This is a genomic window from Pseudoxanthomonas sp. SGNA-20 (assembly GCF_003931635.1).
GTDB lineage: Bacteria > Pseudomonadota > Gammaproteobacteria > Xanthomonadales > Xanthomonadaceae > Pseudoxanthomonas.
Genome location: NZ_RRYK01000009.1, coordinates 1 through 51,804 on the forward strand (window position 1 = coordinate 1; position 51,804 = coordinate 51,804).

Below are 51,804 nucleotides of genomic sequence, written 5' to 3' on the forward strand. Positions count from 1 at the left end.
TCTGCCGGGCGCGGTGCGCCCGAATGCGGTCTGGAGTTACGACTTCGTCCACGACCAGATGGTCGACGGACGCGCCTTGAAGATGCTGTGCGTGATCGACGAATACACCCGGGAATGCCTGGCCATCGAGGTCGGGGCCAGCCTGCGGGCACAAGACGTGGTCCTGACGCTGTCGCGACTGATGCGGCTTTACGGCAAGCCGGCCTTTGTCCGCTCCGACAACGGCGCCGAGTTCACGGCGGCCAAGGTGATGCGCTGGCTGCGCGACGCGGCGATCGGCCCGGCGTTCATCGCGCCGGGCATCTTCATGGCGACCCGCGAGACGCTCGGGGCGCAGCCAGACCTTGCAACGGCCGCGCGGGCGGTCTGGAAGCGGACATCAGACCCGGGCCGAGCCGCTGAATTCAGATTGTTCTTCGCGGTCTATGGGCGGGCGCTTCAGGCGCCGCAGCAGTTCGGTGAATTCCTCGATCACGTCGTTGCCGACTGGATGAACTCCCTCATTGAGGTGCTAGGGCCGGAAACCGACCCAGCGGTAGCTAGGCGCAAGGCGACGCTTGTAATTGCGACGATCCGCGGGCTTTTGCTCGACTTGCTCGCCACCGGGGATCGGGACCGGGTTCAAGACGCGGCGGAAAATTATCTGGCGACGATCGAGCTTGAAGGGTCGCGTGGACGTGTCTAACCGCGACTGCCGGTCGGCCAGACTGCGGATTCCGACTGAAGCCGGCCGGGTATTCCGAGGCGAAGCCGGCCGGCATTCTGATTTGAATCTGTCGCGCAGCAGCGCCTCCGCGCCCCGCTCCGCCACGACCGCGCGCAACGGTCAAGAGGTGCTCGTCGTTCTTCCTGGCGTCCAGCTCGCATCAGGTCGCCCCGACAGGCGGATCACCTCTCCTGGTCGCGTATACTGCCAAGGAAGCTGGCAATACCCCGATTTCCTGCGGTAGCGAGCTCGCTGTCGAAAGAGTTGAAGCCATGGATCCCGCCTGGATAGATCGCAAGGTGCGAGATATTGCCCGCAGCCTGCCATCGCATGTGCATGAAGAGGCTATCGTCCAGGAGCGGATCAGCCGATCCAACGCTAAACAATGCAGGCGGTAGTCCCTGAAGGTCCGCATAGAGCGGCGAGATTCTCGGGTCCCGGAGATCGAGTTGCCCAGCAAAGGCGCTCGTGAACTGCCGCATGGCTTCGAGGCTCACGAACGGCGCTCCTTGCGCCAGGCGCACGCTCGGCGTGAGGGAAAGATCGAAACAGCCGAACAGGAGACTTGCGGCGCGGAATGCACTTCCGTGGCCGAGATCGCGTAAGCGAAGCAGTGTCAAGGCTGCGAGATTGGAGCCCGCAGACTCGCCGCCGATCGACAGCCAGGAGGTGCCGAATTCTTCCTTCGCATGTTCGACCAGCCAGCACGCCACGGCGACGCAATCATCGATCGCCGCTGGGGCGGGATGTTCAGGCGCCAGTCGATAGTTGGGGCTGACGGCCACCATGCCTGCCTCGCGGCCGAAGAGCTCGAACTGCTGATCCCAGGTGTCATTGCCGCCGGCTATCCAACCACCGCCATGAAGATGCAGATATACCCCGCGCACTTGCTGAGGGACGAGAACCCGCAGCTCGATCGGACCGCCTGGGCCGTCGATTGTCATCGTTCGCGCTCGGGGTGACTTCGGCGAGGCCGGAAGACCAAGGCCCCCATTTAGATAAGCCTCTCGCATCTCGGCCAGGCTCGCTGGGGGTGACAGCGAGGCGAGATCCTTCGCCAGCTTCTCATTCACGGCAAGGGTGGACGCCAGGACGGCCTCGTCGCGAGTGAATGAGGCAATCGGTCGGTCGGCTGAGACGAGATAGGGATTGTCCATATTGGTAAGTTCCACGTTTTGACAGTGTGGGTTCGTCCCGCTTCGGTGCATCTTCCCATCGAGATGGGTGAACCCGGATCCGCTCGGGGTCGATCTCTAACGAGAACCACGCCGGGTTCCCGCATGCGGTCAGCTCCCCCAACATTGCCCTGCCGGACTCATCGGGCCGTCATTCCGCCATCGACCCGGTAGTTCACGCCAGTGATGAACTTGCCCCGGTCAGACGCGAGCAGTGCCGCCACCTCGGCGATGTCTTCGGTCGCGCCGATGCGGCCGAGCGGAACATATTGAAACCACTCGTCGCCCGAAATCGGGAACTGCTTGCGCAACTCGTCGGAGTTCGGTATCGAGATGGGGCCGGGCGAGACGACGTTCACACGGATGCCGCTGGGCCCGAGTTCCACGGCGAGCGTCCGCGAGTAGTAGTCGAGCGCGGCCTTCGCCGCCCCGTAATGCACATCGAAGGGGAACGGAATCGTCGCGGCCGTGGACGAGATGTTCACGATCGCCGCGGCTTTCGAGTCCCGTAGCGCGGGCAGGACCGCGTTGGTGAGCCGCACAGCGGCGAGCAGGTTGAGCGCGAGATCGCTCTGCCACTCCTCATCGGGGATCGATTCGGAGCCTCCCAGGAAGGCGCGCGACCCGCCCGCGTTGTTCACGAGGATATCGAGACCGCCGAGCGCGGCGAGCGCCTCCGTGGCGACGGCCTTCACCCCTTCGTTCGTCGTGAGGTCGCCGGCGACGAAGGTCGCCGCCGCGGGGGTGGTATCGCTGCGCGACCGCGCGGCCACGACGACCTCGGCGCCACCATCGAGGAGGCGCTGGGCGATCGCCGCGCCGATACCTTTGGAACCGCCGGTGACGAGAGCCCGGCGGCCGACGAATTCCTTCGAGAGATCGAGCTTGTTGGACATGATGTTCCCTTCGGCACGCATATGTGCGACAGTGGAGCATTGCTCCGTATATATCCGGAGCAGCGCCCCGATTGTCAAGAGGAGCATATGCGAGCCGACGCCCGAGAAAACTACGAGCACCTCCTGGCCGCCGCGCATGAAGCCATCGCCGAGCACGGGGCTGAAGCTTCGCTGCGCGACATTGCCCGTAGGGCGGGTGTGGGGCTGGGCACGCTATACCGGCACTTCCCGACGCGGGAGGCGCTGCTCGAGGTCCTGCTCCGCACGAGACTGGACCAGCTGACGCAAAACGCCGGCGAGCTCGAAACCGGGAGTCCACCCGGCGCCGCGCTCGTGTCGTGGTTCCTCCAGGCCGTGGCGTTCGTTCGTACCTACAATGGTGTGGTGGCCCTGATGGCGGCCGCCATCGAGGACCCGGAGTCCGCGCTTCATGCGTCCTGTGAGACGGTGCGTTCGGCTGGCACGCGGCTCCTCGTCCGCGCTCAGGCGGAGGGAACAGCGCGGGCGGATATCGATGGGACGGACCTGTTCGCACTGATCGGAGCGCTCGGGTGGGTCGGCGATCAACCGACCTTCTCCCCGCGCGCCGGACGCCTCGCCGATCTCGTCCTTGGTGCGATCCTCACGCCAGGGGAGGGCTGACGGCCGTCGCGCCGGGCTTTGAGCTGGCGGTCTGGTATGCGCTGGCCCGCCCGCCCTGCCGGAAGAGATCATCGGCCAGCTGGATCGTGCCCTGCACCTTGCGCTGAAGTCCGAGGAGGTGACGCGCCGGCTCGCTCAGGTGAACATCGATGTCGCGGTGGAGCATCCGTTCCGAGTGGTGAAGCGGCAGTTCGGTTACACCAAGGTGCGCTATCGCGGGTTGGCGAAGAACACGGCGCAGGTGTTGACGCTGTTCGCGCTGTCGAATCTGTGGATGGCGCGGCGACGTCTGTTGCTGCCGACGGGTTAATCCGTCTGTTGGACGGGGAAAGCCGTCGAAAAGCGTCAGAAACGGCGCAAAATCCATCATATCGAGGTCGACTTGGCGCCTTGACGCTGAAATCCAAGCATCAGAGCGCTTTGATCAGACCTTCCCTAACAGTTCATTCAAGCCGAACCCGCTTCGCGGCTCGATTTAATTCGGGCGTTGGACGACCGTCACGGCAATCACGTCTGATTCGGCGTGCCGCCCAGGCAGAACGGCTCCAAACACGCCAGCAGGTCGCAGCGCCTGTGCTGGAACATCGGTTCCCTCAGTAATACAGGCGCGCCACCGAGCTGGTAGCGCGCCTGCATCGTGCCGAACAAAAGCCAGCATCAGTGCATGGACAAGCGGTGCAACGGTTCTGCTCGTGCCACTGCATAGACCGCTCGTTCCTCGCTTACGCCGGATCGGCGGGAAGCACCGTTCCCAAGCGACTGGGCTTCTATCTGGTCCAGCAGGCCACGTACCGTCTCCACGGCGTCGAAGATCGCATGGCCGATCAGGGGCAAGGTGCCGTAGAGAAAATTCCTGGTGCTGAACTCGGCATCGTCGTTGCGATGTTGGTCATCGCCATCTTGGCGATCGTGAAGCCGGCCTAGAACTGCTATTCACCAGTCGCCCCGCCAAAGAAGGAACTGCGATGGACACGTATCGCCTCCATTACTTCCCCGAGTCAGGCAACAGCTACAAACTGGCGCTGATGCTGACGCTCTGCGGCCAAACCTTTGAGCCCGTCTGGACGGATTTCGGCTCGCGCGTGACGTGGACGCCGTAGTGGCGGCGCACGGTCAATCCGATGGGTGAAATTCCGGTGCTGGAGGTCAATGGCCGCAAATTGACGCAGACAGCGCCAATCTTGCTGCAGCTTGCGGCCCAGTATGAGAAGTTCGGGGCGATCAATGACGAGGAGACCTACGAGCTTCTTCGCTGGCTCTTCTGGGACAACCAGAAGCTATCCGGTGAAATGGCGACCTATCGCTTCTTGCGCACATTCACGCCACAGAGTGATCCGGCCGTGCTGGCCTGGCACCTGGCCCGGGTGAAGGATTTTCTGGGCATCCTTGAGCAACACCTTGGCGCGACCCCCTTTGTGGCGTGCGGACGCCTGACCATTGCAGATATGTCGATGTGCGCTTACCTGTCTTACCCAGAGGATGAGACAGGGATCGACCTGACGGCCTCATATCCGAACATTGCGGCCTGGCTGGATCGGCTGGCGCAAGTGCCAGGCTGGAAGTCGCCGTACGAGCTATTGCCTGGCAAGCGGCTGCAGAAATGGGTGGCGTAGGTGCGAAACCTGAAAGCACGGCAAGGCAAGGATATCCAGCGTCGAGGACTGAGGCAGCAGTTTCATTACCGTGTTCCGCGAGGTCTTCGGCACGACGCCGGCCGCTCGACGCACCGGGCCCCATCGCGTCCAGGCCAAGGCCCAGAATGGATCCTCGCGGCTCGGCGCGGCCAGGCGCTGCCAGCCCAGCACCTCGAAGAAGGCCAGGGCCTCGGGGTTGTCCTCGGCCACGTAGGCACGAAAGGATCGGCGCTCGCGCAGCGCGGGCTGCGCCAGCAAGGCCGCCCAGGCCCGCCATCCCCAGCCTTGGCCGCGGCGCGTCGGATCGACGGCAAAGTCAGTGATGACCCAAGCGCTCTGCTCGGGATCGGGGGTGAGGCCGATGACGGCGACCAGCGCCGCATCGGATCGCACCGCCCATTGCTCGCCCTCGGTGTCGGCCAGGACATGGGCCAGCCAATCCTCGTCCATCGGGCCCAGATGCCGGTTCAAGCGCGCGTCGGCGTACCAGGAGCGGTAGGTGGGGAAGTCCTCGGCGGCAAAGCGTCGCACTTCAAGCTTGGGTTCGGGCGTCATGGGGCGAGGCCAATCTGGAGTTCGATGCGGTTGTCGGACGAGTCGGGGCCGTGCCAGGCGTGGTAGACCTCGCGGGTCTGTCCGCTGGGGGTTCGCCCTGCTGCCGCGATGGCGTCCAGCAGGGCTTGGTAGCCCTGCGTAAACAAGCCCTCCAATGGCCCGCAGTAAACCGTGCGCATGCAAGACAGCGCCGGCAACTCCTCGGTGCCCGGGCCGGACACCGGCAGGCAGATGTCGAGATCAAAGGGGGTGTGCCCGTCGTGCGGCAATCCGTGCGCCGCGAAGATGGGCGGTCCTTGCACGGTACGGCCCTGGGCGCGAGCCAGGGCTTCGAGCTCGGCGCAGCAGGGCCCTGCCATCTGCGCCACTTGCGGCAGCCGCACGGTCAGGCGACGGCGCAGCACGGGGATGACCGGGGTGGTGTGAAGTTCCATGGCAGATCCTTGCATGATGAACATGAATCAGACGACGCTTTCAGCGTTGCGTGAAAGCCAAGCGCGCGCCCAACAGACTCAGCAAGGCCTCGTGGGCAGCCATGGCCTGGGCAGGTGCCTGCTCGGGCAGTGTGGGGCCGGTCACGCACGCGAAAGCCTGCCGAAAACCGGCTGCCAGGCGGGCGTCTCGAAGCACCGGCTGGGTGAACTCGGCGGCAAGGCGCACACCATCGGCGCCCATGTCGTCAGCCCAGGCTCGCAAAACGCCGACGTCTAGGTACAGCATGCGCCAGCGCCGCCCGGCAGGGGTGAGCGCCGCGCCGTCGTGCACCTCACCCGGATTGACCGTGATCACATCACCCGCCCATGCTTCGACGGGGCCCCGCCCTGAGGCCGAACGTTGCGCGCCGCGGTCGATCAGGCCGATGCCGAACTCGTCATGCGTGTGGCGCGCAAATGACCGCGCCGTGTCGCCGACGACGGCGCGCACGCCCTTCAAGGCACCAGGCCGCAGGGGGAAGGCCGCTGGCATGGCGGGCATCATCCCCAGGCGCGGGCCGCCAGCAGCCCCAAGTGGGTGCTGGCGTGCGCGGCCATGGCCGCTTCCAGGCCGTGACGGATGAACACGACGGCGTACACCACGCCGCCCAAGGCATTGAGCACCAGCGTGCGCGCCACGATGGCGGGGCTCAAGTCGATCTGTGCTGCCAGCATCGGCAGGTGGGCCGCGCCGAACGCCAGCGCTGAGACGACCACCGCCAGCACCAGAGTCAGCCGCTGGCGGCGCTCACCCCACACGCGGGCCAATCCCCAGGCCAGCAAACTCATCACGCCCCAGCGCGCGATCACCTCCTCGGCCAGCCCGCCGTAGAGCGGGCCGATCCACCACGGGGAACTGGGTTGGGCCGACTGGGCGTGCACCAAGGCCTGCCAGGCGGTGCCCAAGTGCGGCGCCCAGATCCGATCAAGCCCGTGTACGAGACCGCCCACGCACGCACCGAGCAGCAAGACCCCTGCCCATGTCTGGCCAGGCGGGCAGGTGCCTGTGCCGGCCAGCGCGCTGCGCAAGCCCACCCGATGGGCCAAGGCCGCCCCCACCGCGCTGGCGGCCAGCACCAGCAGCCCGGGCTGGACGATCAAGACCGCCCGCTGGGCCCAATGCGGCAGCGCGGCCCACTGTGCGGCGAGGTCCGCGGGCACGGTGGGCAGTGGCTGGCCCAGCAAGGCGAGCACGCCCACCCAGCCCACGAGGGCCACGGGCCAGGTGCGACACCACCACTGGGGCTTCATTGGGGTTGACATGCGGGGTGATGAGTGCGGCAGGACGATTGCCATATTTTCACCGCTGACAGGTTCCTCAGGCCACTTTTGTCGAAGCGGAGTGGGTGCCCCATTGCGCCCGCAGTGCTTGCGCCCTCACCCGTTTCCAGTGAAATGATGAAAACTGCGATCATTTTCCTTCGCAAACCCCAAGACTTCGCGCTGTTCGGACCAATCCCGTGGTATCAGATCGTGCCGGCCGCGCAGGGTCTGCAAGTTCAGGTGTCGCGGCTGCCGGCCATCGAGGATGGCTTCGATGATGTCGGGCGCCAGCATCGTGAGCCGCAGCACCTCGGCCACCCAACCGGGCTCCAGCTTCAGTGCCCGTGCGAGATCGGTGGCGGTCGGGTAGCGCCCCTCGTCGAGCAGGCGCTTCCAGTAGAAGGCCTTGCCCACGGTCTTGATCATCGGGACGTCGAGCCCGCCCGATGCCCGCGCGGCATCCCCGGCCGCCGGGGGAATGAGCAGCTTGCGGTTCTGACGGCGCTTGATCGTGAGCGGCACCAGGGTCACGCGCTGGCGGCCGCTCACGTAGCTGCGGGTCTCGGCCCCGACCTCGATGCGGACGGTGAGGAGGCGCGGGTTGCCAACGACAGTGGTGCGCTTGTCGGTCATACACAGGTCTCCTCGGGCTTGGCGCGCGCCTCCTCGACGAGGGGATGTGCCGCGATGTCCGGGCCGAGTCCGATCCATCCGTCATCGCGCCAAAGGATGTCGAGCCCATGCTCATGCAGTTGGACCCGCTCGATCAGCAGCCGCGCGATGCGTTGCTGCTCGGCCGGAAACAACTGCGCCCACACGGCGCCGATGCGTCGCATCGCCACGACCACCTGGGCTTCGTCGAGAGCCGCGCCAGCGGGGTGACGTTGGCAGGCGCGCCAGGTGCCGATCAGCACCTCCGGCGCCGAGAGCGCCGCGTGGATCTGCGTCAGCACTGCGTTCTCGATCTCGGCTGCGGGCAGGTGGCCGATGTCGGGCACATCCGGCGTCAGGTTCGCGCCCGCATTGCGGCGCTTGTGCAGGTAGGGCACGTAGTAGCGATACATGCGCCCGTTCTTTTTCTTGACGAAGGTGTGCAACATGCGCTGGCCATCGGGCGCGAAGAGCAGCCCGGCCAGCAGGGCCGGATGTTTGGCGCGGTGCTCACGCGGTGCCTGCTTGCGGCGCTCGATGAAGGCGTGGGCCGCCTCCCACAGTTCCTGCGGGACGATGGCCTGGTGCTGAGCGGCGTACCACACACCCTTGTTGCGGATCTCACCCAGGTAGATCCGGTTGCGCAGCAGGGCAAAGATGTACTGCTGATCGATGGGGCGGCCCCTTCGTTGCCGCCCGCCCTGCGTCACCCAGGCCTTGGTGGTGTGCCGTCGATGGACCTGGCCAACAGTTCGGAATTCTGGCTGCCGATGGACGAGGCCGCCGCACGCGAGGTCGAAGCCAAGCTGGCCGGCAAGCGCGACGGCAACGGCAACGCGGACGTGCCGCTGGTCGTGAAGGGGTACGTGTTCCTGGCCTCGGCCATGTCCGACAACGGCGGCGAGAAGGCCACCGTCAGCAGCGCCCGGCTGGAAGCGGTCGTGTTCCCGGATGCGTTCGACCTGCTGGTGCCGGGCACCGGCGAGGTGCTGGTGACCCTGGACAAGAAGGTCCTGCCGGCCGGCTTCCCGGCCGACAAGTACTTCCTGACCCGTCCGTATGACCGCCACGGCGCGCAGTCCGCCCAGCTGGTCAAGGCGAAGATGGGCATCGAAGGCTGACGCCGTTGCGCATTGTGTAACGGTGCCACCCGGGCTGCGTGGCGTGGCCCGGGTTGTTCAGATGGGAAACAGGGGCCAGGGTCGGGTTTCCTCTGGTTCTGGCCCTTTTGTTCCGGGGCGGTAGCGCACGCGATCCTCGTCATCCAGGAAGCGTGGCGGGCGGGTGCCTAGGCCTTGGCCACGTTCTCCAGCAGCTGCGTGAGCGCCGTGGCGACGTTGGACGAGGAGCGGACGATGGTGGCGATGTCCTCCGCCTTCTTGCGCGCCTCCCTGATCGCCTTGTTCGCAGCCTTGGCGTCGTCGAACAGCGCCTGGATCCTGTCGTTGTTCTTTTCCAGCGCGGCGGTGGCGGCCATGGACCAGTTGGCGTGGTGCTTCCAGTAGTTGGCCTGGATCTTCTGGATCAGCTCCGCGTTGCCCTGGGCGGCGGCAATGTCCGCGGCAAGGTTTTCGGTGGCGTCCTGCAGGGCGCGCTGGAATTCCCTGAGCCTGGTGTCCTTGATCGTCACGGCGCTTCCTCCGCGGCCTGCCCGTCGGGTTCCTCGAGAAGTTCAGCCCACAGCCTGATCTCGCCCAGGGCCCTGGCGACGTCGTCCAGCGATAGCGGCTTGCCGGCCTCGAAGTCCTCGTGCAGGGCGATAAGGGCTTCGAAGGCGCTGATGTGCGACTGGTAGGCCGCGCGGCTCGCGGCGGCGAGGCGGCCGGCCTGGTGTGCGTGGACGGTGCGCGCCAGGGCGAGGACGACCGGATCGCTGGCCTCCAGTTCCATGGCCGCTCCCAGCCGGTTGCGGGAAAGGAAATCGTCGACCAGCGGCCTGGGATCGAGGAGCCCGGCCTGCAGCAGGACATCGGCCAGCTGCAGGCGGTTGGTGTGCAGGATTTCGCTGATGCCCTGATAGACCTCCGCTTCCTCGCGCAGCAGTTCGAGCAGCCGCTGGTCTATCTCCCGCAATGCCCGGCTGGTTTCCAGCAGGCGTCGCTTCTGCGCGGTCCTGGCCGATTCCCCTGCCGCCTTGCGCGCGATCTTCGTGGCCGGAAGCGCCAGCAAGCTGGTCCCGCCCGTCAGCAAGGTCATGGCACCGGCCAGGTTGTTGACGCTGTCGGCAAGCTCGCCGAGGGACTGGTCGATATCGAACGCGGCGTCGTACTCCGCTTCCTCCAGGAAGACGCCATAGGCCGAATGCAGCTGGGACAGGGCGCGGGCCCTCAGCGATATCACCCCTGCAAGCTTTTCGTCCGCCGTGAGCACATCGCCTGGTGCCTGGCTGATCCCGCACGGCGAGGGTGTTGCCGGCGCCGTGCACGTGGCAACCGTCAGCAGCACCGCGCTGCGTTCGGGAAACCCGCCGACCTCGCCGGCCAGGTCGGCCAGCGCGGCCTGGCCCGCTTCGGCGGCCTTCTGTCCGGCAGCACCGAGCTTCAGGGCTTCCTCCCTCGGCACCGAGGCGCATCCGGAAAGGAAGAGCAGCAAGACACACATCAGCACGCGTGACATCCGTTCACTCCCTTGGTCGTGGAACGTGGAACGGGAACTGCGCCAGGAGCAGCGCGGCGTGGTCCTGCGCGCTGCGGAACGACCGGTGCGGCAAAGGTCGGCCCTGACGTGCCGGGGATCCATTGGGAGCCGATCCTGGCAGGCCGGGATGGTGCCCCTGGCACCGGATACATCTTATTTGCGCCGGGGGCAGTGCGGCGGGCGCCGCGCGCCGGCGGCCGACGGCCGGCCTGGAGCCGCGCAACGGGGTGGTGCGGGTCCGCCACTGGGGTGGAGGCACGGCCGGATTGCGAACGGGGTTGAGCGGGGTCAGGTCCACTTCCGCGGCCTGGGCCTGGTCCGCCGCGGCAAGGGTCCGGCCGGTTCCGGAAGATCCAACCGGCCTTGCAGGAGGCGAACCTGACCCCGTCTGCCGTGTTTGCCACCCCGTTTGCCGGCTGATGTCCTGGCTGTCTGGCCGCCCAACGGTGCCATCCGTGGTCCGTTTCAAGCGGCCCGGCCAGGTAATAGAGTCCCCATGGCGGAACGCGCCGGAGTGGGGGGGGAGGGGGATGGCTGGAAAGGCACTGGTTTGCGCCATGACGGCGCTCGCGCTGACTGCGTGCGCGACGACGAAGTACACGATCACGCCGGTCGATACCGGCGCGGCACAGCTGAGCTATTACAACGGGCGGCCGACGGCCGATCTGGAGCTGCGCAACGGGGCGGTGCGGGTCACGCCGCTGGGGGTGGAGGTCAACGGGCGGATCAGCTTTGCCGTGGCCGGCTACAACAAGCTGGACATGCCTTCGGACTTCGGGCCCGGGAACTTCACCGCGCGGGTGGGCGGGGCCTGGGTGCCGGTCTATTCGTACGAGGACCTGGAGCGGGAGGCGGAGTCGGCGGCGACCTGGGCGGCGGTCGCCGTGGCCCTGGCCGGGGTGGCCACGGCGGTGGCGGCCACCAACAACGCCTATACCAGCGTGGACACCACGGTTTACACGCCGCGCGGTCCGCGCCTGGCGCGCACCACCTGGTACGACCCGGCGGCGGCCGCCGCCGGGACCGCCGCGGCCACGGCGCTGGCCGCCGGCGGCATCTACCTGATCGACCGCGAGCTGCACGCGACCCTGGAACGGCTCGGCAATACCATCCTGCAGACCACCACGGTCGGCCCGCAGGAGTCCTGGGGCGGGCAGATCGTGGTCGGCAAGGCCAGGGGCCGGGCGCCGTACGAGGTCGACGTGGTCGCGCACTGGAACGACGAGGACTACGTGTTCCGCTTCCGGGTCGAGCGGCGGCGTTAGCCATGCCTAAGGTTTGCCTCCGCCCGGCCGATAACGGATGCCTTGTCCCTGCCCGCGCGCAGGGCGTCCCCCCAATGCAGGTGATCCGTGAAGCGAATTCTGTCCAAGGCCGCGGCGGCGGCGCTGATGGTGCTGCTGCTGGCCGGCTGCGGCGAGGACCGGCCCAGTGACAAGGTGGCCGAGCCGGTGGTGCGCAAGCTGGCCGAGACCGACCTGGCTGATGGCCTGGAAATCGTGGATTTCCAGCGCAGCAATGGCCAGCTGGATCCGGATTCGGCCAACCGCTACCGGGTGACCTACACCTACAAGCTGCAGCTGGCCAAGCCCTACGGCGAGTTCATCCTCGGCCTGGCCCGCGGCCTGAACGAGGAGCTGCAGCAGTCGGCGGCGCGCCAGGCGCAGTCGGACATGGACTTCGGCGCGCTCCAGGACGGGGTCAACCTGATGCAGTCCGTCATCGTCGCCTCGCAGTGGATCAACGCCCAGGGCGACGGATTCGCGCCGCGTCGCGACGCGATGCTGGCCGCCTGTGCGCCGTGCCGTGCGTTCTGGGAAAGCGCCGATGCGCCGGAGCAGGCCGAGCTGCGGCGGGTGTCCTTCATCGTCGCCTGGAACCACCTGGAGCAGATGCAGTTCGCCGACGACTTCCAGGTCGGCGACGGCGTCGAGCGCCACGCCTGGCACAACTTCGAGAAGACAGAGAAGGGCTGGCTGCCCAGCAACTGACCGCAGGCAGCCGCGCGGCCGGATCCGGCTGCGTTGCATTACCCCCGGGCACGGGTGTCCCGTACCCCGGGGTGGCGGTTGCCACGACACGGTCCGACCTCCCGCGCGCCGGAAGGGGCCCGCGCCAGCGCGGGTCCGGCGCTGGCAGCCCGATGGTTCGCGCGTCCACATCCGTCCAGGGACTGACCGATGGTTGCCACCGTCCTCGTAGGCATGCTGTGTGTCTACTCGCTGAGCTTCGCGGTGATGTTCCTGCTCATCGGCCGGCGCCTGGGAAGCGACCGCATGGGCATGGATGCGTTCGCGGCGGGCAATCTCATCCTCGGCGTGGCCTACGTGCTGCAGCTGATGGAGTCGCCCGGATGGGGCTGGATGGGGGTGGTCAACCACTGCTTCACCCTCGGCGCGCTGGTGGCGTACTGCATCGGCGGCGCGCGCTTCTTCGGCAAGCGCGTGCCCCTGCTGCTGCCGCTGTGCGCGGTGGTGCTGGGATATGCCGCGCTGCAGGCGGTGGTGCACTGGGGCCTGGGCGCGGTGGCGCGCTATGCCCTGCTGTCGGCGGTGTGCTCGCTGTGCTTCGCCTTCATGATCGTGGCCCTGCTGCTGGGCCTGCGCAGCTACGCGCGCAACCTGCGCGGAGAGGTGGTGCTGTTCGTGCTGCTGATCGGCGGCATCCTCGTGCTCAACCTGATGAAGCTGGGCAAGCTCGTGGACGGCGGCCTGGAGGCGCTGGACATGGACGCGCGCTTCCAGATGGTCTTCTACATCTACATGTGCTCGCTGGCGACGATCATGCCGCCGTCGTTCGTATGGCTGGTGCTGCGCCGCCTGACCGACCAGTTGCGCGGGATGGCTGCGCGCGATCCGCTGACCCGGCTGCTCAACCGCCGCGGCCTGGCCGAGGCGCTGGAGGCCTGCTTCCAGCGCCCGGGCGCCGATGCGCGGTTGCTGATGATCGACGTGGATCATTTCAAGCGCATCAACGACCGCCACGGCCACCAGGCCGGCGACGCGGTGCTGTGCGCGGTGGCCACGGTGCTGCGCGGTGCCGTGCGCCCGGGCGACCTGGTCTGCCGGATGGGCGGCGAGGAGTTCGCGGTGGTCTGCCCGGGCATCGACGCCAAGGCCGCGTGGAGCCTGGCCGAGCGCATCCGTGGCACGGTCGAGGCCGAGGCCCTGGGCCATGACCCGGCCCATCAAGCCCTGCGCTGCACCGTCACCATCGGCATCTCCGGAAGCTTCGCCAGCACCGCCGCCCTGGAGCAGGCCATGCAGGCCGCCGACGCCGCGCTCTACCGCGGCAAGAAATCCGGCCGCAACCGCATCGAGGCGGCCTGAAGTGCGGCCCGGTCCCGGCATGGGCGGCCTGCACCACCAGCAGGGGCCGGTCGCTCCCGCGCGGCAGCGCTGTTCCATTCCCCGCCGCACGCCAGGAGTAGACTCCGCGCATGACCATCGAATCTCCTGCCGACCTTGAGGGCCTGAAAGTCATCGGCGGCATCGTCGCGCGGGTGCGCGAGGCGATGCTGGCGGCGGCCGTTCCGGGCATGACCACCGCGGAACTGGACGCCATCGGCGAACGCATGCTGGCCGACGCCGGGGCGACGCCGGCGCCACGCGCGGTCTACGGTTTCCCGGGCGCGACCTGCATCAGCGTCAACGAGGAGGCCGCGCATGGCGTGCCGGGCCCGCGCGTGCTGCGCGCCGGCGACGTGCTCAACGTGGACGTCTCGGCCGAGCTGGGTGGCTACTATGCCGACACCGGCGGCACCCGCGTGCTGCCCAAGGCCTCGGCGCGCGATACCAGGCTGTGCCACGCCTCGCGCACTGCGTTGGCGGAGGCGCTGAAGGTCGCCCGCGCCGGGCAGCCGCTGAACCTGATCGGCAAGGCCATCGAGGCCACTGCGCGCCGGTTCGGCTTCCGGGTGATCGAGAACCTGGGCAGCCACGGCGTGGGCCGCAGCCTGCACGAGGAGCCGGACCATATCCCCGGCTACTACGACCCGACCGACGCGCGCGTGCTGGAGGAGGGCATGGTGATCACCATCGAGCCCTTCATCTCCACCCGCACCCGCGTGGTCGAGGAAGCCGGCGATGGCTGGACCTTGCTGGGCGCGCCGGGCAACCGCTCGGCCCAGTACGAGCACACCCTGGTCATCACCCGCGACGCGCCCATCGTCCTGACCCTGCACTGAGCATCCCCGGCCGTTGCCAGCGGCCGCGGTGGTGCCGGATGATCCGACGCCGACAGGGCAGGCGCGGGGCGGGGGGGCGTCGGCCCCGCCACGGGATTGGTGGTCGCCTGCCCGGGGCCACAAGGGGACGGGCAACACAGGTGTTGAAGCAGCTGTTCTGGGCGCTGTTCGTGCTGCTGGGCGCGGCCTTGCTGGCCGCGGGCCTGCACGGGCTGTACCACGCCGCGGCCTCGCGCGACTGGCCGGCCGTGGAAGGCGTGGTGCTGGATGCCGGGCTGGACGTCCGCCGCTCCCACACCTTCCTCCCGCGCGTGCACTACCGCTACCAGGTGCGCGGGCAGTCCTACGAGTCCACCCGCCTGTACTTCTCCGGCCTGCCGGTTTCCAGCGACCGCAAGGGCGCCGAAGCCATGCTTGCCGGCCTGGCACCGGGGCGGAAGGTGGCCGTGTTCCACCACCCCGCCCGGCCGGAGCTTGCGGTGCTGCAGCCGGGGATTACCGCGGCCGCCCGCCTGCCCCTGTTCGGCGGGCTGGCGTTCATGGGCTTTGGCCTGCTGTGCCTGTACCTGGAACGGCGCGCGTGGCGCAGGGCGCGCCGGGCGACGGAGGCCGGCACGTGAGCGTGGTCGAGTACGTGGTGCGCATGTGGCACGGCGCGGCCGCCGGCGACAGGCAGGCGCTGCTGTTCTGGATGTGGATGTACGCCTCGCTGTGCTGCGGCTACGGCGCGTGGTACCTGCTGCGCATCCGCCGCTGGCCCGCGGCGGCCGGCACCCTGCGCATGCTGGAACAGCGCCAGATCGGCGTGGCCCTGCTCCGGGCGGAGCGTACCTACCGCATGAAGGCCGACTATGAGTACGAAGTGGACGGCCGTCGCTACCGTGGCTCGCGGGTGACGGCCTGGCCGCTGGCTGCCTCCGGCGCCCTCCGCGGCCTGCTCGAGCTGCAGCGCCTGGGCGTGCACGCGGACGGCGACCGGGTGCGGGTGCTGCACCACCCGACCCGCCACCACCGCGCCTTCCTGGTGCGTCCGGGGTGGTTCGGGATCGGTTTCCTGCTGGTCCTGGCCCTGCTGCCACCGCTGCTGTACTTCGCCCACTACGGACTGCGCTAGGCGGCGCGCCCGCAATGTCGATCGGGGCGCGCCCGGGACGTCGTACCGGCGACATCCCCGCGCACGGAGCACGCCATGGGCAATCCAGCAGGGGCCACCGGGCCCGCGTCCTACTTCCCCTCGATCGAACGAACCTACGGCAAGCCCATCGCCCACTGGCTGGCGGTGCTGGACCAGACCGCCGGACTGGCGCACATGGACCAGGTGGCCCTGCTCAGGCAGACCCACGGCCTGGGCCACGGCCATGCCAATGCCCTCGTCGCCTGGCGCCGTAGCCGGCAGGGGAGGGGCGCATGAAGCTGCTGTACAGCCGCAACCCCAACCCGCGCCTGGCCGTGGCCACCGCGCGCTACCTGCAGGCGCCGGTGCAGTTCGAGTTTGCCGCGCCGCTGGCGCCGGGCCAGGCCGAGCGCTACCGCCCGCTCACCCCGGCGCTGCGCGTCCCGATCCTGGTGTACGACGACGGCAGCAGCCTGTGGGAAACCGACGCCATCGCCTGCCGGCTGGCGCGCGAGGTGCGTTCGCCGTTCTGGCGCACCGGCATGGACGAGCCGGCAATGCTGCAATGGCTCAGCTGGGGCAAGCAGAACTTCGTGCGCGCCTGCGACATGGTCCAGTTCGAGTACGTGACCAAGCAGCGCTACGGCCTGGGTCAGGTGGACCGGGGCGAGGTGGCCAAGGGCCTGGCGCTGTTCGCCGAAAGCGCCGCGCTGCTGGAGGAACAGCTGGCCGCGCGGCCCTGGCTGTTGCGCGACGGGATCTCCTATGCGGACTTCCGCATGGCCAGCTTCCTGCCGCACCACCAGATCGCCGGCCTGCCGCTGCATGACTATCCGGCGATCCGCGCCTGGTACGCGCGGATCGAGGCGCTTCCGGCCTGGTCCGATCCCTTCGCCGGACTGGACGCACCGGAGCTGCCGCCGGTACCGCAGGCGGCCTAGCTGCCCGCGGCCACGAGGTGCCGGCGATGGCGGACATGCCGTTCCTGGGGCCTGGCCTGGGCTCGCTGGCGTTCTTCGCCGCCGCCTTCGTCGCGCCGGTGGCGGCGCCGCGCTCAGAGCCGGCCGGCGGCCGGATACAACTCCCGGTCCTCGCGGCGCAGGCGTTCGTACAGCGCCCGCAGCACGGTGTTGGCGTCGCTGCGGAACGCTTCCGGGTCGGCCTGCAGCCGCGCCGGCACCCGCCAGCGCTCGACGAAGCGGCCGAAGGCCTCGGCCAGGCCCTGCATCTCGGCCTGGTAGCGGGAGCTGAGCGCGGCCAGGTCGGCGCGGCCGCTGCGCGCCAGGCGCGGGTACAGCACCTGGTCCTCGGCCGCCAGGTGGAACTTGATCAGGCTGGCGGTGCCGACGATGGCCTGGCTGATGGCACCGGCGTTGCCGGCGATCCCGGCCCGTGACAGCGAGCGCAGGGTCTCGATCTGCTCCAGGATCGTCGCGTGGTCGCGGTGGTAGCGATCCATGTCCATGGCGTGTTGCAGTCCTCGCGTGCATGGGCGGATGCCCACGCGCGCACTGTGGCGGTCGCCGCTTCGTGGTGCCCTGACCTGGGTCAAGCGCGGGCCATGCCGGCCGCAATCCGCAGGGGCTGGGCCACGCATGCACGCCGCGGCGCGTGCGGGCAAATGCAGCAGGACGGAGGTAGAGCAGGCGTTGCAGGATGCGGGGGTTCCCGCCGGCGCAGGCATGCGCCTGCGTCGACGAGCGGTCCGCCCCGGCCCCAGTCCCGGAGGGGTGAACCAGTGTCCGATTGCATGCCAGGGCATTTGGCGGTACCTGTGTGCGGACACCGGGAGGGAGGGGGATCCATGCGCAACAGGCGCAAGTCCAGGTCTTGGTGGTTGCTGCTGGTCGTGCTGCTCGCGCCGCTGGCCCCGCTGGCGCAGGCCCACCCCGGCGGGCTCAACGCCGAGGGCTGCCACCACGACCGCCGCAACGGCGGCTACCACTGCCATCGCGCGCCCGCCGGCAATGCCGCCAGCCAGGCGCAGTCGCTGCAGGCGCCCGCGCGCGCGGCCCCGGCCAATGGCCGTGCCTTCCGCAACTGCGCCGAGGCACGCGCGGCCGGCGCCGCCCCGGTACGCCGCGGCGATCCCGGCTACGGCCCGAACCTGGACCGCGACAACGACGGCATCGGCTGCGAGTAACCGCGCCGCCGCATTGCCTTCCGCCGGAAGCGTGCCGGAAGATGCGGCCGTCTGCGCCGTCCTGCATGCCGTCGGCTGCCGGCGCGCGCGGGCTGGACGGAACCGTGACCAAGGGGAGGATGCGATGCGGATGACCGGAGCGGCCCTGCTGGGCCTGGTGCTGCTGGGCGGCATGGCGGGCGAGGCGCTGGCCGCGGGCAAGGGCGCGGATGCGTGCCAGGCGCTGGTGGGCTTCACCGATGCGCGGCTGCGGCTGGAAGTGACCGCGGCCGAGCGCGTGCCCGCGGCGCCCCCGGGCACGGTGCGCGCGCAGCCCTACCTGCCGCCGGTGGCGGTACCGCTGCCGGCGCATTGCAAGGTCTCCGGCCGGATCAACGACCGCACCGGCGCCGATGGCGTCCGCTACGGCATCGGCTTCGAGCTGGCCCTGCCGGAGGGCTGGAACGGGCGCTTCCTGTTCCAGGGCGGCGGCGGGCTCAACGGTTCGATCGCCCCGGCACTGGGCACCACCGCCGCCGGCGACGCGCCTGCGCTGGCACGCGGCTTTGCCGTGGTCTCCACCGACAGCGGGCACAAGGGCGAGGGCTTCGACGCCTCGTTCATGCGCGACCAGCGCGCTGCGCTGGACTTCGCCCATGCCTCGGTCGGCACCACCGCCCAGGCCGCGCTGCTGCTGGTGGAGCGCTACTACGGCAAGGCGCCGCACCATTCGTACATGGCCGGTTGCTCCACCGGTGGCCGCGAGACCATGCTCGCCACCCAGCGCTATCCGGAGCTGTTCGACGGCGTGATCGCGGTGGCCCCGGCCATGCGCACCGGCTTCTCCAACCTGGCCCTGGCGCATGCGCGCAGCAGGTTCATGCAGGCCGCGCCACGCGATGCCCAAGGCAAGCCGCAGCTGGCGCGGACCTATTCGGCCGCGGACAAGGCGCTGGTCCTGAAGGAACTGCTGGCGCAGTGCGACGCCCTGGACGGCCTGGCCGACGGGGTGATCGAGAACGTGCTGGCCTGCCGCTTCGAGCCGAAGCGCCTTCAGTGCAAGGCCGGCAAGCAGGACGGCTGCCTCTCCGCGGCCCAGGTCGCGGCGCTGGAGGAGGCGTTCAAGGCACCGCGCGACGCGGCCGGCGCGCCGCTGTACGTGGACTACCCCTACGACACCGGCATCGTGTACGAGGGCCCGGGCATCCCCGGCTTCCTGCCGGCCGAGGGGCCGGACATCCTCGCCGCGGTGATGCCCCCGGCCGAGGGCTTCGACGCCGATGCCCAGGCCCGCCGGGTGCGCGCCGACGCGGTGCAGATGCTGACCGACACCGACACCTGGACCAACCTCGGCGGCTTCCTCGGCCGCGGCGGCAAGGCCATGTACGTGCATGGCGTCAGCGATCCCTGGTTCTCGGCCTGGGACACGCTGGACTACTTCAGGCGCGCCGAGGCGGCCAACGGCGCCCAGGCCTGGAACGACGCGGCGCGGTTCTACTTCGTGCCGGGCATGGGCCATTGCGGCGGCGGCACCGCGCGCGACCAGTTCGACCTGCTGACCCCGCTGGTGGAGTGGGTGGAACAGGGCCGCGCGCCCGGCCGGGTGCTGGCACGCGGGGCTGCCCTGCCGGGCGAGCGCCCGCTGTGCCCGTACCCGACCCATGCGCATTACCAGGGCGGCGATCCGGCCCACCCGGACAGCTACATCTGCCAGGCCGGCGACTGAGGCCGGCACCGGCCTGTTCCCTCCATGCGCGGCCGCTTGGCCGCGCCGCGATGCCGCTGCTGCTCGCCACGCCGTTCTTCGGTCCGCGCGCGCCTGGGTGCGCGACCAGGGGCGCGGCCCCGGCGAGGCGTTCGCGCCCGCGTTGCGGCGGCAGCGGTTGCCCGTGTGTCCGATGGACGCCGCGGCTGCCCGGCGTGCGGGTCGCCAGCCGTACCCGCGCCGGGTTCCATGCCGTGCGGCGTCGGGCGCCGGCGGACCTGCTGTAGGGGCTTCCCCGATGGCCAGGCCGCGGGGATGCCGGGACACTAGGCCGCGCCGGGGGCGTGCGCGGGAGCCGGTCGCCAGCCCGGGACCCGGGCGGGCACCGGCCCAGGCCTGCGCGCTCCATACGCACTGTTCAAGTCCGGCGGGCGGCGGCCGTTAACGATGGTGTCGGACCTCGCCTGCTGTTTGCGGCGGGGTGCGACTTCCCAGTCCAGCGAGCGGTCCTGATGGTTTCCACTGCATTCCGCACCGACGGTGAAGGCGATCCCGTGAACCCGCCGCGGCGCTATGGCCTGTTGCGGCGGTTCGAGCCGCAGCTGGAGGCCGAGTACCGCCTGTTCCAGGACGCCGCCCTGGTGGCGCGCATCCGCTGGGCACTGGGGGCTGCGGTCGGCGTGCTGCTGGCCTACGCCATCCTCGACCTGTTCGTGGCGCCCCCGCCGATCATGGGCGAGGTGGTGTTCCTGCGCCTGCTGCTGATGGTGGCGCCGCTGGTGCTGCTGCTGGCCGCCTCGTTCCGCGAGGAGTGACGTGGCATCCTGCACCGCCTGGCCGGCCTGGCCTGCCTGTGCACCGCGCTGGGGGCGGTGGTCCTGGTCACCCGCACCCGCGCCCTGGGCATGCCGCAGGACTACGAGGGCTGCTGCGGGTGCTGATGTACCTGTACGGCTGCGGCGCCATGCGCCTGCACACCGCGATCCTGTGCGGCACCACCACCGTGGTGTATCCGCTGGCCGAAGCGGTGGCCGGCCTGCCGGCCGACGAGCTGGCCATGCGCACCGTGTTCACCGTCACCACCAACATCATCGGCATCATCACCGCCTGGGTGCTGGACCAGGAGGGGCGCGGCAACTTCCTGATGGCGCGCCAGCTGCGCGGCATGGCCCACCGCGACTACCTCACCGGCCTGCCCAACCGCCGCGCCTTCGCCGAGCGGATCGACGCGGTGTGGCAGCGCGCCCGCGCCGAGCAGCGGCCGCTGGGCATCGCGCTGATGGACGTGGACTGGTTCAAGGCCTACAACGACCGCTACGGCCATCCGGCCGGCGACCGCGTGCTGCGCGCGGTGGGCCGGGTGCTGGGCGCGCACGCGCGCGGGCCGCTGGACATGGTGGCCCGCTACGGCGGCGAGGAATTCGTCTGCGTCTGGTACGACGCCAGCTTGGCCGACGTGGAAACCACCCTGGCGGCGATCCATGCCGACATCGCGGGCCTGGGCATCGAGCACGAGGGCTCGCACGTGCCCGGCAAGCGGCTGACCCTCAACATCGGCCTGCACTACCTGTACCCGCAGCCGGGCAGGGCGGTGACCGAGGCGCTGCTGCGCGCCGACCAGGCGCTGTACGAGGCCAAGGCCAGCGGCCGCCACACCACGGTGGTCACCCTGGGCGACCAGGGGCCGGCGCCCCTGCCGGCCGAGGCGGCGCAGCTGGAAGAAGCCACCCTCGGCTGAGCCGCCGCCCCGGGGACGTCGTCCGCACGCGCGGGCATCGGGCCTGCGGGGCAGCCGTGTCCCGGCGCCTCCGCGCCAGGCTGCATCCGCCCCTGGTCCCGGCAACCTGCCGCCGGCACTGCGCAGGAGCTAGCAGGGCCCCTCGCGCGGGAACGAGCCGGCCAGCGCCACCTCCAGCAGCAGCATGAGGATCAGGCCGCGCGCCCCGAACAACAGGCTGCAGATCGCCAGCAGGCCCAGGGCGATGGCCACCAGCTGGCGCCGGCGGCGGACCGCGGCGCGGCCGCCGCGTGCCAGGTAGGCGGCCAGCGCCGCGCCCAGCCCGGACAGCACGCCCAGGAACACGTTGTCGCGGCCGGCGAAATCGGTGAGCGCCGCCAGCCCGGCGACTTCGGGGGCGGCGACCCGCGCCAGCAGCCAGGTGCCGGCGACCGCGGTGGCCGTGCCGGCGCTCCAGGCCCAGCGCGACCAAGCGGGAGAACGGGACCTGCGGTCGGCCCGGGGCCGGTGACCGCCACTGTCGCGGCCACCGCCCGCCGCGGCGCGAGGATCAGCTGTGCGCATATCGACCTGTGGGTTGTTTCCCCTGCAGCGCAAGCTTCCCGTGCCACTGGGGGGGCGCGCTATCAGGGAATTCTGACCCCTTCACGGAAGTTCACACTTTCACGGGTCTCACGTCGATGAACCCCCGCTGCGGTGCGCACCCGTGCAGCGCCGGTTTTTCACCGTCGTTTGTCCGCGCCTGCGGAAGGCTGCGGGGACACACACGACGGAGGACCCTCCATGAACACCCGGAAGATGCTTCGCCTGCTGGCCGCCGCGCCGCTGCTGCTGGGAGCCGGCGTGGCCGGCGCGCAGCAGACCTACGGACCGGAGGACGAGGGCCGCCGCTTCAGTGACGGCAGCCGCGTGGTCTGCGAGGAAGTCGAGGTCGCGCAGAACACCAAGGATCCCAACCGCATTGCCGGTACCGCCACCGGTGCGGTGATCGGTGGCCTGCTCGGCAACCAGGTCGGCGGTGGCAAGGGCAAGAAGCTGGCCACGGTCGGCGGCGCGGTCGCCGGTGGCGCCATCGGCCGCAACATCCAGGGCAACAACCAGGAGCGGCGCGGCCAGCGCCAGGTCGAGACCCGCTGCGAGCGCGTCTGGCGCTGATCCCCACACAGGAGCCGGAAATGGCCAGTCCCGAGGAACTCGAACGCAAATTCTGGAAGGCGCTGAAGTCGGACATGACCGTGATGCTGGGCGTGGACGGCATGGAGGACGGCCACACCCGGCCGATGACCGCGCAGCTGGAGCACGAAGGCCATGGTCCGATCTGGTTCTTCACCTCCACCGACAACGCCCTGGTGCGCGAACTGTCCGGCCCGCGCCGGGCCACGGCCGCGTTCGTGGCCAAGGACCACGACCTGTTCGCCAGCATCGGCGGGCAGCTGGCGGTGGATACCGACCGCGCGGTGGTGGAGCGGCTGTGGAACCCGTTCGTCGCCGCCTGGTATGAGGGCAAGGACGATCCGAAGCTGGCCCTGCTGCGCCTGGACCCGGACCAGGGCGAGGTCTGGCTCAACGAGAACAGCCTGTTTGCCGGGGTGAAGATGCTGATGGGCATCGACCCCAAGCAGGACTACAAGGACAAGGTCGCGCGGGTCGACCTCGGCTGAGGCAGGCCGGCCGGAAAGGGGGCGGCGGAGGCGCGCCCGGCGCGCCTCCGCTGTTGTCCGGCGATGCTGCCCTGCAAGGCCCGGCGCGCCCGGGCCTTGCCGTTGCGGCGCTCAGCGCCGCGTGTATCCGTCGTCCGGGAACAACCGCTCGGCGCCGTGCCAGGCGTCCCACACCGCGTCGCGGGCGTCCTCCCAGTCCAGGCGCGAACTGCCGCGCGCGCTTTCCCAGCCGCGCTCCAGTTCCTGCTCCAGTTCCGCGTCCCAGACCCGCCCGTGCAGGTTGCTGCGGGCGTAGGTACCGTAGCGGTAGGCCGGCCGGTAGTCCTCGTAGTCGTAGTCGCTGAGGTAGTAGTCGGCCGCCTCGTACTGGTCGGCGTAGTAACCGTCGGTCGCCTCGTAGGCGCGGTAGGTGCGGTCCGAGCGCTCGAACGCGTCGCGCACCGCGTCGCGTGCCTGCTCCCAGGTCAGGCGCGAGCCGCCCCGGGCCTGCTCCCAGCCGGAGCGGGCGCGTGCCTCCAGCGAGGCGTCCCAGCGCTGGCCGGCACCGGACTGCTCGCGCACGTCCAGGCCGTAGCGGTAGGCCGGGGCGTAGTCGCTGTCGTAGTCGAAGCCCGGGTCGTTGTAGGGGCGGTTGGCGTACTCGGTGCGCCAGTATTCGGCCTCGGCGGTGGGATCCAGGCGTTCGGCCACGTTCTTGCCGGCGGCGGCGCCGGCAAGCGCGCCGACCGCGCCGCCGACCAGCGTGCCGATCGGTCCCAGCAGCGAGCCGACCGCGGCGCCGGCGACGGCGCCGCCGGTGCCACCCACGCCCACGCCCACCGGATGGGAACCGGGCGCGCCGGTGATCGGATCACGGTTGAGGTCACGGGGTTCTTTGCTCATGGGCTCACCTCCAGGAGACGGCCCTTGGCGGGCCGGGGAAAACCCGCACCCTTGCACCGGCACCGTTCAACGGCCGTGTGCCGGGTGTCAGCCGCGGATGAAGGCGCGGCCTCGCGAGGGCAAGTCTAGAATGGCCGACCCCACGTTTTGCAAGGAGTTCCCATGGCCACCTACCTGATCACCGGCGCCAACCGCGGCATTGGCCTGTCGCTGGCGCAGCAGCTGCGGGCACGCGGCGAAACCGTCATCGGCGTGTGCCGCCAGGCCAGTGATGCGCTGCGCGCCAGCGGGGCGGAGGTCATCGACGGCGTCGACGTTTCCGATGCGCAGGCCGTGGCCACGCTGCCGGAGCGGCTGCAGGGCCGGCGCATCGACGTGCTGGTGCTCAACGCCGGCATCTTCAGCAACGAGACCCTGGAGGCGCTGGACGCGGACGCGTTCGCGCGCATCCAGCGCCAGTTCGAGGTCAACACCCTCGGTCCGCTGCGCGTGGCCGCGGCGCTGCAGGCGCAGCTGGCCGACGGCGGCAAGATCGGCATCATCACCAGCCGCATGGGCTCGGTGGAGGACAACGGTTCCGGTGCCTACTACGGCTACCGCGCTTCCAAGGCGGCGGTGAACGCGATCGGCAAGTCGCTGGCGGTGGACCTGGCTCCGCGCCGGATCGCGGTGTTCCTGCTGCACCCGGGACGGGTCGGCACCGACATGCTTGGTGGCCAGGGCGACATCGGTCCGGACGAGGCGGCAGCCAACCTGATCGCGCGCCTGGATGGCCTGACCCTGGCCGAGACCGGCAGCTTCTGGCACGCCAACGGCACGCCGCTGCCCTGGTAAGCCGCTTCCTCCCTGCAGGCGGGCGGTCCTGCCTGCCGGGAGCATGCCGATGCGGCGGCCAGGCCACCGTGCCGGGCATTCGCAGGTACGTGCGATACCCCTCATCCGGCACGGCGGATCCACTGGCCTGGAAAGGCGATGGTGCCGGGCTCCGGCCGCAGGAGCCCGGACTGCCGCATGGCCGGCGTCAGCCCCCAAACCCCGGACTGGCCTGGGCCGCGCGTGGCGGCTCGGATTCCTCGCCGTCGAAGGTGGCGGCGGTATCGGGCGTGCCGCCCAGGCCGACGACGTCGGAGCTGGCGCGGGCTTCGTCGCCGCCGTCGATATCCTCGCGGCGCGGATCACCATGCGGCGGCGTGGTGCCGGCATCGTCCGCCACGGCGTGGCTGGAACCGCCGTCGGACTTGTGCCGCTGCCAGGCGCGGTAGGCGACGACGCCAAGCGCGGCAACCGCCACGGTGCGCAGGATTCCCATGGTCTTGCTCCTCAGTGTTCGCGGGGAAGGAGATCCGAGGTTGGAGCCTGTGCGGTTAGGCGGACGTGACCCGGCGGTGCAGGCGCCGTCATCCGCACGCGGATGAATGGCAGCCGCAACGCGGCGCCGATTCCACGGGCGTTTCATGGGGCGCGGCGCAGCATCCGGACGGACATATCCCGATCCGGAGCGCACCATGGGCAAGCCACCCAGCACCCACGACGAACGCCAGTCCGCCTACCGCGGCAAGGGCCCCGACACCGATCCGTCCGGACACGGCCGCAAGGATCCGTCCGCGCCGCTGCCCGCGGAGGGCTCAGGCGAAGGCTGGTACCCCCGCGGGCACGGCAAGGGCGGATCGCTGGGCGAGGGCGAGCCGGAAGGCCGGCCGCGCCGCGATGGCAGCACCCAGCCGGACTTCGGCCAGCACGACGCGCTGGAACAGGCCGCCGGGCGCGACCGCGACGACGACTGAGCCGCGTCCATGTCCATGGCGCCGCCAGCCGTCCCGCCGCTGCCCGGGTTGGGCGTGCTGACCACCAACATCCACATGGGACTGGACATGCTGCAGCGACGCTTCGTGCTGCCGCGGCTGCGCGAGGCGATCCGCGCGCTGGGTGCCGACCTGGTGTTCCTGCAGGAAGTGCAGGGCGACCACCGCGAACGCGCCCGGCGCTGGCGGCAGTGGCCGGACGTGCCGCACTACGAATACCTGGCCGACACCCTGTGGCCGCAGTTCGCCTACGGCCGCAACGCGGTCTACCCGCACGGCCACCATGGCAACGCGCTGCTGTCGCGGCTGCCGATCGTGCGCCACGCCAACCACGACGTATCCGTGGCCGGCCACGAGAACCGCGGGCTGCTGCATTGCGAGCTGGAACTGCCCGGCCACCCGCAGCACCTGCACGCGGTCTGCGTGCACCTGGGCCTGCGCGAGGCCCATCGCCGCCGCCAGGTCGGCCTGCTGCGCGAGGTGCTGCGCGCCGAAGTGCCGGTGGATGCCCCGGTGGTGGTGGCCGGCGACTTCAACGACTGGCGTGCCGCCGCCCACCGCCAGGTGCTGGACTGCGGCCTGGTGGAGGTCTTCGAGCAGCGCCGCGGCCGGCTGGCGCGCAGCTTCCCCGCGTTGTGGCCGCTGCTGCCGCTGGACCGCATCTACGTGCGTGGCCTGCAGGTGCACGAGGTGGCGATGCCGTGCGGTGCGCCCTGGTCGCGGCTGTCCGACCACCTGCCGCTGTACGCGCGCGTTTCCGGCGAGGTGGCGGCATGAGTGGCGGGCTTTCGTGCTGGCAACCGGGCAATGCGGTGCGCCTGCTGGAGAACGGCGAGGGCTTCTATGCGCGCGCGTTCGCCGCGATCGAGGCCGCGCGGAGCGAGATCCTGCTGGAGACCTTCATCCTGTTCGAGGACGAGGTCGGCCAGGCGCTGCATGCGCGCCTGGTGGACGCGGCGCGGCGCGGCGTGCGGGTGTCGGTGCTGGTGGACGGTTACGGCTCGCCGGGTTTCTCCGCCGCCTTCGTCGCCGCGCTGGCCGAAGCCGGCGTGGTCCTGCGCAGCTACGACCCGGGACCGCAGCCGCTGGGCATCCGCCTCAACGTGTTCCGCCGCATGCACCGCAAGCTGCTGGTGGTCGACGGCACGGTCGCCTTCGTCGGCGGCATCAACTATTCGGCCGACCACCTGCTGCATACCGGCCCTGACTCCAAGCAGGACTACGCGGTGGAAGTGCGTGGGCCGGTGGTCGCGGAGATCCACCGCTTCGTGACCGCGCAGGCCGGCGAAGCACCCGCGCCCGCCACCACGCCGGCGGCGCCCGCCGGCGAGGCAGGGACGGCCTTCGTCGTGCGCGACAACGACCGCCACCGCACCGACATCGAGCAGGCCTACCGCGCCGCGTTCCGCGCCGCGCGCAAGCGCATCCTGCTGGCCAATGCCTATTTCTTCCCCGGCTACGGCTTCCTGCACGACCTGGCCGCCGCCGCGCGCCGCGGCGTGGACGTGGGGCTGATCCTGCAGGGCCAGCCGGATACCCCGGCGGCGCCGCTGGCCGCGCGCACCCTGTACCGCCAGCTGCTGCGCGACGGGGTGCGCATCCACGAGTACTGCACCCGTCCGTTCCACGGCAAGGTCGCGGTGGTGGACGACGACTGGGCCACGGTCGGCTCCAGCAACCTGGATCCGCTGAGCCTGTCGCTCAACCTCGAGGCCAACCTGGTGGTGCGCGACCGCGACTTCGCCGGCACCCTGGCGGCCTCCCTGCAGCGGCTGTGGGAGCACCACTGCGAAGCGGTGACGCTGGCCGACCTCGCCCGCCGCCCGCGCTGGCGGGTGCCGCAGCCGCTGCTGTACCACGTGCTGCGCCATTTCCCGCGCTGGGCCGGGTTGCTGCCGGCGCACACCCCGTGGGTGGAGACCCTGGCCGCGCCCGGGCGCGCGAAGGAGGACGCAACGGCCCGCCGCTGGCTGGCGGCGCTGCGGCGATGAGCGCGCGCCGGCGCCTGCTGCTGCGGCTGCTCACCCTCGCGGTCCTGGGCGTGGTCGCGGTGCTGCTGCTGCGGCTGGCGCGCCAGACCGACTGGGCCGCGGTGGCCGCTGCCCTGCGCGGCTACGGCGCGGGCACGTTGGCCACCGCGCTGGCGCTGGTGGCGGCCAGCTATGCCCTGTACTGCGGCTACGAACTGCTGGCGCGGCGCCAGGTCGGGCATCGCGTCGGCACGCGGCGCACCGTCTGCATCGCCCTGGTCAGCTACGCCTTCAGCCTCAATTTCGGGGCGCTGGTCGGCGGTGGTGGCATGCGCCTGCGCCTGTACCGCGGTGCCGGCCTGGCGGGCGGCCCGATCGCGCGGGTGGCGCTGTACGCGGTCACCACCAACTGGATCGGCTACTGCCTGCTGGCGGGGATGGTGCTGGCCAGTGCGCGCCTGCCGCTGCCGGGCGGCGTGGCGCCCGAAGCGGCCTGGCGGATACTGGGCGCGGCCATGCTGCTGCTGGTTGCGGCCTACCTGTTTGCCTGTGCGCGCTGGCCGGGCCGCCCGTTGCGGGTGCGCGGCCATGGCCTGCCCCTGCCCACCTTGCGCATCGCGGGCTGGCAGCTGCTGCTGTCCACCCTGAACTGGGCACTGATTGGTGCGCTGATGTTCGTGCTGCTACCCGATGGCGTGGCCTATCCGCGGGTGCTGGCGGTGGTGCTGCTCGCCGCGGTGGCCGGAGCCCTGCTGCATACCCCGGCCGGGCTTGGCGCCTGGGAATCGGCCTTCCTGCTGGCCCTGGGCGGGGAACTGGGACGACCGGCAATCATCGCCGCCCTGCTGGCCTGGCGCGGGCTCTACTACGTACTGCCCCTGGCCATTGCCCTGGTGCTCTACGCGACACTGGAAGCACGGCGTCCTCCGCGCACGGCTCCGCGCGCCGGCTGAGCCGGCAACCACCTCCCGCCCCAGCACCCCGGTCCCGAATCCCGATCCCGAACCTTATCCGCGTGGCGCCTCCGGCGGCGCGGCGTCCTCGCCACCTTCGCAGGGTTCGCCTTCCGGCGCTCCGGCGACCAGGCCGGCCTGCACCAGCATGCATTGCAGGCGCCGGGTGATGTAGGCCTCGTGCTCGGGCGGGGCATTGCGGGTGAGCGGCGCGGAAGCCTCGGCGAAGCGGTCCAGCGCAGCGGCCTCGTCGCCCTGGGCCTTGAGCTCCGGAATCAGCTTTTCCAGCCGTTGCAGCTCGGCGTCGATGGCGGACCTGTTTTCCATGGCTGCATCTTCGGCCGCGCCCCGTCACGGTGGTGTCAGTTTCGCGGCAGGTGGCGCAGACGCCGGCAACGACGGGTTAACGGGAACCATGCCGGTTTCTTGCCGGCAGGTTAATCAGCGCCGGCGGAGCATCGCAGGTTCCATCCCAGCCCAGGAGAGTGCCATGCGTATCGGCGACGTCATGAGCCGCGATGTGTGCGTCGTATCGCCCGCCACCACGCTGCGCGAAGCCGCGCGCGAGATGGCCCGGCGTGATGTCGGCTGCCTGCCGGTGGGCGAGGACGATCGTCTGGTCGGCATCGTCACCGACCGCGACATCGTCCTGCGCGGCATCGGCGAGGGCCTGGACCCGGACAGCAGCGTGCGCGAGGTGATGACCCCTGGAGTGAAGTACTGCTTCGACGACGAGGACGTCGACGAAGTCGCGGCCAACATGGCCGGGCTGGAGAAGCGGCGCCTGCCGGTACTCAACCGCGACATGCGCCTGGTCGGCATCGTCTCGCTGGCCAATTTCGCCTACAGCCACGACCAGCAGGCCTCGCAGGAACTGCTGCGCGGCGTGGCGCGTCCGCACTGAAACGGGAGAGTCCCATGCAGCACGAGCGGATCCTCGCCGCGGCCCTGGTGGCCACGCTGTGCCTGTGCGCCTGCGATCGCGATGCCGGACCCGGGACTACCCAGGGCGGCACCCTGCAGGACAGCCCCACGGACACCGCCGCCGCGGCAGGCAATGCCGCCGACCCGGCCATGGCCGACACCCCCGGCACCGGTGCGCCGACCGGCATGGATACCGGCGGCAATGCGATGGACGACGGCGGTACGGCCGGGGCCGCGTCCCCCGCCGCAGCGGGCGCTGGAGCCGGTGCAGGCACGGAGGCCGGCCAGTCCGCGCTGGACCGCTACCCGGCCGCGCAGCGCGCCTGCGTGGAGGAAGTGGCCCGCGTCTCCGGCACCCCGGCCGCCGAGCTGGTCGTCACCGGCACCGCGCGCACCCAGGCCGGCGTGGAGGTGAGGGTCCAGCGCCAGGAACTGCGCAGCGCCTGGACCTGCCAGACCGATGCCCAGGGCGGAACCGTGCTCGGCGTGCAGGACGGCCGCGCTTCCTGAATCCGCAACACGCAACGGCAAGGCGCGGCTTGATCCGGATCAAGGCCATGCCCGCGGCGCGGGCCGAGAATGCCTCCACCCTAGGGAAGGAGGCAGTGCCATGTACACGCATATCCTGGTTCCGACCGATGGTTCGCCGCTGTCCGACAGCGCGCTGGAACAGGCGCTCAGGCTGGCGAAGAGCCTGGGCGCACGGATCACGGTGCTGACCGTGATCGAGCCGTTCCAGGTGGTGGCCTACGAGCCCGAGCAGGTGGCCGCCACCCGCGATGCCTACGAGAAGTACGCGCGCGAGGAAGCCGACCGGCGCATGGCGCGCGCCACCGAGCTGGCCAAGGCCGCCGGCGTCGAACACGACGCCGTTTCGCTGAGCGCCGACGACCCGCACGAGGCCATCATCCAGACCGCACGCGAGCGCGGCTGCGACCTGGTGGCGATGGCTTCCCATGGCCGCCGCGGCATCAAGGCGCTGGTGCTGGGCAGCGTCACCGCCAAGGTGCTGACCCATTCCGACATTCCGGTGCTGGTGTACCGCCCGCCGGTGCAGTGACCTGCAGCGGCACGCCGCCCCGGTTTTCTCCACCCCTCGGCCGGGGCGGCGTGCCAACCTCCGGATTTCGCGCGCCCCGGTGGCGCGCGCTTTTTTTTCCGATGATCCGTTCGCTCTACCTTGCCGGCCCCGATGTGTTCCGCCCCGATGCCGCCGAGCGCGGGCGGCAGCTGAAGGCGCTGTGCGCGCGCCACGGTTTCGAGGGGCTGTTCCCGCTGGACCAGGAGGTGCCGGCGGAGATCACCGATCCGGCGGCGCAAGCGGCCTGGATCTACCGCAACAACATCGCCCTGATCGGGCGCGCCGACGCGGTGCTGGCCAACCTGGACTTCTTCCGCGGCCCGGAACCGGACAGCGGCACCTGCTTCGAGGTCGGCTACGCGGTGGCCAGGGGCAAGCCGGTTTACGGCTACATCCCCGAGCACGGCAGCCTGGCCCAGCGCATCCGCCTGCGCCATCCGCAGGCGATCGGTGCCGACGGCCTGCTCGACGCGCATGGCTGGAACATCGAGGAGTTCGGCCTGCCACTGAACCTGATGCTTTCGGTGCCGGCGCCGCTGGTGGTCGGCGATGCGGAGGCGGCCCTGGCCTGGCTGGCCGCGCACCTGCGTGGCGGCTGAGTCAGCGGCGCACCGCCAGGACCCCGTCCAGCGCCGGCTCGGCGCGGAAGCCGGCCTTGTCCAGGCGCCGGGCGACCTCGCGCGGCACGTCGCGGCCGCTGGTGAGGCGGTTGGGGCTGCCGGTGTAGTGGAACAGGCGGCCGCCGCGGCGCAGTACCCGCGCCAGCTGGCCGTAGAACTCCTGCGAGTACAGCTCGCCGGCGATGCCGAAGCGCGGCGGGTCGTGCAGCAGCGCATCGAACGAGGCGTCCGGCAGGCCGGCGATGGCCTGCGACACGTCGCCGTGGTTGAGCTCCAGGCGGCCGCCGGCCTCGGCGCCATCCGGGTCCGGCGACCACGGGTTGAGGGTGCGCAGCCACAGCACGCTCTCGTTCTTCTCGAACGAGACGATGCGCGCCACCCCGGCCTCCAGGCAGCAGGCGGCGAAGTAGCCGAGGCCGCCGCAGGTATCCAGCACGGTGCGCCCGCGCGGCTGCACCAGGGCCACCTTGCGCCGCGCGTCCTCCAGTGGCGATTCCTTCGCGGTGGGCAGCATCTTGATGCCGTCGATCTCGAAGGTCGGCGGGCCCCAGGGCGTGGGCACCAGCTTGATCAGCGAGCCGGCGTAGCGCGCGGCCGGTTCCCAGTCCTGGCCGTCGAAGTGGTAGATGGTGCGGTCGCGCAGCTTGCCCGGGTACGGGTACTGGCTGCCATTCCAGCTCCAGGCTCCCGCGGCCAGCGCGACCACGGCGCGGCTGCGGCCCAGGTCCAGCGAGGCCTCGCAGGTTGCCGCGCCGGCCGCGCGCGCCCGTTCCAGCGCCCGGGCGACGTCGAGGGTGAGCAGCGGGGCGTGGGGCATGGGCGAAGGGGACGGCGGGCAGGGCGGGGCATCGTACCCCCTGCCTGCCTGCGTCGCAGCCCGGCGCGGCGTGCGTTGCCCCCCGGTTCCGGTCAAGAATGGGCGCAGGGGGCCGATAGACGATGGCCGGCCATGCCGCCGGGAGGAGGCATGGTCCGGGATCCGGGCGGTTTCGCCCCGTTGTTCTCCACTGGCCATGCAGGAATGCACGGATGACGATGCAGGATCCCACGCCGGCTCCATCCAGCGAAGCCGAGAGCCTCCGGGCCTCGCGGCTGGCGCCGCGGACCTGGGCGCTGCTGGTGCTGCTGGCCGGGCTGCTGTGCACGGCCGAGGCCGCCCGCCGCGAGCTGGTGGCGGTGCAGTCCGAGGCCCGCGCCATGCACCGGGCCATGGGCCGTTCGGCGCAGGAACGGCTGGCTTCGGACCTCGAGCTGGCGGCGCAGGCGCTGCGCGCCATGCAGACCGTGTTCCTGGGCAGCGACCACGTCGACCAGGCCATCTTCGACCGCTACCAGGAGAACCTGCGCGCCAACGAGCGCATGCCCGGGCACGTGGTGACCGCGTTCGCGCGCCGCCATCCCGGCCCGTCCTATCCCTACGAGCTGGTCACCCCGCTGGCCGGCAACGAGATGCTGCTGGGCTTCGACAGCGCCAGCCAGCAGGCCAACCTGCAGGCGCTGGAGCGCGCGCGCGACACCGACACGGTGGCCATGTCCGCGCCGTTCCCGCTGATGCAGTACCGGGGGCGCGAGGGCGAGCCGGCGCTGGGCGTGACCGTGCGCCTGCCGGTGTACAGCCCCGGCCGCGCGCCGCTGACGGTGGCCGAGCGCCGCGAGCGCGAGCTCGGCGCGCTGGCGATCAGCCTGCGCCTGGCGCCGACCGTGCTGGGCGCGCTGGAGGGGCGGGTCCTGGAATACATGCACGTGGAGCTGCGCGACCTGGACATGCCGGACGACGACGGCCTGATCCACGCCTCCGAGCCGGGCCTGCAACCGCCGGCCGATGCCCAGGTGCGGCTGGTCGAGTTCGGCGGCCGCCGCTGGCAGCTGCTGCTGTGGCCGCGCGCGGGCAAGACCAGCTACTCCAGCGTGGCCATGGTGGCGCTGACCGGCACCGTGATCAGCCTGCTGCTGGCGCTGCTGCTGTGGACCCTGGCCAACACCCGCCGCCGCGCGGTGGAGATGGGCCGGCGCATGGGCGAGCGCTTCGGCGAGAGCGAGGCCCGCTTCCGCGCCCTGAACGAGCTGCTGCCGGCGCTGGTGCTGCTGGTGGACGCGCGCGACGGCCACATCAGCTACGCCAACCAGGCCGCGCGCCGCCAGCTGGGCGCGGTGATCGGGCAGCTGCTGCCCTCGCTGTTCGCCGACCCGGCGCTGGGCCGCGAGGCGCTGCGGGTGGCCGCGGCCGGCGGCGACTGGAGCGGGCGCGAGGCGCTGATGGTGCCCGCCCAGGGCGAGCCGTTCTGGGCGCACGCCTCGCTGGCGCCGGTGGAGGTGGATGGCGTGCCGCACGTGCTGATGGTGGCCAACGACGTCAGCGAGCAACGCAAGCTCACCGAGCGGCTGGGCTACCAGGCCGCGCACGACGAGCTGACCGGGCTGTACAACCGGCGCGAGTTCGAGCGCCGCCTGCAGAAGGCGCTGGCCGGGCTGGAGGCCGACCCGTCGGCCAGCTTCGCCGTGCTGTACATCGACTTGGACCAGTTCAAGCTGGTCAACGACCTGTCCGGGCACATGGCCGGCGACCAGCTGCTGGTGGAACTGGTGCAGGCCATGCGCAGCCAGCTGCGGCCGCAGGACCTGCTGGCGCGGCTGGGCGGCGACGAGTTCGGGCTGCTGGCCCCGGCCACCGGGCCGATGCAGGCGCGCGCGCTGGCCGAGCGCATGCGCCACTGCATCGAGGACGTGGTGTTCCCCTGGGAGGGCCGCAGCTACACGGTCAGCGCCAGCATCGGCGTGGTCGTGGCCGACCGCCCCGGCGCCACCCTCAAGGACATCCTCGCCTGGGCCGACAGCGCCTGTTACCAGGCCAAGGAAAACGGCCGCAACCGGGTGCAGCTGTACCGCGAGGACGTGGACACCACCCGCCGCCAGGGCGAGATGGAATGGGCCACGCGCCTGCGCCGCGCGCTGGAGGAGGACCGCCTGCTGCTGGACTACCAGGAAGTGGTGCCGCTGGACCCGGAGCCGGGCGACCACGCGCCGCGGGTGGAGCTGCTGCTGCGCCTGCGCGACGAGGACGGCAACGTGGTCATGCCCGGGGCGTTCCTGCCGGCGGCCGAGCGCTATGGCCTGATGCCGGCGATCGACCGCTGGGTGATCCGCAACGCGCTGGCCAATGCCGACCGCCTGCACCCGCGCGGCGCCGGGCTGCGCGCCTTCGCCATCAACCTCTCCGGCGCCAGCCTCGAGGACCCGGGCCTGGCCGACTACATCCTCGGCTGCATCACCGAGTACGCGGTGCAGCCGCGGCGGGTGTGCCTGGAGATCACCGAGACGGTGGCGGTGCGCAACCTGCGCCGGGTGGTGCCGGTGATCGAGCGCCTGCGCGCGGCCGGCTGCCGCATCGCGCTGGACGACTTCGGCGCCGGCATGTCCTCCTTCGGCTACCTCAAGAACCTGCCGGTGGACATCATCAAGATCGACGGCAGCTTCATCCGCGACCTGGACAGCGACCCGGTCAGCCGCATCATCGTCAGCGCCATCGCCCAGATCGGCCACCAGCGGGGGCTGCGGGTGGTCGCCGAGTGGGTGGACGACCCGCGCATGCTGCCGCTGCTGCGCGAGCGCGGCGTGGACCTGGCCCAGGGCTTCGCCCTGCATTGCCCGGACCGGGTGGTGTTCCAGCGCGATCCGGTGCCGCCGCCGCGCTGAGCCGCGTCGTGCACCGCGGCCGGGTGCGGGCGGGCGGCGCCTGGCCGGCGCCGCCCGTCCGGGCTCAGGGCTTGCGGGCCTGCAGCACGTCCTGGGCCGCGTGCACCAGGAACATGTAGTTGGCCGCCAGGTCGATCACGTACTCGTTCTGGCCCCAGAAGAACGGCCAGTCCTCCTTGTTCTCCGGGAAGTCCGGCTTGAGCACGAGCACGCCCGGGACCACGCCGCCGGCGATGAAGCTGAAGTCGGCGCGGTTGTTGCCGTAGGCCACCTCCTTGGAGCGCGCGCCGACCGCGGACACGAACGAGATGTTCGAGTCCGGATGGGTGCCGTAGAGGTAGTCCAGGCCGCGCAGCGTGGGCGCGGCGTCGAACAGGTCCGGGAAGGCCTTGTGCAGGTGGTAGTTGGCGATCGCCACGCCGACCACTGCGCCGTTGCCGGCCCAGCCACCGCGGGTGATCGGCACCCCGTACGGGTTCTCGCCCAGCATCGGCGCGAACTCCTCGCGCAGGCGCTCGGCGCGCGCCCGCACCTGGGCGCGGAAGGCGTCGTCCATCTTCGGCAGCGCGGCCAGCAGCGCCGGGATGTTGAAGCCGAAGCGCTCGCCGCCGACCGAAGGCCACAGCGCGCGGATCGCCTCGGCGTACTTCGCATCGCCGGTGCTCAGCAGCAGCTGCGCGGCCGCGCGCAGCTGCTCGTCGTCCGGATGCCCGCCGGTGGTGTTGCCCACCCGGAACAGGTTCGGCTCGCGCGACTGCTCGAAGTCCCACGCCTTGCGCGCGGTCTCCAGGCACTCCTCGGCCAGGGCGTCGTTGTAGCCGCGCAGGGCGCGGCTGGCCGCGGCCAGGGCGGCGGCCGAGCCGTAGTTGAGCGCGGTGGTGGCGGTGGTGAAGGCCCAGCGGTCGTCGGCCGGCGAATCCGGGTCGTTGGGGTCGTGGACCTTGCCGTCGGTCTTGGTCGAGGCGTCGCCCAGGTGGGTGTACTGGCCCAGGTCCGGTTCGACGATGCCGGGGATGGCATGGCCGAACACCCGGTGCTGGGCGATGAGGGCCAGGGTCCCGTGCTCGATCTGCTGCAGCAGGTCGGGCTTGCCGTCCGGCACGTGGATCTCCACGTGCTTGCGCTGCTGGTCGATGCTGGTTTCGTCGCGCTCGGGGCGGAAGCGCTCCCAGGTATCGACCATCGACAGCACGGTGGCGTAGTGGGTCTGGGTGCGGATGTCGAAGTCGCCGGCGTCGAACCAGCCGCCGTAGTTCAGGCCGGGGATGTGCTCGCCGGGCTGGAACGGCGAATCCAGCTCCGGACCCTGGCCGAACAGGTCGAAGTGCTCGTGGTTGGGCGCCACCTGGCGGGCGTCGTCCATGTGCGGACGGCCGTGCCAGACCCGGTAGGCCTCGTTGACGAACATGTGGTCCATCTGCACCGGGAAGAACACGTCCAGGGTCGGATGCCAGGCCTCGGCGTAGACGTCCTCGGCGATGCGGAGGGCGTGGGTGCGCTGGCCGGCGGCCTCGATCACGTACAGGCCCGGCTCGCGCACGGAGGAGAAGTCGAAGGTGTAGTACTGGTAGCGCAGGTAGCGGCCCCACGGGGCCGGCGTGCCCGCGAGCACCTCGCTCTGGCTGCCGTCCGCGCCGATCCGCAGCAGCCGCGCCGGGCCCGGCGCCGCCGCGCGCGGATCGGTTTCCAGCACCGCGACCTTGCGCTGCGCCGGGTGGTAGCCCACCTGCGAGTGGCCGATCACCGGATCGCGGGTCCAGCCCGGCAGGGTGTGGCCTTCCACGCTCCAGTCCAGCACCGCGCCGCGCTTGCCGGCCGGCAGCAGGGTGCGCACCACGAACCAGCCGTTCTGGGCCTGGTTGCGGCCGTCGTACAGGCCCAGTTCGCCGCTGCGGCTTTCGATGGTCACCCGGCGCTGCGGGTCCTCCGGCGCCAGCACCAGGCGCTTGCCGGTGGTGATCGGCAGGCGCACCGGCTTGCCCCCGGCGTCGCGCCCGGTGGGGCCGGTCGGGTAGCGCGGGAACTGGCCGCTGCGCTCGCCCTCGCCGGCGGCCACCCAGGACTTGCCGAAATAGGCCGAGGGCAGGAACTCCAGGTTGAACCCGGCGCGGCCCTGCAGCGACTTCGGCAGCGGCTTGTCCAGCAGCACCTGCACGCGCACGCCCTCGCCCTGCGGCGAGACCTGGATGCTGTATTCGAAGTTTTCCTTCGGATAGGCCAGGCGGGTGGTGACGGTGCCGGTGCGCGGATCGACCTTGCGCTCGACCAGCTGCGCCACCGGATCCCACTGCTCGGGCGTGGGCGAGAGGCGCACGTCGCCGTTGGTGGCGGTGCGCACGCCGTGGTGGATCAGCTCCACCCCGGCGTGCTTGGCGTCGGAGAACAGGCCGTCGTAGTAGTTGTTGAACACCAGCACGTCCAGGCCGGGGCGGCTGAAGTACTCCTGCTCGGTCAGGCGCAGCGGCTCGGCCAGGGCCGGCGGCAGCGCCGCCAGCAGGGCAGCGGCAAGGACGGAACGGGCGCGGATGGATCGCGGACTGCGGCGTGGCGACATTGCGTTGGGCTCCCCTCGGATTTCGATGTGAACGCTAACATCGGGTCACGGGCTAACCCAGCTGCGGTGCAGCAAGCCGCGGCATCCAGCTTCAGTCGCGGTCCGGCGCGCCGAGCGGGAAGTAATGCCGGTACGGCCGCGCCTCGTCGACGGCGCGGCGCATGGACGGCCGGGCCAGCAGCCGCGCGCGGTAGGCGTGGACCCGCGCGCATCCGGGCGGGATCGGCTGGGTCCAGTCGGCATAGAACAGGAACGGGGCGGCGCCGCAGTCGGCCAGGCTGAAGTGCGCGCCCGCGGCCCAGGTGCGGCCATCGGCAAGATGCCGCTCCAGCCAGGCGTAGCTGGTCTCCAGCAGGCGCCGCGCCTCGGCCACGCCCTGCGGATCGCGCTGACCTTCCGGGCGCAGTGCGTCGAGCACCACCTTCTGTTGCGGCGTGGACACGTAGTTGTCGAAGAAGCGGTCCAGAAACCGCACCTCCAGTGCCTGCAGGGGATCGCCTGGCAGCAGCGGGACCGGGCCGGGGTGGCGCAGGTGCAGGTGCTCGATGATGGCACTGGCCTCCGGAAGGCTGCGTTCCCCGTCCACCAGCAGCGGGAAGCGGCCGATCGGCCAGCGCGCGCGCAGCGCGTCCATGTTCCCCGGCGCCTCCAGGTGGCGGTACTCGAACCGGACCTGGTTCTCGTACAGCGCCACCAGCACCTTCTGGCAGTAGGAGGAGAACGGGTGCGCGTACAGGGCAAGGCTCATCGTGGCCTCAGCGGGTGGTGGAGTCCTCGCTGCGACGCGCGGGCGCGGCGGGATTCGACACCGGCTCGCGTTCCAGCTGCGGGTAAAGCGCCAGCAACGCCAGGGCCACGCCATTGGTCCAGCCGAAGCCGTCCTGCAACGGGTACTCGCCGCCGCCACCGCCCTGCAGCGCGCCGTCGGCGTCGTACTTCTCCACCAGCTTGTGCTCGCGCCCGAACAGGGTCCTGACGTTGCCGAGGAAGCCGGCGGCGATGTCGCGCGCCAGCGCGTCCTCGCCGTAGCGGCGCAGGCCGTCGACCGCGATCCACTGCAGCGGCGCCCACACGTTGGGCGCGTCCCACTGCTGGCCGCTGTCGATGGTGGTGGTCACCAGGCCGCCCGGCTTCAGCAGCCGCGCGCGCACCATGGCCGCGGTACTGCGTGCCCGCTCCGGCGAAGCGATGCCGGCGTGCAGCGGGAACAGCGCCGCGGCGGTGGGCTGGGTGCGGACCTGGCCGTCGCGCAGGTCCAGGTCGCCGTAGTAGCCGTCCGCCTGCCACAGGTGGCGTTCGATGGCGGCGGCGCGCTCGCCTGCGCGGGCCTGGTAGTCGCGTGCGCAGGCCTGGTCGCCGGCCTGTCCGCAGGCCAGGGCGATGGTCGTTTCCAGGTGGTGCAGCAGGCTGTTGAGGTCCACCGGCACGCGCGTGGTGACGTGGATTGTGTCCAGCTGCATCGGATCGTCCAGCCAGCGGCTGGAGAAATCCCAGCCGCTTTCGGCGCCGGCGCGCAGCTCGCGGTAGACCTCGCCGGCCGGGCGGGTGGACGCGGCCGCGGTCTGGCGGTCCTGCACGTAGGATTCCGGGCGCGGGCTGTCGCGGTCGTCCCAGTAGCGGTTGAGCAGGCTACCGTCGGCCAGCCGCACCACGCGGCGATGGGCCTGCCCCGGCCGCAGGCCCTCGGCGCCATCCATCCAGAACGCGTGCTCGCGCCGCAGCTGCGGCAGGTAGCGTACCGGCGCGGCCGGCTCGAGCTTTGCCTGCAGCATCACCATGTGCGAGAAGAACGGCGGCTGCGAGCGGCTGAGGTAGTAGCTGCGGTTGCCGTTGGGGACATGGCCCCAGGCGTCGATCAGGTGGGCGAAGTTGTCGAGCATCTGCCGCACCAGCGCGTGCTGTCCGCTCTCCGCCAGGCCGAGCATGGTGAAGTACGAATCCCAGTAATAGACCTCGCGGAAGCGGCCACCCGGGACCACGTAGGGATGCGGCAATTGCAGCAGGCTGTCATGCGGCCGCGGCGCCGGGCTGCGCCGGGTCAGCAGCGGCCACAGCGCATCGATATGCGCGCGCAGGCTGTCGCGCTTGGGGATGTCGGTGGCGGCGCCCTCGTCCGGCAGCACGAAATGCCCGTCCACGAAGCGGCGCAGGTCGAAGCCGGGCAGGCCGCGCTGCTGCGCGAACGCGGCCTCGATCGTCGCCGGGTCGCTGCGCGGCACGGCGTCCACGAAGTACTTCTGGTCCGCGAACAGGCGCGCTTCCTGCACCGCGGCGAATACCGCCGGCCAGGCCTGGTCCGGCGTGCGCACGCTGCGCGCGTCCTCCGCGGCAGTGGCTGCCGGCGTGGCGGGCTGGCCGGCGAGGGGCGGGCGCGCCGCGCAGGCGCCAAGCAGCAGGGGCAGCACGAACAGCAAGCGGCGGACGGGATGGCGTGGCATGGCGGCCTCCGGGACGCGTGACCGGGCGATGTTCGCACCGGCGACGCGATGGAAGCGGCAAGGCTGCCCTCAGCTGCGGTCCGCGGCCTCCGCCAGCGATGCGCGAGCCTGCACCGCGTAGGCCTGCAACTGCGGGAAGAACGCCTCGAACCCGGCCGCGATCTCCTGCTCGTGGCGGCGCAGGTCGTCCAGGCAGGCGACCAGGCGTTCGCCGTTGCGCGAAAGGCGCGTGGCGATGCGGGTCACCGCCAGGTCCACGCTTTCGCGGCGGCGGTACGAGCCCAGCCAGTCGTGGGCGGCGATCCGCGGGGCCAGGCCCTGCAACCGCTCTGGCAGGCGCGCGCGCTGGGCGAGGAGGTGTTCGTAGAAGCGGGCGGTGTAGCGGTCCAGCGGCTCGCCCGAATGCCGCGTCCAGTCGCGCGCCAGCAGGTGGTCGTAGTACACGTCCAGGGCGATGCCCGCATAGCGGCGCAGGCCGGGCGCAAACAGCGCCCGCGCCCCGGCGACCACGGGATGGTCGTCGGTGTAGCGGTCGACGCGGCGGTGGACCAGGATCTCGCGCCGCTCCACCGGACTGTAGTCGGCCAGTGCGGCCAGGCCGAACACGAAGTCGCCCAGCAGCGCGCCCAGCATCGCCTCCGGATCCGGGGCGGCCAGGTAGGTGTGGGCGAGGTAGTTCATCGCCGCGATTTTCGCATGCGCCGGCGCGGCGAACCTGTACGCAAGGCGTGCTTGACGCCCGCCTCACCACCGCCCGCGATACTGCCGGCCATGCCCGAAGGCCCTTCCATCGTCATCCTCAGGGAAGCCGCCGCGGGCCTGGCCGGGCGCAAGGTGCGCGCGGTGCACGGCAACAGCCGCGAGCCGATCCAGCGCATCGCCGGAAAGCGCCTGGTGGCGCTGCGCAGCTGGGGCAAGCATTTCCTGATGGAGTTCGACGGCTTTGCCGTGCGCATCCACTTCATGCTGTTCGGCAGCTACCGCATCGACGAGCGCAAGGCCACGCCGGCGCGGCTGGGCCTGGAGTTCACCGGCGGCAGGGAACTGAACTTCTATGCCTGTTCGGTGCGCTTCATCGAGCAGCCGCTGGACGAGGTCTACGACTGGAGCGCTGACGTGATGAACGACGCCTGGGATCCGGCGGCGGCGCGGCGCAAGCTGCGCGCGCGGCCGGACGCGCTGGCGGCCGACGCGTTGCTGGACCAGGACGTGTTCGCCGGGGTCGGCAACATCATCAAGAACGAGGTGCTGCACCGGATCCGCGTGCATCCGGAGAGCCGGGTCGGTGCCCTGCCGCCGCGCAAGCTGGGCCAGCTGGTGGCCGAGGCGCGGCAGTACAGCTTCGATTTCCTGGAATGGAAGAAGGCCTTCGTCCTGCGCAGGCACTGGCAGGTGCACGCGAAGAAGACCTGCCCGCGCGACGGCACGGAACTGAGCTACCGCAAGGAACTGGGCCAGGCGCGCCGGCGGGCGTTCTGGTGCAGTCGCTGCCAGCGGCTGTATGCCTGACCCAGGCTAGAGCGCGACCCGCGACAGCACCGCCTGCGCCGCCACCGCCGCGCACAGGGCGATGAACAGCACCCCGCACCAGCCGCGTTCGAAGCCGCGATGCCCCGGCGAGACCAGCTTGCCCACGCCGACCAGCGCGGCCGGCAGGGCGAACAGCAGCAGCGCGTGCCCCAGTCCCATGAAGGAAATGTCCATCTCCGTCCCTCCTCGGCGGCGGTGCTGCCGCCATGGACCCATCCTCGGACCCGCTGCGGCCGGGGGCATTGATCGCGGTCAAGGAGGGCCGCCTGCCTGCGGCGCGGGGCAGGGGTGGCAGCCGGCACCGGTCACTGGCCTGAATATCCGCCTGCCGGGGTTACGCGGTCGTGGGAAAGGAGGGCTGCATGTCGTTGTGCAATGCAGCATAATGCGCCCATGTCCGTCTCCCCGATCCCCGACGCCCCCATGGGCGCCCCGGCGCTTGCCGTGGGCCCGCGCCAGCGCGCCCTGATCCTGACCGGCCTGAGCCTGGGCGGTTTCGCCATCGGCACCAGCGAGTTCGCCGGCATGGGCCTGATGCCCAACATCGTGGCCGAGCTGGGCGTCAGCGAGCCGCAGGTCGGGCACCTGATCAGCGCCTACGCCCTGGGCGTGGTGGTCGGCGCGCCACTGCTGGCGATCCTTGGCGGGCGGCTGTCGCGCAAGGCCCTGCTGCTGGCGCTGATGGCGTTCTACGCCGCCGGCAACCTGGCCACCGCGCTGGGCCCGGACTACCTGAGCCTGATGCTGTTCCGCTTCATCGCCGGCCTGCCGCACGGCGCCTACTTCGGCGTGGCGGCGCTGACCGCGGTGGCGATCACCCCGCCGGAGGCGCGCGGGCGCGCGGTCAGCCTGAGCATGCTGGGCCTGACCCTGGCGATCCTGCTGGGCACCCCGCTGGCGACCTGGATGGGCCAGCTGGCCAGCTGGCGCTGGACCTACGCCTTCGTCGCCCTGGTGTCGCTGGCCACCCTGACCCTGCTGGCGCTCTACCTGCCGGCCAACGGCAAGGCCCCGCGCACCCGGGTGCTGGACGAACTGCGCGCGTTCAACCGCCTGCCGGTGTGGCAGGGCCTGCTGATTGGCGCGATCGGCTTCGCCGGCATGTTCAGCGTCTTCAGCTACCTGGCGCCGACCATGGTGCAGGTGACCGGCGTGACCCCGGCGTGGATCCCGGTGGGCGTGGCCGGCTTCGGCCTGGGCGGCCTGATCGGCAACATGGTCGGCGGCTGGCTGTTCGACCGCCTGCGCTTCCGCGCGGTGCCGGTGGTGCTGGGCTGGGCGCTGGTGATGCTGCTGCTGTTCCCGCTGGCGGCACAGGCGCCGTGGAGCCTGCTGCTGGCCTCCGTGTGCATTGGCGCGATGGGCGCGCTGGGCCCGATCCTGCAGTCGCACCTGATGGACGTGGCCGGCGAGGCGCAGACCCTGGCCGCCGCCTCGCACCATGCCGCGTTCAACGCCGCCAATGCCCTGGGCCCGCTGCTGGGCGGCATGGCGATCAGCGCCGGCTTCGGCTGGACCTCCACCGGCCCGGTCGGCGCCATCCCCGCGGTGGCCGGCATCGGCCTGTACCTGTGGGCCGCGCGCACCCGCGCCCGGCGCCTGCGCGCCGAGGCCTGCTGCCCGGCTGCCTGAGCCGCGCCGCGCCGCGATGGCGCGCTCCATACGCCCCGGGAGGGTCGTTTTCCGGCCGGACCACTTAGACTGTGGCGCTTCCGCGGCGCCCGCGCGCCCGCGTCCCTTTCCGCTTCAGAGAGAGTCCGCGTGGTCATCCATCCCAAAGTCCGAGGCTTCATCTGCACCACCGCCCACCCCGAAGGGTGCGCGAAGAACGTGCAGGACCAGATCCGCTACGTGCAGTCCCAGGGCAAGCGCGAGGGCGGGCCGAAGCGGGTGCTGGTGATCGGCGCCTCCACCGGCTACGGCCTGGCCGCGCGTATCACCGCCGCCTTCGGCTACGGCGCCGCCACCCTAGGCGTGTTCTTCGAGAAGCCCGGCACCGAGAAGAAGCCGGGCAACCCGGGCTGGTACAACTCCGCCGAGTTCGACCGCCAGGCCAAGGCCGCCGGCCTGTGGAGCCGCTCGATCAACGGCGACGCCTTCTCCGACGAGGTCCGCGCCAAGGCCATCGAGCTGATCGGCGAGATGGGCGGCCCGGTCGACCTGGTCGTGTACTCGCTGGCCTCGCCCGTGCGCCGCCTGCCGGATACCGGCGAGCTCAAGCGCTCGGCGCTCAAGCCGATCGGCCAGCCGTACAAGGCCACCGCGGTGGACACCAACCGCGACCAGGTGATCGAGGCCACGGTCGAGCCGGCCACCGAGCAGGAAGTCGCCGACACCGTGAAGGTGATGGGTGGCGAGGACTGGGAGCTGTGGATCGACGCCCTGTCCAAGGCCGGCGTGCTGGCGCCTAACGCCAAGACCGTGGCCTTCAGCTACATCGGCACCGAGATCACCTGGCCGATCTACTGGCATGGCGCCCTGGGCAAGGCCAAGGAGGACCTGGACCGCGCCGCCCACGCCATCGACGCCAGGCTGAAGCCGACGGGCGGTTCGGCCAACGTGGCCGTGCTCAAGTCGGTGGTCACCCAGGCCAGCGCCGCGATCCCGGTGATGCCGCTGTACATCGCCATCGTCTACCGGATCATGAAGGACAAGGGCCTGCACGAGGGCCCGATCGAGCAGCTGGAGCGCACCTTCCGCGAGCACCTGTACAGCGACAACCCGCCGCCGGCCGACGAGTCCAACCGCCTGCGCCTGGACGACCGCGAGCTGCGCGACGACGTGCAGCAGGCCTGCCGCGACCTGTGGCCGCAGGTCACCACCGAGAACCTGTTCCAGATCACCGACTACGCCAGCTACAAGCGCGACTTCCTGAAGCTGTTCGGCTTCGAGCGCGAGGACGTGGACTACGACGCCGAGGTCGACCCCGTGGCCGCCTTCGACGTCATCGACCTGGCCGAGTAACAGGCTCGCATCGACCTGGCATCGCATGCGGCCGGCCCCAGCGCCGGCCGCATGCGCCTGGCGGCCGAATCACGAATCCCGAATCACGAATCCCGCGCCGCGGTAGCGGCGACGACACACTCGCGCAGGTCGCTGAGCCGGAACGGCTTGGACAGCCGCACCAGCGATGGATCCAGCTCCACGTTGGTGTAGCCGGAAACCACGATCACCGGCGTGCCGGGGTTGCGGCCGACCACCTCGCGCGCCAGGTCGGCGCCGGACATGCCCGGCATCAGGTGGTCGGTGACCACCAGGGTGGGACGCAGGCCGCGGTCCAGTTCGGACAGGGCTTCCTCGACCGAGCCGGCCTCCACCACCTCGTAGCCCATGTCCAGCAGGACGTCGGCGGTGCACATGCGCACGCCCGGTTCGTCGTCGACGACCAGGGCGATGCGCGGCGGGTTCGGTGGCGCGGTTGCCACGGGGATCTCCCTCAGGGTCACGGCTCGCCGGCGGACGGCAGCCAAAGCTCGACCATGGTGCCTTTGCCGGGTGCGCTGTCGATGTGAAGGCAGCCGCCCAGCTGCAGGGCCAGGCCGTGCGCCATCGACAGGCCCAGGCCGGTACCCTTGCCCACGCCCTTGGTGGAGAAGAACGGCTCGATCGCCCGCGCGCGGGTGGCCTCGTCCATGCCCGCGCCGGTATCGGCGACGGTGATCACCGCGTAGCGCCCGGCCGGCAGGGCGCGCGGCGCCCCGGGACCGGGCACCTCGGCGCTGCGCGCGGACAGGGTCAGGGTGCCGCCCTCGGGCATGGCGTCGCGGGCGTTCACGCCGAGGTTGAGCAGGGCCATCTCCAGCTGGTTCCAGTCCGCGCGTGCCGGCGGGGTATCGGCCCCGGCGTGGACCTGGATCCGCACCCGCGGATCGAAGCTGGAGCGCATCAGCGCGCCGATCCCTTCCAGCAGCGCGCACACGTCCACCACCACGGTCTGCAGCGGCTGCTTGCGCGCGAACGCCAGCAGGCGCTGCACCAGCATCGCCGCGCGCTCCGTGGACTGCCGCGCCACGGCGATGGTGCGCGCGCGCCGCTCCGGGTTGGCGGCCGGGTCGGCCGCCAGTTCCAGCGCGGCCATGATCGGCGCCAGCAGGTTGTTGAAGTCGTGCGCCACGCCGCCGGTGAGCTGGCCCATCGCCTCCAGCTTCTGCGACTGGCGCAGGGCTTCCTCGGCGATGCGCCGCTCGGTGATGTCGATCGCCTCCTGCACCACCGCGGTGATCCGCCCGTCGGCGCCGCGGAACGGGCGCAGCGAAAGCTCCAGCACGCGGCGGCCGTCGGGCAGCACCAGTTCCAGCTCGTCGTGCACCGGCTCGCCGGCGGCCGCGCGCAGCACGCCGGCGCGGATCCGCTCCGGCATGCCCGGGGTGCCGGCGAACCAGGGGGTGTCCCAGAACGTCCGCCCGACCACGTCCTCGCGGCTGGCGCCGATCATCGCCAGCGCGGTCTGGTTGGCGTCCAGCAGGGTGCCGTCGAGGGCGCACATGCCCTGCAGCTGGAAGCTGGTCTCGAACAGGTTGCGCAGCTGCGCCTGCGACTCGGCCAGCGCCGCCACCGCGGCGCGGTGCGCGGTGACATCGCGCGCGCTGCAGTAGAACTTGCCGTCCTGCGGCGTGGCCACCCACGACAGCGTGCGGTAGCTGCCGTCGCGTGCGCGCATGCGGCACTCGAAGCCCAGCAGGGGTTCGCCGGCGTGCAGGCGCTGGCGTGCCGCGGCCGCCGCCCCGCGGTCGCCCGGGTGCAGCAGCTCGCGCATCGGCCGCGCGGCCAGCTCCTCGTGGCTCCAGCCCAGTACCTGCTGCCAGGCCGGGTTGCTGCGCTCGAGGATGCCGTCGCGGTCGAACACGCCCAGCATGTCGGGGGTGACCTGCCAGTTGAGCGAGCGTTCGTGGGCGTGCTCGGCCACCCGCTGCTCGAGTTCGCGGTTGAGCTGTTCCAGCTCGGCCTCGCGCCGGCGCAGCGCCTGCTCGGTGCGGGTGCGGCGGGTGTTGTCCATGCCCACCAGCACCAGCCCGCCGATGCTGCCGTCCTGGTCGGTGAACGGCTGGAACACGAAGTCCAGGTAGTGCTCCTGCGGCGCGCCGTGCTCCGGTTCGGCGACGAAGCGCGCGTCCTGCTCGGCGTGCGGGCGGCCGCTGCGGTAGACCTCGTCCAGCACCGGCATCCAGCCCTGGTGCACCACCTCCGGCAGCGCCTCGGCCACGGTGCGGCCGACCAGGTCGTCGCGCCCGACCAGGCGCAGGTAGGCGGCATTGGCGAACTCGAAGCGGTGCTCCGGCCCGCGCAGCATGGCCATGAACGCCGGCGCCTGGTCGAACATGCGCGCCAGGCGTGCGCGTTCGTCGGCCAGCCGGCGCTGGGTCAGCACCCGCCGGGTGGTCTCGTGGGTGATGCAGAGCATGGCCACGACCCGGCCGTCGGCCTGGCGCACCGGGCTGTAGGTGAAGGTCCACCAGGTGTCCTCGGGCACGCCATTGCGCTCCATGCGCAGGTACATGTCCTCGACCCAGGTGGCGGTGCCGGACATGGCCATCTCCGCCATCCCGCGCACGTCGTCCCATAGCTCGTGCCAGACCTCGCGCAGCGGCCGGCCCAGGGCGGTGGGCTCCTTGACCCCCAGCACCGGGACGTAGGCGTCGTTGTAGAACAGCAACAGGTCCGGGCCCCAGCCCAGGCACATGGCGAAGCGCGAGCCGAGCATCATCGACAGCGAGGTCTTCAGTTCGGTCGGCCAGGACTGCGGCGGGCCCAGCGGATGCGCGGACCAGTCGTGCATCGCCACCCGGCGGGCCACGTGGCCCCCGTCGCGCAGGAATTCGGTGCCGGGGACCAGGAGCTGCTCGAGGGGCATCGCGCGCGCGGGGCAGGGGAGGGTGGGACGGATGCTGGCATATCGCGCGTGGGCGGCGTGATCACGCGCCCGGCCTGTCCGACCGGTGGCTGAGCGGGCGCGCCGGCCGGGGGAACCGGCGGCCGCGCGCACGGTCTGCTGCTGTCCCCGCCCGCATTCCTTCCCGCTTGCACGAGTCCCCCGCCAGGCAGCTGCTGCCCCATGCCGTGGCCGCGGTACTGACCGCGGCGCTGCTGGCGCTGGGCGCGTGGCTGCTGCTGTGGAGCGCGCGGCCGCGGCTGGAGCCGGGGGCGCCGCTGGAGCGGCTGCAGCTGCGCCTCGTCCCGCGCGCGGTGCTGCCGTCCCTGCCGCCGCAGGACGCCGCGAGGCCGGGCCCGCAGTCGGCCGCGGGCACGACCGCGACCGGGCCGCGGCAGCCCGCCGCACCTGTACCGGCCTCCGGCGCCGCGCCTGCCCGGCAGATCGACCTGTACGACGCCGATGGCCGCATCCACCTGCCCGAGGGCACGGTGGCGCGGGTGCCGGTACCCGGACAGGACCCGCTGCAGCCCCCCAATCCGGTGGACTACCGCGGCACCCGCTTCGGCGACGACTGGATCAGCGACGGCGACATCGCCGACGTGGCCGGGCAGGCCATCGCCCGCGCCCAGGGCAAGATCGCCCGGGCCCTGCTGGGCAAGGAGATCCAGCATGCGCAGGCACGGCGACCGCCGCAGGTGGCGTTCAACCCGGCCCGCCACGAACGCCCGGCCGACCTGGGCAGCGAGGCCACCGGCGATGCCTGGCGCGCCGCGCCGATCAGTGCCGAGCCCGCGCCGGGCCTGGACGGCAGCGCCAGCCGCAGCCTGCGCGAGCAGGTGGCGCAGCTGGAGCGCGAGCATCCGCGCTGCCCGCGCGAACGCATGGAGAAGCTGCTGGAACCGCTGCGCGAGGCGCTGGCCCGGCTGCAGTCGGTGGAGCACGCGATGGCCAGGGGCGCCGACCCGGTGCGCGCGCAGCACCAGCTGCCGTCCACGGCCGACAGCGCCTGGGACCAGGGCCGGCGCGCGCTGTGGCATGCGCGCCGGCAGCTGCAGGATTGCCGCGGCTGAGGCGGCGGCGCGGCCTAGCCTTGCGCCAGGTAGTAGGGCTCGACCACGCCCTTGATCTTGATCGTCATCGGGTTGCCGCGGCGGTCGCGCGAGCGGCCCACCTGCACCCGGATCCAGCCCTCGCTCACCGAGTATTCCTCGACGTTGTCGCGCTCCTCGCCGTTGAAGCGCACGCCCACGCCGCGGTTGAGCGCTTCGGCGTCGTAATAGGGGCTGCGCGGGTCGAGGGCCAGGCGGTCGGGAGGCGTATCGGTCATCTTCGGGAAGCTGTCGTGCGTGCCGGAGCCGCCGGCGCGGTGGGTGAAGGATACCGCGGGGCGCGTATCATGCGCCTCCCGCGGCGCCCCCGCCGCCGCACCGGAGACTTGCCATGGCGCTCAAGGCCACCGTGGTCCGCGTGGACCTGCAGATCAGCGACATGGACCGCCACTACTACGCCGCCCATTCGCTGACCCTGGCCCAGCACCCGTCCGAGACCGGGGAGCGGCTGATGGTGCGGGTGCTGGCCTTCGCCCTGCATGCGCAGGATCGGCTGGAGTTCGGCCGCGGCCTGAGCACGGACGAGGACCCGGACCTGTGGCTGCGCGACTACACCGGCGACGTGCAGCTGTGGATCGAGCTGGGCCAGCCGGACGAGTCGCGCGTGCGCAAGGCCTGCAACCGCGCCGCGCGGGTGGTGGTGCTCAACTACGGCGGCCGCGCCGCCGACCTGTGGTGGGAGCGCAACGCGGGCGCGCTGTCGCGCCACCACAACCTGGACGTGCTCGACCTGCCGCCGGCGCAGCTGGAACCGCTGGTGGCCATGTACGCGCGCGGCATGCGCCTTGACGTGCAGGTGCAGGACGGCGAGGTGCGGGTGCTGGACGAGCGCGGCGCCGAGGCGGTGCTGCAGCCGGTGCCGCGGATGCGCGCACGGGAAGGCTGATGGCCGCGGCGCCCGACCGCTACGACGCCATCGTCATCGGCGCCGGCGCCGCCGGGCTGATGTGCGCGCTCACCGCCGGCCAGCGCGGCCTGCGCGTGCTGGTGGTCGAGCATGCCAACAAGCCGGGCAAGAAGATCCTCATGTCCGGCGGCGGGCGCTGCAACTTCACCAACACCAACACCAGCCCGGCCAACTACCTCTCCGCCAACCGGCACTTCTGCAAGTCGGCGCTGGCGCGCTACACGCCCTGGCAGTTCATCGAGATGGTGGACCGCCACCGCATCGCCTGGCACGAGAAGGCGCCTGGCCAGCTGTTCTGCGACGTGTCCTCCAAGCTGATCGTGCGGATGCTGCTGGACGAATGTGCCGCCGGCGGCGTGCAGTTGCTGACCCAGTGCAGCGTGGAGGCGGTCGAGCAGCCCGATGGCGGCGGCTTCCTGCTGCGCACCACCCAGGGGCGCTTCGCCGCGCCGGCGCTGGTGGTGGCCAGCGGCGGGCTGTCGATCCCGAGCATGGGCGCCACCGGCTTCGGCTACGAACTGGCGCGGCGCTTCGGCCACGCGGTGCTGCCCACCCGCGCCGGCCTGGTGCCGCTGACCCTGTCCGGCCGCCACCTGGAGCGGCTGGCCGACCTGTCCGGCGTGGCCCTGGAGGTGGAGGCGCGCTGCAACGGCCGCAGCTTCCGCGAGGCCATGCTGTTCACCCACCGCGGCGTCAGCGGCCCGGCGATCCTGCAGATCTCCTCGTACTGGCAGCCGGGCGACGAGCTGCTGCTGGACCTGCTGCCCGGGCGCGACGCCCTGGAATGGCTGCAGGCGCAGCAGAAGCAGCGCCCGGACGCGGAGCTGAAGACCGTGCTGGCCGAGGCCCTGCCGCGGCGCTTCGCCCAGCGCCTGTGCGAGCTGTGGCTGCCGAACCGGCCGATGCGCCAGCTCGACGTGCCGCAGCTGCGCAAGGCCGCCGAAGTGCTGTCGGCCTGGCCGCTGGTGGCCAGCGGCACCGAGGGCTACCGCACCGCCGAGGTCACCCTGGGCGGCGTGGACACCCGCGATGTATCCTCCAGCACCATGGAGTCGCGCAAGGTGCCGGGCCTGCATTTCGTCGGCGAGGTGCTGGACGTCACCGGCTGGCTGGGCGGCTACAACTTCCAGTGGGCCTGGGCGTCCGGGCACGCGGCCGGGCAGGCGCTGGCCGCGGCGTGAGGGGGCGCAACGCGCGCCGGCGGCGGCGGCCGGCTTAAACGTTCAAGCACCCGCGTATTTCCTGCGCGCGGTTTCACCGCCGGGTGACGGCGCGGCTGGAAACCTCGAAGGCCACGGGAAGGCCCGGCGCGCGGGACGCGCCAGCAACAGGAACGCGACAATGCCCCAGGCACTACCGCCGGCGCGCCAGGCGGTCATGATCGACATCGACCGCGAACGCGACCACTGGCGCCAGCGCTACCAGTCGCTGCCCCGGGCCCGGGCCATGCGCAGCTTCGCCCGCTACTGGCCGGTGCTGTGCGCCGCCTACGACGTCTACCTCAACCACCCGCGCGCCGCCGCGGGCGAGCGCCTGGAGCTGTTCCTGCGCCGCGAGAGCGTGGCCATGAGCCTGCTCAGCGAGGCCGAGGCCAGCCAGGTGTTCGACCAGGTCTGGGAGCGCATCCGCGACGCCACCGCCGACTGAAGGCGCAGGCCGGCCGCGCATCCCGGCCGTGGATGCCGCCGGCCGGCGTGCCCGGCGCGCCCGCCGCCCCCGGTTTCGTCGCCCGATTCCCGGTTTCGTCGCATCCCCGGTTCCGTTCCCGGCGGCGGCCGCTATCCTCGCCCGCATCCTTCCAGCCCGCGGGCCCCACGTGTCCTCCAGCCTCTTCCTCGCGTTCCGCATCCTGTTCGCCTGGTGGGTCGCCATCTTCGTGGCCGGCTTCGTCTGGGCCGGGATGTTCGGCGGCGTCGGTGGTGTCTTCTGGCTGCTGGCGCTGCTGACCTTCGGCCTGGCGGTGCTGGGCGTGATCACCCACATCCGCCGGGTGCGCCTGCTCGCCGGGCGCCTGGACGCGGCGGTGCTGGCCAACCGCCAGCAGCGGCGGATCGAGCTGCCGCTGGACGCGGAGGCCGCCTTCGACCTGGTCGCCGACGCGATCCGCCAGCTGCCGCGGGTGGAGGACATGGAGCCGCTGCGCGGCAGCCTGCAGTTGCGCGCGCGGGTGCGCCGCTCGGACCCGTTCGGCGGCGCCCGGCCCTCGCGCTGGAACCTGCTGGCGCGCTTCGCCGTCACCCACGACCGGGTGCTGGCGACCGTGCACCCGGGCAGCGGCACGGTCGGCGTGACCGTGCTGTGCGAGCCGGAC

60 protein-coding genes and 3 pseudogenes (1 of these 63 only partly in view) are annotated in these 51,804 nt (G+C 71.2%); 39 read left to right on the plus strand and 24 right to left on the minus strand.

Annotated features, from left to right (window positions below):
• Nucleotides 1–301: pseudogene (locus EIM48_RS13180) on the plus strand (DDE-type integrase/transposase/recombinase); the annotation flags it as partial.
• Nucleotides 302–888: 587 nt separating this feature from the next.
• Here the strand turns inward: EIM48_RS13180 and EIM48_RS13190 are convergent.
• Nucleotides 889–1,863: an alpha/beta hydrolase gene (locus EIM48_RS13190; RefSeq protein WP_125111855.1), complete on the minus strand. Its 975-nt coding sequence runs from the start codon at nucleotides 1,861–1,863 to the stop codon at nucleotides 889–891.
• 158 nt (nucleotides 1,864–2,021) lie between these two features.
• A complete protein-coding gene (locus EIM48_RS13195) occupies nucleotides 2,022–2,777 on the minus strand; it encodes an SDR family oxidoreductase (protein ID WP_125111856.1) in 756 nt (251 codons plus the stop codon).
• Nucleotides 2,778–2,864: 87 nt separating this feature from the next.
• On the opposite strand from EIM48_RS13195, the gene EIM48_RS13200 reads away from it, so the two are divergent.
• The 5 genes and pseudogenes from EIM48_RS13200 to EIM48_RS13215 all read left to right on the plus strand — a co-directional run bounded on the left by EIM48_RS13200 (nucleotide 2,865) and on the right by EIM48_RS13215 (nucleotide 5,032).
• Nucleotides 2,865–3,419 carry a TetR/AcrR family transcriptional regulator gene (locus EIM48_RS13200; RefSeq protein WP_125111857.1) on the plus strand — a complete coding sequence of 185 codons (555 nt, stop codon included), beginning with the start codon at nucleotides 2,865–2,867 and terminating at the stop codon, nucleotides 3,417–3,419.
• Between the two features lie 157 nt (nucleotides 3,420–3,576).
• Nucleotides 3,577–3,729: pseudogene (locus tag EIM48_RS13205) on the plus strand (transposase); the annotation flags it as partial.
• A gap of 365 nt (nucleotides 3,730–4,094) precedes the next feature.
• Nucleotides 4,095–4,343, plus strand: coding sequence for a hypothetical protein (locus tag EIM48_RS13210; protein ID WP_125111859.1), 249 nt, complete (start codon nucleotides 4,095–4,097; stop codon nucleotides 4,341–4,343).
• A 41-nt stretch (nucleotides 4,344–4,384) separates the two neighbouring features.
• Nucleotides 4,385–4,519, plus strand: a complete 135-nt coding sequence (locus tag EIM48_RS15690) for a hypothetical protein (RefSeq protein WP_255416939.1) — start codon at nucleotides 4,385–4,387, stop codon at nucleotides 4,517–4,519.
• A gap of 21 nt (nucleotides 4,520–4,540) precedes the next feature.
• Nucleotides 4,541–5,032, plus strand: coding sequence for a glutathione S-transferase family protein (locus tag EIM48_RS13215; protein WP_199728430.1), 492 nt, complete (start codon nucleotides 4,541–4,543; stop codon nucleotides 5,030–5,032).
• Here EIM48_RS13215 and EIM48_RS13220 read toward each other — a convergent pair.
• The 6 genes and pseudogenes from EIM48_RS13220 to EIM48_RS13245 form a co-directional block, all read right to left on the minus strand.
• Entirely contained in the window at nucleotides 4,994–5,608 is a 615-nt protein-coding gene (locus EIM48_RS13220; protein WP_233581695.1) for a GNAT family N-acetyltransferase, read from the minus strand. The genes EIM48_RS13215 and EIM48_RS13220 overlap by 39 nt on opposite strands.
• On the minus strand, nucleotides 5,605–6,042 hold the full coding sequence (locus EIM48_RS13225) for a transcriptional regulator (RefSeq protein ID WP_026010617.1): 438 nt from the start codon (nucleotides 6,040–6,042) through the stop codon (nucleotides 5,605–5,607). Before EIM48_RS13225 ends, EIM48_RS13220 begins: the two co-directional genes overlap by 4 nt.
• A 40-nt stretch (nucleotides 6,043–6,082) precedes the next feature.
• Nucleotides 6,083–6,574, minus strand: a complete 492-nt coding sequence (locus EIM48_RS13230) for an AraC family ligand binding domain-containing protein (RefSeq protein ID WP_199728431.1) — start codon at nucleotides 6,572–6,574, stop codon at nucleotides 6,083–6,085.
• 8 nt (nucleotides 6,575–6,582) lie between these two features.
• A complete protein-coding gene (locus EIM48_RS13235; protein WP_125111860.1) occupies nucleotides 6,583–7,332 on the minus strand; it encodes a CPBP family intramembrane glutamic endopeptidase in 750 nt (249 codons plus the stop codon).
• 126 nt (nucleotides 7,333–7,458) lie between these two features.
• A complete protein-coding gene (locus EIM48_RS13240) occupies nucleotides 7,459–7,977 on the minus strand; it encodes a hypothetical protein (protein WP_019399051.1) in 519 nt (172 codons plus the stop codon).
• A pseudogene (locus tag EIM48_RS13245) lies at nucleotides 7,974–8,714 on the minus strand (recombinase family protein); the annotation flags it as partial. The pseudogene EIM48_RS13245 and the gene EIM48_RS13240, both read right to left, overlap by 4 nt.
• Nucleotides 8,715–8,729: 15 nt before the next feature.
• On the opposite strand from EIM48_RS13245, the gene EIM48_RS15460 reads away from it, so the two are divergent.
• Nucleotides 8,730–9,116 carry a hypothetical protein gene (locus tag EIM48_RS15460; RefSeq protein ID WP_199728432.1) on the plus strand — a complete coding sequence of 129 codons (387 nt, stop codon included), beginning with the start codon at nucleotides 8,730–8,732 and terminating at the stop codon, nucleotides 9,114–9,116.
• Between the two features lie 167 nt (nucleotides 9,117–9,283).
• Here the strand turns inward: EIM48_RS15460 and EIM48_RS13250 are convergent, their stop codons facing one another.
• Together EIM48_RS13250 and EIM48_RS13255 are read right to left on the minus strand one after the other, a co-directional pair.
• The gene (locus EIM48_RS13250; protein ID WP_019399054.1) at nucleotides 9,284–9,625 is read right to left on the minus strand and encodes a hypothetical protein; all 342 of its coding nucleotides are present in this window, start codon (nucleotides 9,623–9,625) and stop codon (nucleotides 9,284–9,286) included.
• Nucleotides 9,622–10,611: a hypothetical protein gene (locus EIM48_RS13255; protein ID WP_125111861.1), complete on the minus strand. Its 990-nt coding sequence runs from the start codon at nucleotides 10,609–10,611 to the stop codon at nucleotides 9,622–9,624. Before EIM48_RS13255 ends, EIM48_RS13250 begins: the two co-directional genes overlap by 4 nt.
• Before the next feature lie 578 nt (nucleotides 10,612–11,189).
• Between EIM48_RS13255 and EIM48_RS13260 the strand changes: the two genes are divergently transcribed.
• From EIM48_RS13260 to EIM48_RS13295, 8 genes are all read left to right on the plus strand, one after another.
• On the plus strand, nucleotides 11,190–11,897 hold the full coding sequence (locus EIM48_RS13260) for a hypothetical protein (protein WP_019399056.1): 708 nt from the start codon (nucleotides 11,190–11,192) through the stop codon (nucleotides 11,895–11,897).
• 87 nt (nucleotides 11,898–11,984) lie between these two features.
• Nucleotides 11,985–12,623: a hypothetical protein gene (locus tag EIM48_RS13265; RefSeq protein ID WP_125111863.1), complete on the plus strand. Its 639-nt coding sequence runs from the start codon at nucleotides 11,985–11,987 to the stop codon at nucleotides 12,621–12,623.
• A gap of 189 nt (nucleotides 12,624–12,812) precedes the next feature.
• Nucleotides 12,813–13,961: a GGDEF domain-containing protein gene (locus EIM48_RS13270; RefSeq protein WP_026010618.1), complete on the plus strand. Its 1,149-nt coding sequence runs from the start codon at nucleotides 12,813–12,815 to the stop codon at nucleotides 13,959–13,961.
• A 110-nt stretch (nucleotides 13,962–14,071) separates the two neighbouring features.
• Nucleotides 14,072–14,818, plus strand: coding sequence for a type I methionyl aminopeptidase (map, locus tag EIM48_RS13275; protein WP_125077279.1), 747 nt, complete (start codon nucleotides 14,072–14,074; stop codon nucleotides 14,816–14,818).
• 143 nt (nucleotides 14,819–14,961) lie between these two features.
• A complete protein-coding gene (locus tag EIM48_RS13280; protein WP_158675218.1) occupies nucleotides 14,962–15,438 on the plus strand; it encodes a DUF3592 domain-containing protein in 477 nt (158 codons plus the stop codon).
• Nucleotides 15,435–15,932 carry a DUF3592 domain-containing protein gene (locus EIM48_RS13285; RefSeq protein ID WP_125111865.1) on the plus strand — a complete coding sequence of 166 codons (498 nt, stop codon included), beginning with the start codon at nucleotides 15,435–15,437 and terminating at the stop codon, nucleotides 15,930–15,932. Before EIM48_RS13280 ends, EIM48_RS13285 begins: the two co-directional genes overlap by 4 nt.
• Before the next feature lie 75 nt (nucleotides 15,933–16,007).
• Complete coding sequence (locus tag EIM48_RS13290) at nucleotides 16,008–16,229, plus strand: DUF4287 domain-containing protein (RefSeq protein WP_125111866.1); 222 nt, start codon at nucleotides 16,008–16,010, stop codon at nucleotides 16,227–16,229.
• On the plus strand, nucleotides 16,226–16,873 hold the full coding sequence (locus EIM48_RS13295; protein WP_125111867.1) for a glutathione S-transferase family protein: 648 nt from the start codon (nucleotides 16,226–16,228) through the stop codon (nucleotides 16,871–16,873). The genes EIM48_RS13290 and EIM48_RS13295 overlap by 4 nt, the downstream gene beginning before the upstream one ends.
• A gap of 113 nt (nucleotides 16,874–16,986) precedes the next feature.
• Here EIM48_RS13295 and EIM48_RS13300 read toward each other — a convergent pair whose 3' ends face one another.
• The gene (locus EIM48_RS13300) at nucleotides 16,987–17,397 is read right to left on the minus strand and encodes a hemerythrin domain-containing protein (protein WP_019399064.1); all 411 of its coding nucleotides are present in this window, start codon (nucleotides 17,395–17,397) and stop codon (nucleotides 16,987–16,989) included.
• Between the two features lie 339 nt (nucleotides 17,398–17,736).
• Here EIM48_RS13300 and EIM48_RS13305 point away from each other — a divergent pair, with 339 nt between their 5' ends.
• The 4 genes from EIM48_RS13305 (at nucleotide 17,737) to EIM48_RS13320 (ending at nucleotide 21,497) form a co-directional block, all read left to right on the plus strand.
• Nucleotides 17,737–18,075 (plus strand): excalibur calcium-binding domain-containing protein, encoded by a 339-nt coding sequence (locus EIM48_RS13305; protein ID WP_125077282.1) that lies wholly within the window; start codon nucleotides 17,737–17,739, stop codon nucleotides 18,073–18,075.
• 130 nt (nucleotides 18,076–18,205) lie between these two features.
• Nucleotides 18,206–19,780: a tannase/feruloyl esterase family alpha/beta hydrolase gene (locus tag EIM48_RS13310; RefSeq protein ID WP_019399066.1), complete on the plus strand. Its 1,575-nt coding sequence runs from the start codon at nucleotides 18,206–18,208 to the stop codon at nucleotides 19,778–19,780.
• 491 nt (nucleotides 19,781–20,271) lie between these two features.
• A complete protein-coding gene (locus tag EIM48_RS13315) occupies nucleotides 20,272–20,574 on the plus strand; it encodes a hypothetical protein (RefSeq protein ID WP_125077284.1) in 303 nt (100 codons plus the stop codon).
• A 125-nt stretch (nucleotides 20,575–20,699) separates the two neighbouring features.
• Nucleotides 20,700–21,497, plus strand: coding sequence for a GGDEF domain-containing protein (locus EIM48_RS13320; RefSeq protein WP_233581698.1), 798 nt, complete (start codon nucleotides 20,700–20,702; stop codon nucleotides 21,495–21,497).
• Nucleotides 21,498–21,626: 129 nt separating this feature from the next.
• Here EIM48_RS13320 and EIM48_RS13325 read toward each other — a convergent pair whose 3' ends face one another.
• Nucleotides 21,627–22,061 carry a hypothetical protein gene (locus tag EIM48_RS13325; RefSeq protein ID WP_125111869.1) on the minus strand — a complete coding sequence of 145 codons (435 nt, stop codon included), beginning with the start codon at nucleotides 22,059–22,061 and terminating at the stop codon, nucleotides 21,627–21,629.
• Nucleotides 22,062–22,280: 219 nt separating this feature from the next.
• Here EIM48_RS13325 and EIM48_RS13330 point away from each other — a divergent pair, with 219 nt between their 5' ends.
• Together EIM48_RS13330 and EIM48_RS13335 are read left to right on the plus strand one after the other, a co-directional pair.
• Nucleotides 22,281–22,652, plus strand: a complete 372-nt coding sequence (locus EIM48_RS13330; RefSeq protein ID WP_019399070.1) for a glycine zipper 2TM domain-containing protein — start codon at nucleotides 22,281–22,283, stop codon at nucleotides 22,650–22,652.
• 20 nt (nucleotides 22,653–22,672) lie between these two features.
• Nucleotides 22,673–23,158 (plus strand): pyridoxamine 5'-phosphate oxidase family protein, encoded by a 486-nt coding sequence (locus EIM48_RS13335; protein WP_019399071.1) that lies wholly within the window; start codon nucleotides 22,673–22,675, stop codon nucleotides 23,156–23,158.
• 111 nt (nucleotides 23,159–23,269) lie between these two features.
• Here the strand turns inward: EIM48_RS13335 and EIM48_RS13340 are convergent, their stop codons facing one another.
• A complete protein-coding gene (locus EIM48_RS13340) occupies nucleotides 23,270–24,040 on the minus strand; it encodes a glycine zipper domain-containing protein (RefSeq protein ID WP_125111870.1) in 771 nt (256 codons plus the stop codon).
• A 162-nt stretch (nucleotides 24,041–24,202) separates the two neighbouring features.
• On the opposite strand from EIM48_RS13340, the gene EIM48_RS13345 reads away from it, so the two are divergent.
• Nucleotides 24,203–24,874, plus strand: a complete 672-nt coding sequence (locus tag EIM48_RS13345) for an SDR family oxidoreductase (protein WP_125077287.1) — start codon at nucleotides 24,203–24,205, stop codon at nucleotides 24,872–24,874.
• Nucleotides 24,875–25,061: 187 nt separating this feature from the next.
• On the opposite strand, the gene EIM48_RS13350 is transcribed toward EIM48_RS13345, so the two are convergent.
• Nucleotides 25,062–25,349 (minus strand): hypothetical protein, encoded by a 288-nt coding sequence (locus EIM48_RS13350; protein WP_125111871.1) that lies wholly within the window; start codon nucleotides 25,347–25,349, stop codon nucleotides 25,062–25,064.
• A gap of 196 nt (nucleotides 25,350–25,545) precedes the next feature.
• On the opposite strand from EIM48_RS13350, the gene EIM48_RS13355 reads away from it, so the two are divergent.
• From EIM48_RS13355 to EIM48_RS13370, 4 genes are read left to right on the plus strand one after another with little or no spacing between them, the layout of a single operon-like run.
• Nucleotides 25,546–25,824 (plus strand): hypothetical protein, encoded by a 279-nt coding sequence (locus tag EIM48_RS13355; protein WP_125111872.1) that lies wholly within the window; start codon nucleotides 25,546–25,548, stop codon nucleotides 25,822–25,824.
• A gap of 9 nt (nucleotides 25,825–25,833) precedes the next feature.
• Nucleotides 25,834–26,619, plus strand: coding sequence for an endonuclease/exonuclease/phosphatase family protein (locus tag EIM48_RS13360; RefSeq protein ID WP_233581696.1), 786 nt, complete (start codon nucleotides 25,834–25,836; stop codon nucleotides 26,617–26,619).
• Nucleotides 26,616–27,833 carry a cardiolipin synthase ClsB gene (gene clsB / locus EIM48_RS13365; protein WP_125111874.1) on the plus strand — a complete coding sequence of 406 codons (1,218 nt, stop codon included), beginning with the start codon at nucleotides 26,616–26,618 and terminating at the stop codon, nucleotides 27,831–27,833. Before EIM48_RS13360 ends, clsB begins: the two co-directional genes overlap by 4 nt.
• Entirely contained in the window at nucleotides 27,830–28,765 is a 936-nt protein-coding gene (locus tag EIM48_RS13370) for a YbhN family protein (protein WP_019399078.1), read from the plus strand. Before clsB ends, EIM48_RS13370 begins: the two co-directional genes overlap by 4 nt.
• A 54-nt stretch (nucleotides 28,766–28,819) precedes the next feature.
• Here EIM48_RS13370 and EIM48_RS13375 read toward each other — a convergent pair whose 3' ends face one another.
• Nucleotides 28,820–29,092 (minus strand): hypothetical protein, encoded by a 273-nt coding sequence (locus tag EIM48_RS13375; RefSeq protein WP_019399079.1) that lies wholly within the window; start codon nucleotides 29,090–29,092, stop codon nucleotides 28,820–28,822.
• A gap of 163 nt (nucleotides 29,093–29,255) precedes the next feature.
• On the opposite strand from EIM48_RS13375, the gene EIM48_RS13380 reads away from it, so the two are divergent.
• The 4 genes from EIM48_RS13380 (at nucleotide 29,256) to EIM48_RS13395 (ending at nucleotide 31,369) form a co-directional block, all read left to right on the plus strand.
• On the plus strand, nucleotides 29,256–29,669 hold the full coding sequence (locus EIM48_RS13380; RefSeq protein ID WP_019399080.1) for a CBS domain-containing protein: 414 nt from the start codon (nucleotides 29,256–29,258) through the stop codon (nucleotides 29,667–29,669).
• 14 nt (nucleotides 29,670–29,683) lie between these two features.
• The gene (locus EIM48_RS13385; RefSeq protein WP_125077290.1) at nucleotides 29,684–30,199 is read left to right on the plus strand and encodes a hypothetical protein; all 516 of its coding nucleotides are present in this window, start codon (nucleotides 29,684–29,686) and stop codon (nucleotides 30,197–30,199) included.
• Nucleotides 30,200–30,299: 100 nt separating this feature from the next.
• Nucleotides 30,300–30,749, plus strand: coding sequence for a universal stress protein (locus EIM48_RS13390; protein WP_125077291.1), 450 nt, complete (start codon nucleotides 30,300–30,302; stop codon nucleotides 30,747–30,749).
• Between the two features lie 101 nt (nucleotides 30,750–30,850).
• The gene (locus tag EIM48_RS13395; protein WP_125111875.1) at nucleotides 30,851–31,369 is read left to right on the plus strand and encodes a nucleoside 2-deoxyribosyltransferase; all 519 of its coding nucleotides are present in this window, start codon (nucleotides 30,851–30,853) and stop codon (nucleotides 31,367–31,369) included.
• Between the two features lies 1 nt (nucleotide 31,370).
• Here EIM48_RS13395 and EIM48_RS13400 read toward each other — a convergent pair whose 3' ends face one another.
• Complete coding sequence (locus EIM48_RS13400; RefSeq protein WP_125111876.1) at nucleotides 31,371–32,207, minus strand: MnmC family methyltransferase; 837 nt, start codon at nucleotides 32,205–32,207, stop codon at nucleotides 31,371–31,373.
• Nucleotides 32,208–32,419: 212 nt separating this feature from the next.
• Between EIM48_RS13400 and EIM48_RS13405 the strand changes: the two genes are divergently transcribed.
• Nucleotides 32,420–35,083 (plus strand): EAL domain-containing protein, encoded by a 2,664-nt coding sequence (locus tag EIM48_RS13405; RefSeq protein WP_028915130.1) that lies wholly within the window; start codon nucleotides 32,420–32,422, stop codon nucleotides 35,081–35,083.
• 64 nt (nucleotides 35,084–35,147) lie between these two features.
• Here the strand turns inward: EIM48_RS13405 and EIM48_RS13410 are convergent, their stop codons facing one another.
• The 4 genes from EIM48_RS13410 to EIM48_RS13425 form a co-directional block, all read right to left on the minus strand.
• Nucleotides 35,148–37,637: a glycoside hydrolase family 9 protein gene (locus EIM48_RS13410; RefSeq protein WP_125111877.1), complete on the minus strand. Its 2,490-nt coding sequence runs from the start codon at nucleotides 37,635–37,637 to the stop codon at nucleotides 35,148–35,150.
• Nucleotides 37,638–37,728: 91 nt separating this feature from the next.
• On the minus strand, nucleotides 37,729–38,385 hold the full coding sequence (locus EIM48_RS13415) for a glutathione S-transferase family protein (RefSeq protein ID WP_125111878.1): 657 nt from the start codon (nucleotides 38,383–38,385) through the stop codon (nucleotides 37,729–37,731).
• 7 nt (nucleotides 38,386–38,392) lie between these two features.
• Nucleotides 38,393–40,075 carry an alpha,alpha-trehalase TreA gene (gene treA / locus EIM48_RS13420; protein WP_125111879.1) on the minus strand — a complete coding sequence of 561 codons (1,683 nt, stop codon included), beginning with the start codon at nucleotides 40,073–40,075 and terminating at the stop codon, nucleotides 38,393–38,395.
• A 69-nt stretch (nucleotides 40,076–40,144) separates the two neighbouring features.
• On the minus strand, nucleotides 40,145–40,756 hold the full coding sequence (locus EIM48_RS13425; RefSeq protein WP_125111880.1) for an ACP phosphodiesterase: 612 nt from the start codon (nucleotides 40,754–40,756) through the stop codon (nucleotides 40,145–40,147).
• 90 nt (nucleotides 40,757–40,846) lie between these two features.
• Between EIM48_RS13425 and EIM48_RS13430 the strand changes: the two genes are divergently transcribed.
• Nucleotides 40,847–41,584: a DNA-formamidopyrimidine glycosylase family protein gene (locus EIM48_RS13430; protein WP_125111881.1), complete on the plus strand. Its 738-nt coding sequence runs from the start codon at nucleotides 40,847–40,849 to the stop codon at nucleotides 41,582–41,584.
• Nucleotides 41,585–41,590: 6 nt separating this feature from the next.
• Here EIM48_RS13430 and EIM48_RS13435 read toward each other — a convergent pair whose 3' ends face one another.
• A complete protein-coding gene (locus EIM48_RS13435) occupies nucleotides 41,591–41,779 on the minus strand; it encodes a glycosyl transferase (protein ID WP_125111882.1) in 189 nt (62 codons plus the stop codon).
• A gap of 249 nt (nucleotides 41,780–42,028) precedes the next feature.
• Between EIM48_RS13435 and EIM48_RS13440 the strand changes: the two genes are divergently transcribed.
• Together EIM48_RS13440 and fabV are read left to right on the plus strand one after the other, a co-directional pair.
• Nucleotides 42,029–43,237 (plus strand): MFS transporter, encoded by a 1,209-nt coding sequence (locus EIM48_RS13440; protein ID WP_125111905.1) that lies wholly within the window; start codon nucleotides 42,029–42,031, stop codon nucleotides 43,235–43,237.
• A gap of 129 nt (nucleotides 43,238–43,366) precedes the next feature.
• Complete coding sequence (gene fabV / locus EIM48_RS13445) at nucleotides 43,367–44,569, plus strand: enoyl-ACP reductase FabV (RefSeq protein WP_019399093.1); 1,203 nt, start codon at nucleotides 43,367–43,369, stop codon at nucleotides 44,567–44,569.
• A gap of 83 nt (nucleotides 44,570–44,652) precedes the next feature.
• Here the strand turns inward: fabV and EIM48_RS13450 are convergent, their stop codons facing one another.
• Both EIM48_RS13450 and EIM48_RS13455 read right to left on the minus strand, forming a co-directional pair.
• On the minus strand, nucleotides 44,653–45,030 hold the full coding sequence (locus tag EIM48_RS13450; RefSeq protein WP_019399094.1) for a response regulator: 378 nt from the start codon (nucleotides 45,028–45,030) through the stop codon (nucleotides 44,653–44,655).
• 17 nt (nucleotides 45,031–45,047) lie between these two features.
• A complete protein-coding gene (locus tag EIM48_RS13455) occupies nucleotides 45,048–47,456 on the minus strand; it encodes a PAS domain-containing sensor histidine kinase (RefSeq protein ID WP_158675219.1) in 2,409 nt (802 codons plus the stop codon).
• 167 nt (nucleotides 47,457–47,623) lie between these two features.
• Here EIM48_RS13455 and EIM48_RS15375 point away from each other — a divergent pair, with 167 nt between their 5' ends.
• Nucleotides 47,624–48,547: a hypothetical protein gene (locus tag EIM48_RS15375; protein ID WP_019398297.1), complete on the plus strand. Its 924-nt coding sequence runs from the start codon at nucleotides 47,624–47,626 to the stop codon at nucleotides 48,545–48,547.
• Between the two features lie 14 nt (nucleotides 48,548–48,561).
• On the opposite strand, the gene EIM48_RS13465 is transcribed toward EIM48_RS15375, so the two are convergent.
• Complete coding sequence (locus EIM48_RS13465) at nucleotides 48,562–48,804, minus strand: DUF3297 family protein (RefSeq protein WP_019398298.1); 243 nt, start codon at nucleotides 48,802–48,804, stop codon at nucleotides 48,562–48,564.
• 113 nt (nucleotides 48,805–48,917) lie between these two features.
• On the opposite strand from EIM48_RS13465, the gene EIM48_RS13470 reads away from it, so the two are divergent.
• From EIM48_RS13470 to EIM48_RS13485, 4 genes are all read left to right on the plus strand, one after another.
• Complete coding sequence (locus EIM48_RS13470; protein ID WP_019398299.1) at nucleotides 48,918–49,472, plus strand: YaeQ family protein; 555 nt, start codon at nucleotides 48,918–48,920, stop codon at nucleotides 49,470–49,472.
• Nucleotides 49,472–50,674 (plus strand): NAD(P)/FAD-dependent oxidoreductase, encoded by a 1,203-nt coding sequence (locus tag EIM48_RS13475; RefSeq protein WP_125111885.1) that lies wholly within the window; start codon nucleotides 49,472–49,474, stop codon nucleotides 50,672–50,674. The genes EIM48_RS13470 and EIM48_RS13475 overlap by 1 nt, the downstream gene beginning before the upstream one ends.
• 160 nt (nucleotides 50,675–50,834) lie before the next feature.
• Entirely contained in the window at nucleotides 50,835–51,140 is a 306-nt protein-coding gene (locus EIM48_RS13480; protein ID WP_037034778.1) for a hypothetical protein, read from the plus strand.
• Nucleotides 51,141–51,309: 169 nt separating this feature from the next.
• A protein-coding gene (locus EIM48_RS13485; protein ID WP_028915121.1) for a histidine kinase crosses the window boundary here: on the plus strand, nucleotides 51,310–51,804 show its beginning. Its footprint extends 795 nt past the window's final position; only the first 495 of its 1,290 coding nucleotides appear in the window; the start codon lies at nucleotides 51,310–51,312; its stop codon lies beyond the right edge, outside the window.

Excerpts from the sequence above, each read along its gene's own strand:
- EIM48_RS13190 (WP_125111855.1), bottom strand. The coding sequence starts at position 1,863 with ATGGACAATCCCTATCTCGTCTCAGCCGACCGACCGATTGCCTCATTC.
- EIM48_RS13195 (WP_125111856.1), bottom strand. The coding sequence starts at position 2,777 with ATGTCCAACAAGCTCGATCTCTCGAAGGAATTCGTCGGCCGCCGGGCT.
- EIM48_RS13200 (WP_125111857.1), top strand. The coding sequence starts at position 2,865 with ATGCGAGCCGACGCCCGAGAAAACTACGAGCACCTCCTGGCCGCCGCG.
- EIM48_RS15690 (WP_255416939.1), top strand. The coding sequence starts at position 4,385 with ATGGACACGTATCGCCTCCATTACTTCCCCGAGTCAGGCAACAGCTAC.
- EIM48_RS13215 (WP_199728430.1), top strand. The coding sequence starts at position 4,541 with ATGGGTGAAATTCCGGTGCTGGAGGTCAATGGCCGCAAATTGACGCAG.
- EIM48_RS13220 (WP_233581695.1), bottom strand. The coding sequence starts at position 5,608 with ATGACGCCCGAACCCAAGCTTGAAGTGCGACGCTTTGCCGCCGAGGAC.
- EIM48_RS13225 (WP_026010617.1), bottom strand. The coding sequence starts at position 6,042 with ATGGAACTTCACACCACCCCGGTCATCCCCGTGCTGCGCCGTCGCCTG.
- EIM48_RS13230 (WP_199728431.1), bottom strand. The coding sequence starts at position 6,574 with ATGCCAGCGGCCTTCCCCCTGCGGCCTGGTGCCTTGAAGGGCGTGCGC.
- EIM48_RS13235 (WP_125111860.1), bottom strand. The coding sequence starts at position 7,332 with ATGAAGCCCCAGTGGTGGTGTCGCACCTGGCCCGTGGCCCTCGTGGGC.
- EIM48_RS13240 (WP_019399051.1), bottom strand. The coding sequence starts at position 7,977 with ATGACCGACAAGCGCACCACTGTCGTTGGCAACCCGCGCCTCCTCACC.
- EIM48_RS15460 (WP_199728432.1), top strand. The coding sequence starts at position 8,730 with ATGGACCTGGCCAACAGTTCGGAATTCTGGCTGCCGATGGACGAGGCC.
- EIM48_RS13255 (WP_125111861.1), bottom strand. The coding sequence starts at position 10,611 with ATGTCACGCGTGCTGATGTGTGTCTTGCTGCTCTTCCTTTCCGGATGC.
- EIM48_RS13260 (WP_019399056.1), top strand. The coding sequence starts at position 11,190 with ATGACGGCGCTCGCGCTGACTGCGTGCGCGACGACGAAGTACACGATC.
- EIM48_RS13270 (WP_026010618.1), top strand. The coding sequence starts at position 12,813 with ATGGTTGCCACCGTCCTCGTAGGCATGCTGTGTGTCTACTCGCTGAGC.
- map (WP_125077279.1), top strand. The coding sequence starts at position 14,072 with ATGACCATCGAATCTCCTGCCGACCTTGAGGGCCTGAAAGTCATCGGC.
- EIM48_RS13290 (WP_125111866.1), top strand. The coding sequence starts at position 16,008 with ATGGGCAATCCAGCAGGGGCCACCGGGCCCGCGTCCTACTTCCCCTCG.
- EIM48_RS13295 (WP_125111867.1), top strand. The coding sequence starts at position 16,226 with ATGAAGCTGCTGTACAGCCGCAACCCCAACCCGCGCCTGGCCGTGGCC.
- EIM48_RS13300 (WP_019399064.1), bottom strand. The coding sequence starts at position 17,397 with ATGGACATGGATCGCTACCACCGCGACCACGCGACGATCCTGGAGCAG.
- EIM48_RS13305 (WP_125077282.1), top strand. The coding sequence starts at position 17,737 with ATGCGCAACAGGCGCAAGTCCAGGTCTTGGTGGTTGCTGCTGGTCGTG.
- EIM48_RS13310 (WP_019399066.1), top strand. The coding sequence starts at position 18,206 with ATGACCGGAGCGGCCCTGCTGGGCCTGGTGCTGCTGGGCGGCATGGCG.
- EIM48_RS13315 (WP_125077284.1), top strand. The coding sequence starts at position 20,272 with ATGGTTTCCACTGCATTCCGCACCGACGGTGAAGGCGATCCCGTGAAC.
- EIM48_RS13320 (WP_233581698.1), top strand. The coding sequence starts at position 20,700 with ATGTACCTGTACGGCTGCGGCGCCATGCGCCTGCACACCGCGATCCTG.
- EIM48_RS13325 (WP_125111869.1), bottom strand. The coding sequence starts at position 22,061 with ATGCGCACAGCTGATCCTCGCGCCGCGGCGGGCGGTGGCCGCGACAGT.
- EIM48_RS13330 (WP_019399070.1), top strand. The coding sequence starts at position 22,281 with ATGAACACCCGGAAGATGCTTCGCCTGCTGGCCGCCGCGCCGCTGCTG.
- EIM48_RS13335 (WP_019399071.1), top strand. The coding sequence starts at position 22,673 with ATGGCCAGTCCCGAGGAACTCGAACGCAAATTCTGGAAGGCGCTGAAG.
- EIM48_RS13340 (WP_125111870.1), bottom strand. The coding sequence starts at position 24,040 with ATGAGCAAAGAACCCCGTGACCTCAACCGTGATCCGATCACCGGCGCG.
- EIM48_RS13345 (WP_125077287.1), top strand. The coding sequence starts at position 24,203 with ATGGCCACCTACCTGATCACCGGCGCCAACCGCGGCATTGGCCTGTCG.
- EIM48_RS13350 (WP_125111871.1), bottom strand. The coding sequence starts at position 25,349 with ATGGGAATCCTGCGCACCGTGGCGGTTGCCGCGCTTGGCGTCGTCGCC.
- EIM48_RS13355 (WP_125111872.1), top strand. The coding sequence starts at position 25,546 with ATGGGCAAGCCACCCAGCACCCACGACGAACGCCAGTCCGCCTACCGC.
- EIM48_RS13360 (WP_233581696.1), top strand. The coding sequence starts at position 25,834 with ATGTCCATGGCGCCGCCAGCCGTCCCGCCGCTGCCCGGGTTGGGCGTG.
- clsB (WP_125111874.1), top strand. The coding sequence starts at position 26,616 with ATGAGTGGCGGGCTTTCGTGCTGGCAACCGGGCAATGCGGTGCGCCTG.
- EIM48_RS13370 (WP_019399078.1), top strand. The coding sequence starts at position 27,830 with ATGAGCGCGCGCCGGCGCCTGCTGCTGCGGCTGCTCACCCTCGCGGTC.
- EIM48_RS13375 (WP_019399079.1), bottom strand. The coding sequence starts at position 29,092 with ATGGAAAACAGGTCCGCCATCGACGCCGAGCTGCAACGGCTGGAAAAG.
- EIM48_RS13380 (WP_019399080.1), top strand. The coding sequence starts at position 29,256 with ATGCGTATCGGCGACGTCATGAGCCGCGATGTGTGCGTCGTATCGCCC.
- EIM48_RS13385 (WP_125077290.1), top strand. The coding sequence starts at position 29,684 with ATGCAGCACGAGCGGATCCTCGCCGCGGCCCTGGTGGCCACGCTGTGC.
- EIM48_RS13390 (WP_125077291.1), top strand. The coding sequence starts at position 30,300 with ATGTACACGCATATCCTGGTTCCGACCGATGGTTCGCCGCTGTCCGAC.
- EIM48_RS13395 (WP_125111875.1), top strand. The coding sequence starts at position 30,851 with ATGATCCGTTCGCTCTACCTTGCCGGCCCCGATGTGTTCCGCCCCGAT.
- EIM48_RS13400 (WP_125111876.1), bottom strand. The coding sequence starts at position 32,207 with ATGCCCCACGCCCCGCTGCTCACCCTCGACGTCGCCCGGGCGCTGGAA.
- EIM48_RS13405 (WP_028915130.1), top strand. The coding sequence starts at position 32,420 with ATGACGATGCAGGATCCCACGCCGGCTCCATCCAGCGAAGCCGAGAGC.
- EIM48_RS13410 (WP_125111877.1), bottom strand. The coding sequence starts at position 37,637 with ATGTCGCCACGCCGCAGTCCGCGATCCATCCGCGCCCGTTCCGTCCTT.
- EIM48_RS13415 (WP_125111878.1), bottom strand. The coding sequence starts at position 38,385 with ATGAGCCTTGCCCTGTACGCGCACCCGTTCTCCTCCTACTGCCAGAAG.
- treA (WP_125111879.1), bottom strand. The coding sequence starts at position 40,075 with ATGCCACGCCATCCCGTCCGCCGCTTGCTGTTCGTGCTGCCCCTGCTG.
- EIM48_RS13425 (WP_125111880.1), bottom strand. The coding sequence starts at position 40,756 with ATGAACTACCTCGCCCACACCTACCTGGCCGCCCCGGATCCGGAGGCG.
- EIM48_RS13430 (WP_125111881.1), top strand. The coding sequence starts at position 40,847 with ATGCCCGAAGGCCCTTCCATCGTCATCCTCAGGGAAGCCGCCGCGGGC.
- EIM48_RS13435 (WP_125111882.1), bottom strand. The coding sequence starts at position 41,779 with ATGGACATTTCCTTCATGGGACTGGGGCACGCGCTGCTGCTGTTCGCC.
- EIM48_RS13440 (WP_125111905.1), top strand. The coding sequence starts at position 42,029 with ATGGGCGCCCCGGCGCTTGCCGTGGGCCCGCGCCAGCGCGCCCTGATC.
- EIM48_RS13455 (WP_158675219.1), bottom strand. The coding sequence starts at position 47,456 with ATGCCCCTCGAGCAGCTCCTGGTCCCCGGCACCGAATTCCTGCGCGAC.
- EIM48_RS13465 (WP_019398298.1), bottom strand. The coding sequence starts at position 48,804 with ATGACCGATACGCCTCCCGACCGCCTGGCCCTCGACCCGCGCAGCCCC.
- EIM48_RS13470 (WP_019398299.1), top strand. The coding sequence starts at position 48,918 with ATGGCGCTCAAGGCCACCGTGGTCCGCGTGGACCTGCAGATCAGCGAC.
- EIM48_RS13475 (WP_125111885.1), top strand. The coding sequence starts at position 49,472 with ATGGCCGCGGCGCCCGACCGCTACGACGCCATCGTCATCGGCGCCGGC.
- EIM48_RS13480 (WP_037034778.1), top strand. The coding sequence starts at position 50,835 with ATGCCCCAGGCACTACCGCCGGCGCGCCAGGCGGTCATGATCGACATC.